General features: G+C 42.4%; 52 protein-coding genes and 4 pseudogenes (1 of these 56 running past the window's edge). 11 read left to right on the top strand and 45 right to left on the bottom strand.

The features are described from left to right. The 12 genes from FD716_RS18290 to FD716_RS19205 form a co-directional block, all read right to left on the bottom strand. Positions 1-2,878, bottom strand: partial view of a type I restriction endonuclease subunit R gene (locus FD716_RS18290; protein WP_139853753.1) — the 5' portion only. Its footprint begins 404 nt before the window's first position; the window shows 2,878 of its 3,282 coding nt (coding positions 1-2,878); it begins with the start codon at positions 2,876-2,878; its stop codon lies off the left edge, out of view. Beyond that, positions 2,875-3,876, bottom strand: a complete 1,002-nt coding sequence (locus tag FD716_RS18285) for a virulence RhuM family protein (RefSeq protein ID WP_139853752.1) — start codon at positions 3,874-3,876, stop codon at positions 2,875-2,877. Before FD716_RS18285 ends, FD716_RS18290 begins: the two co-directional genes overlap by 4 nt. Further along, positions 3,866-5,431, bottom strand: coding sequence for a hypothetical protein (locus FD716_RS18280; protein ID WP_139853751.1), 1,566 nt, complete (start codon positions 5,429-5,431; stop codon positions 3,866-3,868). Before FD716_RS18280 ends, FD716_RS18285 begins: the two co-directional genes overlap by 11 nt. Then, entirely contained in the window at positions 5,428-6,642 is a 1,215-nt protein-coding gene (locus FD716_RS18275) for a restriction endonuclease subunit S (protein WP_139853750.1), read from the bottom strand. The genes FD716_RS18280 and FD716_RS18275 overlap by 4 nt, the downstream gene beginning before the upstream one ends. Further along, on the bottom strand, positions 6,632-8,155 hold the full coding sequence (locus FD716_RS18270; RefSeq protein WP_139853749.1) for a type I restriction-modification system subunit M: 1,524 nt from the start codon (positions 8,153-8,155) through the stop codon (positions 6,632-6,634). Before FD716_RS18270 ends, FD716_RS18275 begins: the two co-directional genes overlap by 11 nt. Continuing rightward, the gene (locus FD716_RS18265; protein WP_057104322.1) at positions 8,155-8,775 is read right to left on the bottom strand and encodes a restriction endonuclease subunit S; all 621 of its coding nucleotides are present in this window, start codon (positions 8,773-8,775) and stop codon (positions 8,155-8,157) included. The genes FD716_RS18270 and FD716_RS18265 overlap by 1 nt, the downstream gene beginning before the upstream one ends. 45 nt (positions 8,776-8,820) lie before the next feature. After that, positions 8,821-9,111: a hypothetical protein gene (locus FD716_RS18260; RefSeq protein ID WP_057081899.1), complete on the bottom strand. Its 291-nt coding sequence runs from the start codon at positions 9,109-9,111 to the stop codon at positions 8,821-8,823. Between the two features lie 210 nt (positions 9,112-9,321). Beyond that, on the bottom strand, positions 9,322-9,534 hold the full coding sequence (locus tag FD716_RS18255; protein WP_057081898.1) for a helix-turn-helix domain-containing protein: 213 nt from the start codon (positions 9,532-9,534) through the stop codon (positions 9,322-9,324). Positions 9,535-9,582: 48 nt separating this feature from the next. Next, positions 9,583-10,233 (bottom strand): IS5 family transposase, encoded by a 651-nt coding sequence (locus tag FD716_RS19000; RefSeq protein ID WP_198114842.1) that lies wholly within the window; start codon positions 10,231-10,233, stop codon positions 9,583-9,585. A 239-nt stretch (positions 10,234-10,472) separates the two neighbouring features. Further along, on the bottom strand, positions 10,473-10,988 hold the full coding sequence (locus FD716_RS18245; protein WP_004911234.1) for a YkgB family protein: 516 nt from the start codon (positions 10,986-10,988) through the stop codon (positions 10,473-10,475). 137 nt (positions 10,989-11,125) lie between these two features. Next, a complete protein-coding gene (locus FD716_RS18240) occupies positions 11,126-11,680 on the bottom strand; it encodes a carboxymuconolactone decarboxylase family protein (protein ID WP_000088799.1) in 555 nt (184 codons plus the stop codon). A 58-nt stretch (positions 11,681-11,738) separates the two neighbouring features. Then, positions 11,739-11,900: a peptide-methionine (S)-S-oxide reductase gene (locus FD716_RS19205; RefSeq protein ID WP_223290059.1), complete on the bottom strand. Its 162-nt coding sequence runs from the start codon at positions 11,898-11,900 to the stop codon at positions 11,739-11,741. Positions 11,901-12,768: 868 nt separating this feature from the next. On the opposite strand from FD716_RS19205, the gene FD716_RS18230 reads away from it, so the two are divergent. Both FD716_RS18230 and FD716_RS18225 read left to right on the top strand, forming a co-directional pair. Beyond that, positions 12,769-14,055: a GAF domain-containing protein gene (locus tag FD716_RS18230; RefSeq protein ID WP_000257537.1), complete on the top strand. Its 1,287-nt coding sequence runs from the start codon at positions 12,769-12,771 to the stop codon at positions 14,053-14,055. A 617-nt stretch (positions 14,056-14,672) separates the two neighbouring features. Then, complete coding sequence (locus FD716_RS18225; RefSeq protein WP_002119794.1) at positions 14,673-15,650, top strand: sensor domain-containing diguanylate cyclase; 978 nt, start codon at positions 14,673-14,675, stop codon at positions 15,648-15,650. Positions 15,651-15,869: 219 nt separating this feature from the next. Here the strand turns inward: FD716_RS18225 and FD716_RS18220 are convergent, their stop codons facing one another. The 8 genes from FD716_RS18220 to FD716_RS18185 all read right to left on the bottom strand — a co-directional run bounded on the left by FD716_RS18220 (position 15,870) and on the right by FD716_RS18185 (position 20,939). Then, on the bottom strand, positions 15,870-16,532 hold the full coding sequence (locus tag FD716_RS18220) for a peptide-methionine (S)-S-oxide reductase MsrA (protein ID WP_001281573.1): 663 nt from the start codon (positions 16,530-16,532) through the stop codon (positions 15,870-15,872). Positions 16,533-16,541: 9 nt separating this feature from the next. Continuing rightward, complete coding sequence (locus FD716_RS18215; RefSeq protein ID WP_000857678.1) at positions 16,542-17,816, bottom strand: acetyl-CoA C-acetyltransferase; 1,275 nt, start codon at positions 17,814-17,816, stop codon at positions 16,542-16,544. Continuing rightward, positions 17,813-18,121, bottom strand: a complete 309-nt coding sequence (locus FD716_RS18210; protein WP_000582514.1) for an antibiotic biosynthesis monooxygenase family protein — start codon at positions 18,119-18,121, stop codon at positions 17,813-17,815. The genes FD716_RS18215 and FD716_RS18210 overlap by 4 nt, the downstream gene beginning before the upstream one ends. Positions 18,122-18,171: 50 nt before the next feature. After that, positions 18,172-18,417, bottom strand: coding sequence for a glutaredoxin family protein (locus FD716_RS18205; protein WP_000905740.1), 246 nt, complete (start codon positions 18,415-18,417; stop codon positions 18,172-18,174). Positions 18,418-18,471: 54 nt separating this feature from the next. Further along, positions 18,472-18,912 (bottom strand): peptide-methionine (R)-S-oxide reductase MsrB, encoded by a 441-nt coding sequence (gene msrB, locus FD716_RS18200; protein WP_000483554.1) that lies wholly within the window; start codon positions 18,910-18,912, stop codon positions 18,472-18,474. 31 nt (positions 18,913-18,943) lie between these two features. Continuing rightward, positions 18,944-19,204 (bottom strand): glutaredoxin, encoded by a 261-nt coding sequence (locus FD716_RS18195; protein WP_001076938.1) that lies wholly within the window; start codon positions 19,202-19,204, stop codon positions 18,944-18,946. A gap of 3 nt (positions 19,205-19,207) precedes the next feature. Beyond that, complete coding sequence (gene msrA / locus FD716_RS18190; RefSeq protein WP_000762837.1) at positions 19,208-19,696, bottom strand: peptide-methionine (S)-S-oxide reductase MsrA; 489 nt, start codon at positions 19,694-19,696, stop codon at positions 19,208-19,210. 98 nt (positions 19,697-19,794) lie between these two features. Further along, a protein-coding gene (locus FD716_RS18185; RefSeq protein ID WP_139853748.1) for an IS3 family transposase occupies positions 19,795-20,939 on the bottom strand; the annotation gives its coding sequence in 2 pieces (ribosomal slippage) (positions 19,795-20,675 and positions 20,675-20,939; 1,146 coding nt in all). A gap of 165 nt (positions 20,940-21,104) precedes the next feature. Between FD716_RS18185 and FD716_RS18180 the strand changes: the two genes are divergently transcribed. Both FD716_RS18180 and FD716_RS18175 read left to right on the top strand, forming a co-directional pair. Beyond that, positions 21,105-22,040 (top strand): AraC family transcriptional regulator, encoded by a 936-nt coding sequence (locus FD716_RS18180; protein ID WP_039048342.1) that lies wholly within the window; start codon positions 21,105-21,107, stop codon positions 22,038-22,040. 2 nt (positions 22,041-22,042) lie between these two features. Beyond that, on the top strand, positions 22,043-22,783 hold the full coding sequence (locus FD716_RS18175; protein WP_120385370.1) for a hypothetical protein: 741 nt from the start codon (positions 22,043-22,045) through the stop codon (positions 22,781-22,783). 523 nt (positions 22,784-23,306) lie between these two features. Here FD716_RS18175 and istB (FD716_RS18165) read toward each other — a convergent pair. After that, positions 23,307-24,071 (bottom strand): IS21-like element helper ATPase IstB, encoded by a 765-nt coding sequence (gene istB, locus FD716_RS18165; protein WP_016167552.1) that lies wholly within the window; start codon positions 24,069-24,071, stop codon positions 23,307-23,309. Then, a pseudogene (istA, locus tag FD716_RS18160) lies at positions 24,068-25,588 on the bottom strand (IS21 family transposase). The gene istB (FD716_RS18165) and the pseudogene istA (FD716_RS18160) overlap by 4 nt, the downstream one beginning before the upstream one ends. A gap of 57 nt (positions 25,589-25,645) precedes the next feature. Here istA (FD716_RS18160) and FD716_RS18155 point away from each other — a divergent pair. The 3 genes from FD716_RS18155 (at position 25,646) to FD716_RS18145 (ending at position 28,437) form a co-directional block, all read left to right on the top strand. Continuing rightward, positions 25,646-26,365, top strand: a complete 720-nt coding sequence (locus FD716_RS18155; RefSeq protein WP_139853742.1) for an IS6-like element IS1008 family transposase — start codon at positions 25,646-25,648, stop codon at positions 26,363-26,365. Between the two features lie 173 nt (positions 26,366-26,538). After that, on the top strand, positions 26,539-27,117 hold the full coding sequence (locus FD716_RS18150) for a LexA family protein (RefSeq protein WP_039048359.1): 579 nt from the start codon (positions 26,539-26,541) through the stop codon (positions 27,115-27,117). 15 nt (positions 27,118-27,132) lie between these two features. Next, positions 27,133-28,437 (top strand): Y-family DNA polymerase, encoded by a 1,305-nt coding sequence (locus FD716_RS18145; RefSeq protein ID WP_039048360.1) that lies wholly within the window; start codon positions 27,133-27,135, stop codon positions 28,435-28,437. Between the two features lie 76 nt (positions 28,438-28,513). Here FD716_RS18145 and istB (FD716_RS18140) read toward each other — a convergent pair whose 3' ends face one another. The 5 genes from istB (FD716_RS18140) to FD716_RS18120 all read right to left on the bottom strand — a co-directional run bounded on the left by istB (FD716_RS18140) (position 28,514) and on the right by FD716_RS18120 (position 31,533). Beyond that, on the bottom strand, positions 28,514-29,287 hold the full coding sequence (gene istB, locus FD716_RS18140; protein WP_104851834.1) for an IS21-like element ISAba8 family helper ATPase IstB: 774 nt from the start codon (positions 29,285-29,287) through the stop codon (positions 28,514-28,516). Then, the gene (istA, locus tag FD716_RS18135; RefSeq protein WP_139853747.1) at positions 29,287-30,306 is read right to left on the bottom strand and encodes an IS21-like element ISAba8 family transposase; all 1,020 of its coding nucleotides are present in this window, start codon (positions 30,304-30,306) and stop codon (positions 29,287-29,289) included. The genes istB (FD716_RS18140) and istA (FD716_RS18135) overlap by 1 nt, the downstream gene beginning before the upstream one ends. Before the next feature lie 255 nt (positions 30,307-30,561). Next, positions 30,562-30,849 carry a type II toxin-antitoxin system RelE family toxin gene (locus FD716_RS18130; protein ID WP_139853741.1) on the bottom strand — a complete coding sequence of 96 codons (288 nt, stop codon included), beginning with the start codon at positions 30,847-30,849 and terminating at the stop codon, positions 30,562-30,564. Further along, positions 30,839-31,087 (bottom strand): type II toxin-antitoxin system Phd/YefM family antitoxin, encoded by a 249-nt coding sequence (locus tag FD716_RS18125; protein WP_000192612.1) that lies wholly within the window; start codon positions 31,085-31,087, stop codon positions 30,839-30,841. The genes FD716_RS18130 and FD716_RS18125 overlap by 11 nt, the downstream gene beginning before the upstream one ends. 2 nt (positions 31,088-31,089) lie before the next feature. Continuing rightward, positions 31,090-31,533 (bottom strand): hypothetical protein, encoded by a 444-nt coding sequence (locus FD716_RS18120; RefSeq protein ID WP_139853746.1) that lies wholly within the window; start codon positions 31,531-31,533, stop codon positions 31,090-31,092. A 308-nt stretch (positions 31,534-31,841) separates the two neighbouring features. On the opposite strand from FD716_RS18120, the gene FD716_RS18115 reads away from it, so the two are divergent. Further along, positions 31,842-32,075, top strand: coding sequence for a hypothetical protein (locus tag FD716_RS18115; protein ID WP_198080028.1), 234 nt, complete (start codon positions 31,842-31,844; stop codon positions 32,073-32,075). Between the two features lie 70 nt (positions 32,076-32,145). Here FD716_RS18115 and FD716_RS18110 read toward each other — a convergent pair. The 12 genes and pseudogenes from FD716_RS18110 to FD716_RS18050 form a co-directional block, all read right to left on the bottom strand. After that, a pseudogene (locus FD716_RS18110) lies at positions 32,146-33,185 on the bottom strand (IS3 family transposase); the annotation flags it as partial. A 153-nt stretch (positions 33,186-33,338) separates the two neighbouring features. Continuing rightward, positions 33,339-34,538: a tyrosine-type recombinase/integrase gene (locus FD716_RS18100; protein ID WP_139853745.1), complete on the bottom strand. Its 1,200-nt coding sequence runs from the start codon at positions 34,536-34,538 to the stop codon at positions 33,339-33,341. Between the two features lie 475 nt (positions 34,539-35,013). Then, positions 35,014-35,250, bottom strand: a complete 237-nt coding sequence (locus FD716_RS18095) for a hypothetical protein (protein ID WP_016165480.1) — start codon at positions 35,248-35,250, stop codon at positions 35,014-35,016. A gap of 33 nt (positions 35,251-35,283) precedes the next feature. Continuing rightward, the gene (locus FD716_RS18090; RefSeq protein ID WP_016165481.1) at positions 35,284-35,535 is read right to left on the bottom strand and encodes a hypothetical protein; all 252 of its coding nucleotides are present in this window, start codon (positions 35,533-35,535) and stop codon (positions 35,284-35,286) included. 7 nt (positions 35,536-35,542) lie between these two features. Next, positions 35,543-35,788, bottom strand: a complete 246-nt coding sequence (locus tag FD716_RS18085; RefSeq protein ID WP_016165482.1) for a hypothetical protein — start codon at positions 35,786-35,788, stop codon at positions 35,543-35,545. 24 nt (positions 35,789-35,812) lie between these two features. Beyond that, positions 35,813-36,043 carry a hypothetical protein gene (locus FD716_RS18080; protein ID WP_016165483.1) on the bottom strand — a complete coding sequence of 77 codons (231 nt, stop codon included), beginning with the start codon at positions 36,041-36,043 and terminating at the stop codon, positions 35,813-35,815. Between the two features lie 371 nt (positions 36,044-36,414). Further along, entirely contained in the window at positions 36,415-36,948 is a 534-nt protein-coding gene (locus FD716_RS18075) for an ImmA/IrrE family metallo-endopeptidase (protein ID WP_016165485.1), read from the bottom strand. 3 nt (positions 36,949-36,951) lie between these two features. Then, positions 36,952-37,302: a helix-turn-helix domain-containing protein gene (locus tag FD716_RS18070; RefSeq protein WP_016165486.1), complete on the bottom strand. Its 351-nt coding sequence runs from the start codon at positions 37,300-37,302 to the stop codon at positions 36,952-36,954. 264 nt (positions 37,303-37,566) lie between these two features. Beyond that, positions 37,567-38,123, bottom strand: a pseudogene (locus tag FD716_RS18065) (DUF6685 family protein). Positions 38,124-38,524: 401 nt separating this feature from the next. Next, positions 38,525-39,595, bottom strand: a complete 1,071-nt coding sequence (locus FD716_RS18060) for a ComEC/Rec2 family competence protein (protein ID WP_016165489.1) — start codon at positions 39,593-39,595, stop codon at positions 38,525-38,527. Between the two features lie 45 nt (positions 39,596-39,640). Continuing rightward, complete coding sequence (locus tag FD716_RS18055; RefSeq protein ID WP_016165490.1) at positions 39,641-41,896, bottom strand: ThiF family adenylyltransferase; 2,256 nt, start codon at positions 41,894-41,896, stop codon at positions 39,641-39,643. Then, positions 41,893-43,086 carry a ComEC/Rec2 family competence protein gene (locus FD716_RS18050; protein ID WP_016165491.1) on the bottom strand — a complete coding sequence of 398 codons (1,194 nt, stop codon included), beginning with the start codon at positions 43,084-43,086 and terminating at the stop codon, positions 41,893-41,895. Before FD716_RS18050 ends, FD716_RS18055 begins: the two co-directional genes overlap by 4 nt. An 89-nt stretch (positions 43,087-43,175) precedes the next feature. On the opposite strand from FD716_RS18050, the gene FD716_RS18045 reads away from it, so the two are divergent. The 3 genes from FD716_RS18045 (at position 43,176) to FD716_RS19195 (ending at position 45,151) form a co-directional block, all read left to right on the top strand. Further along, the gene (locus tag FD716_RS18045; protein ID WP_016165492.1) at positions 43,176-44,078 is read left to right on the top strand and encodes a WYL domain-containing protein; all 903 of its coding nucleotides are present in this window, start codon (positions 43,176-43,178) and stop codon (positions 44,076-44,078) included. A gap of 6 nt (positions 44,079-44,084) precedes the next feature. Continuing rightward, positions 44,085-44,873 (top strand): hypothetical protein, encoded by a 789-nt coding sequence (locus FD716_RS18040; protein WP_016165493.1) that lies wholly within the window; start codon positions 44,085-44,087, stop codon positions 44,871-44,873. 83 nt (positions 44,874-44,956) lie between these two features. Then, positions 44,957-45,151, top strand: a complete 195-nt coding sequence (locus tag FD716_RS19195) for a hypothetical protein (RefSeq protein ID WP_228130595.1) — start codon at positions 44,957-44,959, stop codon at positions 45,149-45,151. A 167-nt stretch (positions 45,152-45,318) separates the two neighbouring features. On the opposite strand, the gene FD716_RS18035 is transcribed toward FD716_RS19195, so the two are convergent. From FD716_RS18035 to FD716_RS18010, 6 genes and pseudogenes are all read right to left on the bottom strand, one after another. Then, positions 45,319-46,086, bottom strand: a complete 768-nt coding sequence (locus tag FD716_RS18035) for a hypothetical protein (RefSeq protein ID WP_016165495.1) — start codon at positions 46,084-46,086, stop codon at positions 45,319-45,321. 13 nt (positions 46,087-46,099) lie between these two features. Next, positions 46,100-46,195 carry a TIGR02391 family protein gene (locus FD716_RS19190; protein ID WP_228130596.1) on the bottom strand — a complete coding sequence of 32 codons (96 nt, stop codon included), beginning with the start codon at positions 46,193-46,195 and terminating at the stop codon, positions 46,100-46,102. 3 nt (positions 46,196-46,198) lie between these two features. Then, a pseudogene (locus FD716_RS19185) lies at positions 46,199-46,300 on the bottom strand (TIGR02391 family protein); the annotation flags it as partial. A gap of 213 nt (positions 46,301-46,513) precedes the next feature. Further along, complete coding sequence (locus tag FD716_RS18025; RefSeq protein WP_104442400.1) at positions 46,514-51,670, bottom strand: DUF4011 domain-containing protein; 5,157 nt, start codon at positions 51,668-51,670, stop codon at positions 46,514-46,516. A 454-nt stretch (positions 51,671-52,124) separates the two neighbouring features. Further along, the gene (locus FD716_RS18015) at positions 52,125-55,322 is read right to left on the bottom strand and encodes a tyrosine-type recombinase/integrase (RefSeq protein ID WP_039047813.1); all 3,198 of its coding nucleotides are present in this window, start codon (positions 55,320-55,322) and stop codon (positions 52,125-52,127) included. Positions 55,323-55,326: 4 nt separating this feature from the next. Beyond that, the gene (locus FD716_RS18010) at positions 55,327-57,666 is read right to left on the bottom strand and encodes a hypothetical protein (RefSeq protein ID WP_039047812.1); all 2,340 of its coding nucleotides are present in this window, start codon (positions 57,664-57,666) and stop codon (positions 55,327-55,329) included. Positions 57,667-57,671 lie beyond the last annotated feature (5 nt).

Raw genomic sequence — 57,671 nt, 5'->3', positions numbered from 1 at the left:
CTGCTTCTTCAATGACTTGACGTAACAGCTTAGAGAAAGCCTCCTGAGCATAAGGATCATCACGCAATTGTTGCTCAATCATCTTAGTTACACGAGTTTTAATGATATCCGTTTCATTACGTGTTTTCTCTTCACTCCAATCTTCAGGCTGAGCTATTTTACCCATCTTGCCAACTTCATAAACCCCATCAGGGTCCTTAACTTCAATGCCCACAACATGCTTATCAATCAGTTTTTTGACTTGCTCTGCATACTGATCGTAGTCAACAGTCTCCCCAGCATCTCGTTTCACAATTTGACGCAAGCTTGTAAATAGTTTGACTGTTTCTTTGTAGTGCTGACGATCTGCATCAGAAAAGCTTTTATCTTCAAAGAAGGTTGCTGACTGCAACGCAACTTTTAAACAACTTGCAAACTCTGTAAGTGCTTCATAAAAATCATCACGAACTTTTAAGTGAATATCGACTAACTCACCCTTACGTTCTTCAATACGAGGAACTAAAACTTGGCGTAACTGCTCTGGATCATTTTTATTTTTAACATCAGCAAAAATTGCCCAAAGTGCTTTATACAAACGAGGTAATCGTTTGTATTCAGAACTCATTTGAGTATATAAGCCTGTAAGATCGTTAATATCATAACCACCTTGGGTACGAGCAGCGAGATCTTGGTAATCAAGAATTGTGGCATCCAATTCTTTTAAAATACCGCGATAATCAATTAATAAACCAAACTTTTTCAATGGGTGAAGTCTGTTTACACGCGCAATTGCTTGAATTAAATTGTGCTGTTTTAAATTTTTATCAATATAAAGAACAGCATTTTTAGGTTCATCAAAACCTGTTAAGAGCTTATCCACCACTATCAGCAATTTAAGCGAATCATCTTTTTCAAAACGCTCAATTACTTGTTTGGTATAAGTTTGCTCATCCTGAGTGCCGACATTGTCTTTCCACCATTGGGTCACTTCAGGGGTAGTCGATTCATCAACATCAGTATTTCCTTCACGACTATCAGGTGGGCTCATCACCACAGCAGACTCAAACAAGCCTGCTTCATCCAAGTACTTTTTATACTTAATCGCTGAAGCCTTGCTATCGCAAGCAAGCTGTCCTTTTAAACCATCATCAATATTTTTCACAAAGTGATTGGCAATATCTAACGCAATCAGGCGAATACGATCATCCGCAGTATAAATTTCACCTTTTCTCGCAAATTTACGTTTTAAATCTGCTTTTTGCTGATCATTTAAACCTTCTGTTATCCGTTCAAACCACGTATCAATCGCTCGTTCATTGACATCTAAATCAGGAATTCGTTCTTCATAGAGCAAAGGCGTTACGGTTTTATCTTCTACGGCTCTTTGCATTGTATAAGCATGAACAATAGGTCCAAACTTGTTAACGGTCTTTTCATCTTTAAGCAATGGTGTACCTGTAAATGCCACGAATGCCGCATTTGGCAGTGCGAGTTTCATACGTACATGGTTTTCACCACCTTGGCTTCGATGCCCTTCATCAATCAGGACAATGAAGTCTGAACTTGTGTTAACACATTCAGGAAGCTTGGTTGCAGAATTAAACTTCTGAATCAAAGAGAACATGATTCGTTCTGTACCCTTACCAATTTGTTCAGCCAAGCGTTTGCCTGAAGTCGCCATGGCATTTTGCTTGTCTTTTTTTCCTGCCAGTTCACCACCTGATACAAAGGTTTTACTCAGTTGATCTTCTAAATCGACACGGTCAGTGACAACCAAAATACGGCATTTTTTTAAAGTTTCATGTAAGATCATGGCTTTACTGAGAAAGACCATAGTAAAAGATTTACCTGAGCCTGTTGTATGCCAAATCACACCACCTTCACGACCACCTTTGCTGTTCTTCGTACTAATACGCTCAATAAGTCGTTTGATACCAAAGATTTGCTGATAACGAGCAACAATTTTTCCTGCTTTCTTATCGAAAAGCGTATATAGGCGAACCATTTCAAGTAGGCGTTCAGGCTTTAATAGACTAATCAGCAGTTGATCTTGACCTGTAACAGCTAAGTCTCCACCTGCAATTAGGTTTTCATACCAATTTAAGTCATCAACTGGACGATAAGAAAATAGGCTCTGTTTTTGAGAAGCACTTAATTTCTTATTTTTAAGCGCATACATTTCTGCATCAGAAATATCTTCTTCTCGCCATGCAGCCCAAAATTTTGCAGGGGTATTACATGTGCCGTAACGACCTTCATGCCCATTTATAGAGAGTATCAGTTGGCTATATGCAAACAGATGTGGAATTTCATCAGGTCGCTGATTACGAAGTGTCTGAGAAATACCTTCATTAATTGTTGGACCTTTCTTTGCCTGACTGTCAGGGCGTTTTGCTTCAATCACAACTAAAGGAATACCATTTACAAAGCAAATGATATCGGGTCTACGTGTATCTACTCCACCTGAACGTGTTACAGCAAATTCTTCTGTATATGAAAAGTCATTATTATGGATGTTATGCCAATCAATCAATGGAATCGTTGGGCTGACCTTCTTTCCATTTACAAATTCAGTTACAGGAATACCGTAGAACAAATGGTTATAGATTTTTTCATTGGCTGTAAGTAACCCTTCATTCAAAGCAGGACTACAAATTTCTGATATCAAATTATCTACTGATTTTGCTGAAATTGGATATTCCTGACCCGCAAATGTAAAGCTGCGTTTTGCCAATTCAGCACGTAAAATTTGCCGTAGAACAACTTGGTCTTGTTTAGCATCACGAGCAGCCAGCGCCTGCGATGGCGGGAGGAATGACCAGCCCAAATTACACAGCAAAGTCAGAGCTGGCAGCTTGGCGCTGTATTCTTCTTGGAATTTAGGATTATACAGCGTCATGACTTATCCTTATTTGACCATTGCAGTAATTCAGCAATATCTTGCTCACCCTGCTTTTCTCTCAATTCCCTTTGCTGAACACTATAAACATCAAACTCAATATAAGCTTTTTCATTTGCCTGCTGTCTGCTAATACTGCCATGATTTGCCAACACGTTACGATCATTAAACTGCAAAAATTGATCTAGCTTTTGCTGCCAATCTTTCAAGAATATTTGTTTGCGTCTTTTTGCCTGATCTTCGGCAAAGTCTAGCCACATAGTAACGATACGGTTGAGTTCTTCGATTTCAGTTTTTTCTAAATAGTTTTTAGCGACAGTAACGTCATTTTTTTTAATTTTTTTACCTTTAAAATTACTTAGCCCCATGTGAATTTTCTTAGCATCTGCTCGACGATAAATAACTTCAGCAGCGGTTTGGCCAGTACAAACAAAATGCAGTTTATTTTGAATGACTTGAAAAAATTGTGTGGTTTCTTTAAATGATGGTTGATAGTCGGCAGCCAATGCAAAAATTTCCCGAACGCGCAGATAAACGCGTCGCTCACTTGCCCGTATATCTCGGATACGTTCTAGTAATTCATCAAAGTGGTCAGGTGCTGGGACTGTTCCCACAGGTGGATTTTTTAATCGTTCATCATCTATTGCAAAACCTTTTTGCAAATACTCCCCAATGGTACGCGTTGCCCATTGGCGAAATTGTGTGCCACGTGTTGAGCGCACTCGATAGCCAATCGCAATAATCATTGCTAAGGCATAAAATTGCATTTGATATTTTTTACCATCACTGGCAGTTGTCAACTGAAAGTTGACAACTGCTTCGGGCAATAATTCGCCTTCGTCCAAAATAGCCTTTATATGTTTACTAATATTTTGCTTAGTGGTTTGATAAAGCTCAGCTATTTCTAATTGTGTAAGCCACAATTGTCCACCTAACTCACGCAGTACAAATTGAGATTGTCCGTCATCGGTGGTGTAAAGGATAAGATCATTTCCCATGCTTGGCTTCTTGTATATCATCAGGTTTCAACATAGAAATTACATAATTAACCCAAAGCTCCTCTCCAATACATCGTGTATTACTATTAACTGGCACAACCACAACTGATTTACTATAACTGTTAGAAATTCTCAGTTTTTTTCGTAAATCACGTTGTTGTTGCTCAGCCGAACCATCTACATCTCGACTAATTACAAAAAGTTTTTTCCCGTAACTTTCAATTAGCTCACGAAACAATCCATTGATATGGCTGTCATCTTTATTAAAACCAAACCCTACAACCACGATAGCATCTGAATCGTTGTAAGCATCAAATAGCTGTACATAACGCCTTGACATAGTCACAGAAGTTAAAGGTTTTAATCCACTCTGCGTCAAAATAAATGGTACATAGATTTGGGATTGATCCAATTCGTCCGTATTTTCACAAGTTACAACAGTATTTTTATATGGATTATAATAATCATGCACACAGCCATTAAGGTGAATCACCTCAGGAATTGACATCTTTTGTTGCTCAAAAATAGGAGCCAATAAACTATTATAATTTGCAGTGCCAATAGCTGAAAATTCATGATTATTAACAAAATCTGCTAAATCATGATAATAACCTTCTGATGAGATAGTAGATATATCAGGAGCTTGACTTTGAATATAATCTCGTGCAATTTTCAAAAATATAACCATCTTGGTAAACTTAGCCCAATCAGTTTCTGGAGAAAATAAATAACGAAAATGATCATCTATTAACTTCTGATAATCTAAAACTGTGGTAAATATACTCTCAAGCACATTTTGTGCAATTGCACAGAACAAACTTAGTCCAGTATCTGAGTCAGCAGTACCAAAACTTCGATTTTCTTCTAGAAGCAATTCAAGTGCCGTTGAACCAATACGATTGAACTCCAAACGAAACATACCTGAAATATCATCAAAAATTGGTAAATCATCTGGTGCTGTTTCAAACAATTCTTGGTTTAACTTGCAAACAAGATCTTGACCATGAGCCCCAACCAATAACTGTAAAAAAGCCGTAACATACCGTTTAAGATCATCGCTATTATCACTATTTTTCACAATATCAAGCATTGCTGAATAATAATTTGAGCCAAATAAATTCACATCTTTAGCCAATAATTCATTCAATTTAATAGCATGTGTATAAACACGGTCTCCAATGGAACTACCTACCACCTCCGAAAATTTCTGTTCTAGTAACTCTCTACTAATCCCTAGTGTAGACATTGCTGCATCACACTCAGAATCAAATTGATTTAATCGTCTAATAATTTCAGTTCGACGATATTCAATTGATGATTCAATCAAACACGTAAACTCACTTCGTCCAAACGCATGAATCCTTTTTTCCTTAAAGCCCTGCGGTAACCAATCTGTAGCATATGTTGACATAACATCAATGGTTTGCAACTGATGTCGGAAAGCGGTTCGAAATGGACTAGGGTCTTGTCTAAATAGATCAATAGCAAATTTCCCTCCACTTGGCAGCCCATAACTAATCTCTGCACCTGCACCAAAGAAAAAACCAAGTTTCATTTCAATTCTCCTAATTTCACCCGACGTTTACCTGTTAACAATTGCTGCATGAGTGCTTTTTTTTCTTGCTTTAAACAATTGAGTTTTTTCTGCAAAGTTTCAATTTCTTGATCGGCGAAAGAAAGGACTTTAGCAATTTTTCGTTGTTCTTGTATCTCAGGTAACTTAAGAACGAAACTACTAATAGCATCAAATCCAACAGAATCCCTAACAGAACCTTGAGTACTGTTATTGATTCGTTGCTTAGCTTCATTAGACTTCATCCAATAAAGGAAAAAATCACTATCTAAATTTTCAGATTTAATGCTAAAAACAACATACATCGGACTTAATAAACCATTTTCAAATTGATCTAGCCTTGCAAAAGACCCCACATTGATACGTGATGGGTTATAACCATACTGTCCTTGCCTAACTACCTTGTAATTCGAAACTTCGTCACTCGCAATACGCTTTGAAAACTGATTTTCAGGTAAAATGAATCCACTATGATTTGTCACACTTAGCACACGAGATATTGAATTATCTTTATTACGTTGCTTCTCTTCTTTCAAGAATATTCCTAGACGATGTTTTTCCCAAGAAATATTAAATCTTGATCTTGCCTCATCAAGCAAACGTTTCTTACCTGTGAGCAATTGTTGCATCAATGCTTTTTTCTGCTGTTGGCTATTTTCAAGCAGTTTTTCAGTAGCCGAAATCGCTTGGTCCCAAGTTGAAAGGATTTGGGCGATTGCCTTTTGTTCATCTAGAATTGGATGATAAATTTTTAACTTTTTAACTTCAGCAATATTAATACCTTTGACAGCTTGGCCGACTGTATTCAAAGTAATTTGTTGCTGAACATTAAATGATTGCAACGCATAAAATATATAAAGTGAATCATCATTTGATGAAACTCTAATTCTTGCCGTATCTTGCGTTATATTTGCACCATTTAATGAGTTAGGCACAATCGCAACACGTCCTGTAGTGCCGCGTATCGTCAATAAAATATCGCCTTCTTTTACTTCGGCTCGCTTATATTGTGCATGAATTTCAGGCGTAGTCTTGAGTAAATCATCTTCTAGAATTACGCCGCCTATAATATTCTTTACTTTAATTACAGGAATTCCACCTTCATAGTGATCACCCGGCTTCAAAATGCCATAACAAATAGGAGCATCATTACTAACAAAAGTATCTAAAGGCGTTATTTTATTAATTGACATAACCTAGCTCCTCTAAATACTTCGCCATTTGCACTTCAAGCTCAGCAAGTTGAGTCTTTAACTGCTCACGCTCAGCACGTACAGCAACCAAATCAATCTCAGCTTCCTCTTCAAAGGTATCCACATAACGAGGAATGTTCAGGTTGTAATCGTTGTCTTTGACTTGCTGCAAAGTCGCCAAATACGCATACTTATCTACACTTTCACGAGCTCGATAGGTTGCAATAATCTTGGCAATATTCTCTTCAGATAAGTTGTTTTGATTTTTACCTGACTTAAACTCACGGCTTGCATCAATAAACAAAACCGAATCATCAGACTTTTGCTTTTTGAAAATTAAAATCGCAGCAGGAATACCCGTACCGTAGAAGAGCTTTTCAGGTAAACCAATCACCGCATCTAACAAGTTTTCGTTTATCAACTTCTCACGAATCTTCCCTTCAGACGAACCACGGAATAACACACCATGTGGAACCACAACACCCATACGACCCGTAACAGGTTTTAGCGTTTCAATCATGTGTGAGATAAACGCATAATCACCTTTGGTCTTTGGTGGTAAACCACGACGGAAACGATCAAACTTATCATTTTCAGCTTGCTCATAACCCCACTTGTCTAATGAGAATGGTGGGTTTGCGGTCACGATATCAAACAGCATCAAGTCGCCATTTTTATCCAATAATTTTGGATTACGAATGGTATCTCCCCACTCAATTTTATGATTATCTTCACCATGCAAGAACATGTTCATCTTCGCCAATGACCAAGTTGAACCAATCGCTTCTTGCCCATAAAGTGCATATTCTTTGCTATCGTGATTCGCTACAACTTTACGACCACATTTCATTAATAGTGAGCCAGAACCACAGGCAGGGTCACAAATGCTGTCGCCTTTTTGTGGGTCAAGTAACTCTGCAATTAAGTCCGATACTTCAGGTGGTGTATAGAATTCACCTGCTTTTTGACCACCACTCGCGGCGAAATTTTTAATCAAAAACTCATAACCGTTGCCAATCACATCAAGTAAACCTACACGGCTTGGTTTCAGATCTAAATCCTTAGAAGCAAACACTTCAAGTAAGTCTTTCAGAATCGTATTCTTTTGTTTTTCTTCACCCAATTTATCGGTATTAAACGAGATATCTTGGAAAACGCTTTTGCCTACATCTTTGAGCTTTGTACCATTGGCTTCTTCAAGTGCATGCAAAGCCATATCAATACGTTCACCATTGCCGGGTTCAAAGCGACGCTCATGCAAGGTATAGAAATTTGATTCACGAGGCAGGACAAAACGCTCGCTTTTCATTAATTCTTCGATGAGCTCAGGTTCATCGCCATGTTCATTTTTATAATTATCGTAGTGATCTTGCCATACATCAGAGATGTACTTTAAGAATAACATCGTCAAAATATAGTCTTTGTAGGTATCTGCACTCACCGTGCCACGGAATACATCACATGCCGACCAAAGGGCTTTATTGACGGTATCTTGATTGATTTGAGTAACCATTATTTGTTTCCTTGGAGCAGTTGTTTAAACATGCCCATCATCATTTGTTCACGATTTTTAAGTAATTGTTGGGTCAAGATCTGCTCTTGCTCCCAAATACGGTTTAATTCGATTATGCGTTGCTGAATATCCAAGCTAGGGATTTCAACTTCAAACTGGTTGACTGTAGATACGCTAAGCATTGGCATCTTAGAGCCCTGACTTTCTTTCCGTAACTCGTATTGCACATGAGGTTGGTTTAAGTACCAGCATAAGTATTCAGGCACTACATTTTGATTTGGCATTATTATCAAAAACTGGCTACTCACAATTAAGGGTAATGCTTTTGATTGATCTTGATTGCCTACAAAATAATGTGCCTTGAGATACTCTCCACGACAGGGCAGCAACACAGACTCAGGCGACACGATTGCGTTATCTTTACCTTGCCAATCAATTTGCGGTAAAGCATCTGCAAAAAGCGTATAACTACATGTATCCGTTGCTATGTTACGAATGTCTTTGATCTGCAATACGTGGGCATTGCCAGACTCAACTTCCTCGATCTTTTCTCGAAATGTAAAGCCTGTACGAATCTCTGTAAGGTCGCTCAGTTTTAAGAATCTCTTTAACTTTGCCATAAATATTTACTCAGAAAGGGATTGAGCCATCCTTGGCTCACATATTTAAGAAGCTTTGCCTAAGTTTTCTTTAAGCCAAGTAGTAACATCTTTCATTCCCTTTGAATCAAGGTTGTACCAAGCTGCCTCATTTTGTAAGCGAGTCACTAATAAGCCATCATTACCATCCATGACTTTGAATAATTCCTCTGCAATTTGTGATGGTGTTTTTTCAGAGACAATTAACCAACATGACTCCAGTGGATGACACCAATTGCCTAGAGACCTAATTTTTTCATAAAGCTCATCATAGTTACGTTGTTTACGCAGGTCATAATTGATCTGATATACTTTCATTTGTTCTGAACTCCTAATATTTAGTCGTGTTAATGGTTTTGAACTCGATGACAGGCGGCCACCTGTCATCCTTATTTTTTGCAGTAGAACATCTATTCAAACCAGCTAAATAGCATATTATGTTGCTGATAGTACTATGTCAATTAAAATTACAGTAGATTATCTACGTTTTTTATTTAATTTATAACCTTTTGTTAAATAATTAATTTTCTAAAAGTTCGGTAATAAGTGTTGAGGATGAATCTTCAATATTTTTGCAATCTCATATAGTTTTTCGACAGTTAGATTTACTTCCCCACGCTCAATTCTTCCCATGTAGCTCCTATCTATAGAGCACTGTAGGGCCAAGAACTCTTGAGTCATGTTTAACTCTATTCTTTTATTACGGATTAATTTCCCAATTTTTATAGATAATTCTGACATGTTCGGCGTCAACTATCTTGGCCGGTTCGCGTCAATTATGATGGCCGGTTAGGTTTTCTCATTTTTCCTACTTCCAGCTTGTTTTAACTGATGTTGTTTTCGATAGCTTTCTCCTTCTAATTCTATAATTGTCGCGTGGTGGATCAGCCGATCTATGGCCGCTACCGTCATCATGCTGTCTGGGAAGATCTGATCCCATGCACTAAACGGGTGATTGGCTGTGATGATCAGGCTACCGCTTTCATATCGATGCGCGATAAATTCAAACAGTACCTGGGTTTCTGCATCGGTTTTTTTCACATAACCAATGTCATTTATCTGACCACCCGATATTTCAAAATAAACGGGAAGCCCACCGCTATCTACAGCGAGATGAATTTTTGTAGAACTCCCACCCCGACTTTTTCCTATCGCTTCATCTGAACTGCTTGCGGCTCCGCTACTGTCTTGATGCGCTTTGACAATACTTCCATCAATAAACAACCATTCTGGATCATTATCGGACGATATGCTTTGAAACCATTTTTGTAACACACCTTTCTTTGACCAAAGGTTAAAGCGCTTAAATACAGAGTTCCAACGACCGAATCTTTCAGGCAAATCTCGCCACTGAATGCCTGTGCGCATACGATAAAGTATGCCTTCCAGTGTATTTCGGTGTTCATATTTATTGTAAACACGCCCTGTCTCTTTAAGTATTTGCTTTAGGGCTTCCTAGGCGTTATCTGTTAGCATTGTCCTTGGCATAGCAACGTCCGTTCTCGGTGGTATTTTTGATTTTTGGCGAAACCATTATACCTTGTTGCTATGCCGTTCATTTTTCACTCAAAGATCAACAGCCTCTAGTAAGGCACGTACTTGAAGCACTTAAAAGATAAAAATAAAGGCTCTCTAATGTGTTTAGGAGCCATCTAACTTATAGTTGTTTCGGGTGAGGCTTATTTGTTTTTGTGCTCCAGTGCTGTAAGTGATGTACCTACGATAAATATAGACACGACAAACAAGCCTAAATCTTTTAGCAAAAACTGGCCAGGAACCACAGAGATCGCAGGAAACCCAAGAGATGCCTCAAAAACACCGGGTGTAGTCAGCATGAACGACAATGTCGTAAAAAAGAGTCCGGTTGAAAGTACACCGCCCAAGATTGCGAGCTTAGGGGAGAAAACTCGTGCAGCGATTAACAGGCCAACTGAAATTTCAAGCACACCCAGAAAATTTGAGAATCCTTGAATGCTGAGGAAGCTATACATCCACGAAAGCAGAGGGCTATTACTAACAAAACCATGTATACCGTTTGCTTCGTAGCTAGTGAATTTCATGCCACCAAACCACAAATATATTATCGTCATGGCAACGTAGATGCCACCTATACCAAACTTAGTGATTTTTGCACCGAGATTATTACTAAGGGTATTGGTAGTCTGGACACCATTTTCAATTTCGGGAATAGTCATCTTATATCTCCAATTATTTTTAGCCATGTGGACTCACTCTATGTAGCCCACTAAAATGATATGACTCTTGAGAAAAACTATATGTTTACTCGAGTCGAACCTAACTTAGGTAATTGCTGTAGTTGAGCACCAATGGATTAGACATCAATGCCTAGTGGTTGAACGGCCGGGAAGTCGACCTCGGTCTGTGTCACTTCGTTAACGTAGTTAGTGAAAGTGTTCAGGGCAACAGCCAACAGAATATCCACTACATGTGCATCACTGTAGCCAGCGTTCAGCACCGCTTGGACCTGGTCATTGCTGACTTGCCCGCGCTGGCGGACTACGGCGGCAGCAAAACGCACGGCTGCGTCGGCCTTAGGGTCATTTGATGCACCGCTGCGGTTGGCAGTGAGTTCAGCATCATCAAGCTTGGCCACCTTACGGCCTAGGAAGGAATGGGCAGCAAGGCAATAATCGCAGCCGTTGATCTCAGCGACGGCTAGGGCAATACGCTCAAGAGTCGCTGTACCCAAGCCGCCCTGTGCTGATGCTGCGCTCAATTGCAGGTAGCCAGTCAGCGCAGCAGGGCTGTTGGCAACGACGCGGAACATGTTAGGAACGCGGCCCAGTTGTTTTTCCACAGCCTTGAGTGAGGTATGGGTAGCAGTAGGCGCGGCGTCGATTGTGGTAGGGGTGTTCAAACGTGACATAAATTTCTCCTAGTGATTTGAAAGACAGCACGCTGTATTGGCGTGGAATAAATTGTATTTAAGAAGGTTCTGCTTGATAATCCGTTGCTATCAGACAGCTCATCTTCACGTCTTGCGCAGTCGCCATTTCAGTGCCACTACACACCTTCGTTGACGTCACGCCGTCCTGATTTCTAAGGAGGTCTTCGAGACTCCAAAAACACCCTCCGGCAACGATCACATTATTTATTTTTCATAAAGCCTCCTTGGTTTTTATCTATTTACTAATGGAACTGAATTTACAGCATGTAAAATAGATATAACATGCTCAATAGTTCGTATAATGTGACTTATTAGACAGTTTACGTAGGGGCTATGTATGGATGCAGACTTTGGATATCAGATTAAAAGAGTTGTGAAATTAAGGGTTCACGAAAAACTGCAAATATAGGGCAAATCAGATTGTCTATACCCATAATTTAGAGCGCCCGAGCATCAGGAACTCACTGAAAGCAGACGTTTCTGAAAATAAACAAGGCACAGCGCTTGAAAATTTCGAGACATCAACGTTTTGCCAAAAGGCTAAAAATGCGTGCACTACTCATTTCGCATTTAAAGAGAGCATCGGTTATTAGGCAATAACGATGTGGCCAAAATTTGTCGACCACTACACTATCTCGTAAACGAGTTTGATAGACGTCAACTAGTACGTATTTTTAGTGTAAGGTCATATTAATGCACGATGCTAAACTCTGCTGTGAGCTAGGTAGGATGTATAAATACCATAAATATTTCAATGCTTTACTTTTTAAAGCTCAAGTGAGTTACTCAGTTCCGACTGTTGGTGGCAGATTTGGAATCTCGCGATTTGTCTTAAATGTCAGCCAAGCAAGTCTCTCGCTAATAAAGTGTTGACTATCCCTGACAAAGTAACAATTTCTTGCCATAATCAGACTTAAGCACTTTACTTAGAGTGTATGTGCGCCGCTTAATGCATCAATGCTGCTAATTCCCTGATTGACATCAATCACTTTGTTTCCTGTTTGATACTCTGAGATAAACAAGATCGAATGATGCAAAAGGGGACTATTTAAATACTGAGGGAACAAATGGCAGTAGATTTGAGCATAGAAACCGCTCTGCTCCTAGAGCGCTGGCAAGGCATTGTAAACTCGATGGCTCAAGTCGCGGAAGTGCCTTGTGTGCTGATTAATCGATTAGATAAAAACGAAATTTGTCAGGCTGTTGGCAGTGTGTCAGTACCAACTTTTTATTGCGGTGAACCTGTTCCATTGGCACTTAACACTTATTGTTCCCAAGTCATTTCCAGTAACCAGCCATTACTAGTTGAAAATGCAATCGGTACCCGATATGAAAACAATAACCCAACATTTGCAGCAGGCTTTAGTTATTACTATGGCCTGCCATTGCTTTGGCCTAGCGGAAAAACTTTCGGTACTTTGTGTATGTTGGACTTTTCAAGCCCAGATCGGGCATCACAACACTGTTCCTTACTCACACTTTTTAAGCAGGCCATTGAATACGATTTACAGATGCTTCAACAACAGCAAGATCTGCTAAAGCGTGAGCAACAAGCAGACAAAAAATTTATACAACTATTCAATGAGATGTCAAATAGGATAAGACCGGTAACTAATAATAAGTTGCTTCAATCTGAGTTGTTTGTACTTTTGACAAGCCAATACCAATACTGGCATCAGGAACTGGATAAGCAGCTTAATCAAACCGTCCTGACTGATGAAAACTCCATTCATATAGCGGCACTGGTTCGAATTTGGTCAAATTTGTTGGCGATTGCCCATGAAACAGAATGGTTGAGAGCTACGGCAGTTCTAGAACCTTATAGTTGTGATGCTGTTGCGTCACTGGTCAATGCAACTCCATTATTAGAACAAGCAGTGTATAAAACAGCGCTGACCCTTGGTGCTGATCTCGTTTTGAGGAGTCATTTGCCTAATCCACTGTTACTAAGTGGGAAACCAGAGTTATGGTCTCTGATAGGACTAGCTATCACGAGCTTTTTAGTTGTTGGCGCCAGCGGTACAAGTATAACTATTTTTGTCAGTAACCGATTAAAAGGTAAGTACAGAGTTTTGGAATGGTCCCTTCTTGTAAAAGGCCAGACGATGCCGCTGCGTTTTACCCGCGATAATCAAGCGCTTTATGGTTTTGCAACAGTATGTGCCGAGTTAGCGGGTGCTGTTCTTGAATCTGGTGAGTGGCAATTAACTGAGAGTCTTCAGCAACAGAGTCGTTATCTCAACTCAAATCGTGATCACGTTGACGACATTGAAAGCAGGAATGCTTCAAGAACTGCTAATGGCATAACCAGGCTTATCTGCTTATCGATACCGGTGATGGGAGACGATTTATAAACACTCAGCGATGATCAGCGAAGTTGTGTTTTAGTTTTCTTGTTGGCACTACATCCGGTATGGCGGCCTTTAATCTGAGAGTGACACTTGGGATAACTGAAAAACTGGCTGTGATTCTGCTGAACGGAGCTTGGTGCTAAGCATGTTGGCGTCATTCAAAGCAAGGTCAACACTGCTATTAACGTTTACGATTATCTGACGGACGTGCTGCTGCGCGTCAACCAACATCCAGTAAGCAAGGTACATGAACTAATGCCGAAGTTACGGAAAGCTCAGTTCGAAAGCGCATTACAGCGTTCAGCTCTATTTAGCAATCCCGATGCTTCGGTAAAATAAGCCACGGAAAATGCTCCGGAGGCCGCATGCACACTAAATAGATGACGTTAGACGAAGAGTTGGATTTAAACGAGCAAATTATAGAGCCTGCGACCGGAAAAGCCAAAAGTTTATAAATACAGCTAAAACTCAAATCAAGCAGGCGAATATTGTACAAAACAATACCATTGCTACAGAGATAACTTCAAGTCTGACAGATCTATGCTAGAGTTAAATCAACGATTTAATTCATTTTTCTATGCAGGATCTTTGAAAAATGCAGTAGAAAAACGGAGAAGTACATGACCTTTAGTTTAGCTCAAACAGCTAGTGCAGAAACCACACTAAAAGCACCTGCTGAAGCAGATCAGAACCTGCGGGATATCACTGAACTGGCGTGTTATATCTGTGATGCACCAGTGGCTATGGTGACGCGAACCGATGACACAAAGCTGAATCTAATTGCAAAAGTTGGTATTTCGCGTACCTCTGTATTAATTAAAGAGTCCTTTTGCGTGTATGCAATGGAAACACCTGATGCGGTAATGGTGGTCCCTGACGCTACTTTAGATCACAGATTCAGTACCAATGCTATGGTGATTTCAGGACCTGGCTACCGATTTTATGCTGGCTCGCCGCTGATTGATCCCGAAGGTGCAGTGATTGGTACTATTTGTGTCTATGATCATGTTCCTAAGCAGCTGAACCAGCGGCAGATAAGCTCTTTGCAGGCTCTGTCCAGACAAGTGATCGCCATACTGGAGCTGAAAAAAGTCGGCGAACAATTACATAATACCAGCATGACGGATGCGCTGACAGGGGTGAACAACAGAAGAGCTTTTGACCTCAAGTTTGAAGCTGAATTTGCTCGCTGGCAAAGAACAGGACAATCTTTTGTACTGGCATTGATTGATATTGATCACTTTAAGAGTTTTAACGACAGCTATGGTCATGCCGCAGGAGATGAGGCACTGAGTCAAGTCGCGGCTCTGTTTCAGCGCCATAGCAGGAACTATGACTTTTTCGCCCGTTATGGTGGTGAAGAGTTTGTGCTGATCCTGCCAGGCACAGACACAGCGTCCGCAAATAAAACACTGGAAAAGTTAAGGCTGGTAGTGGCTAACCATGAGTGGTTATTACGACAATTAACGGTCAGCATAGGTTTGGCCAGCGCTGATTTATTTGACGACAAAAAGCAGTTGCTCGAAGTCGCCGATCAGATGTTATACAAAGCTAAAACCCAAGGCCGCAATCAAACCAGTGTGTTCGCCACACTGTAAGAGATCTGTTCATGCTGCGCTGATCTCAAGACCTCATAAAAACTGAGGTCTTGCTTCGGTCGATAAGCTGGTCTGATATTGGCATTATTTATTCCTTTCAAATACATGGGTAATGCGACTTACACAGATTTTTTATGCTCTCTTGGACTCCATGTGAAGGAGATCGTCACATTCTTTACATATAGAAAATAGAGTTCTTTAGCCAGCTGCAATTTCAGATTAACCGATTCGGTAAGCTTTCTGCATTTCCGGAGACAACTTTTTTAGCCAGCTTGAGAGACTGAAGCCTTTTCTATCGGTACTATTTAATTTAGTAAAATACAGATGTTCATCCCAGCGAGGACCGAAATCTACTTCTGCAAGACTTACAAGCTGTTTGTTTCTGCGAAGACGATGCTTTTGATGGTAATCTTCGGCGGGCCAAAAATAACCATTTTGTTCTCCGGCCTCAATCACCTCGGGAGATTTCTCCTTTCCAATCGCTTGAATCAGTTCTTCAGCTACTTGTTTTTGCTCCAGATCAAAAACAAAAAGTATCTGGCGATACTGGCCCTGCTTTCTACCATGAACAGACCATGATTCAAAACTTCCAAGAAGTTCCCTGTAGCTGATTTGGTCTTTATCGTAGATCACTCTGACGACTTCGGCGTGTCCGTTGATGTTGCGGTAACTCGGATCCAGAGTTGATGCTCCAGCGTAGCCAACACGTGTTTGCACTACTCCCTGCGTCCCTCCAAAATTAGAATCCGGTCCCCAAAAGCAACCCATGCCGAAAACCGTTTGACTAAGCTTCCCGATTTTCAATGCTTCTTCGATTGCTTCAGGGGTTGCAAATTCATAGCTTTCAACACCGTCTTCTTTATTCATTTTTAGATCCGACATATTTTTCTCCTAACTTTCAAGAATTGTAGCCACTCCCATTCCTCCCGCCGTGCAAACGACGATAAGGCCACGTTTTCCAGGACCAGCTGAGTGCAGTATCTTTGCTAAAACTCCGACGATCTTAGCGCCAGTAGCCGCAAACGGATGCCCAAGGGCAATGCTACTTCCACGGACATTTAGCTTCGAGCGGTCAATTTTTCCGAGAGGCTCTGATCGTCCCAAACGTGTTTTGCAGTATTCAGCAGACTCCCACGCCTTCATCGTGCAGAGCACTTGTCCAGCGAACGCCTCGTGAATTTCGTAAAAATCAAAATCCTGAAGCTTTAAGCCGTTTCGCTTCAATAATTCACTGACCGCCACAGTTGGGGCCATAAGCAAACCTTCGCCAGCGACATAATCCACGGCGGAAGTATGAGAATCCACAATCTTAGCCAACAGGGGCCAATTATTCTTTTTTGCCTCTTCTTCTGATGCTAAAAGAACGGTGGATGAGCCATCTGTGAGCGAGCTTGAATTTCCCGCCGTCAAAGTCCCTTTTTCTGATTTATCAAAAACAGGTTTTAACTTCGACAATTTTTCCAAAGTTGTATCAGCACGCAAAATTCCATCGGTCTTATTTCCTTGGAATGGAAAGACGAGATCATCATAAAACCCATCTTTATATGCTTGAGCTGCATTTCTGTGACTTGCCAGCGCTAACTCATCTTGCTCTTGGCGAGAAATATTCCACTCTTTAACCATGAGTTCGCAATGCTCACCCATTGATTTTCCGGTGCGTGGCTCAACCACTGCGGGCAACACTGGCTTTAGATCGCTAGGTTTAATTCCTAAAATGATTTTTACTTTCTCACCAAGCGTTCTGGCAGAATTCAACGCAATCAATTTTCTTGCGAAAGTTCGACTAACCATAATGGGCAAATCGCTGTTGCTATCAACACCGCCCGCAATGCCACTTTCAATTTGGTGGCTAGAAATTTTGTGAGCAATCTGAATCGTATTTTCCAAGCTCGTTCCGCAAGCACGTTGCACGTTATATGCCGGAGTGTTTGGATGCAAACCGGAGGATTGAACGACTTCACGAGCCAAATTCCAGTTAGCCGAGCTGTGCATGACAGCTCCTAAGGCTACATCGCCCACAGTTTTTCCTTCCAAGTTATATCTATCAACTAAACTCTTTAGGCTCGCCGTCATTAGTTCTTCACTTGAGACGTCTCGATATGCGGTCATAGATTTCATAAATGGAATCCGAGCTCCACCTACGATATAAACGTTTCTCGTTTTCATAATTTCACCTCCGGCTTTGTGTGCCGTTCAAAAACTTCTCCGACCTTCACGTCGTACGATTCAAAAATGTAGTCTTTGCCAAGCATCTTGGCTTTTTTGTGTTCGGGATGCTTATCCCAAGCATCGAAAGCTTCTCTGGTAAGGAACTCGACAATTAGAACATCTTCACCGTTAGGAGAAGAAAACCGCTCATGGCTTCCGTAACCAGGAATGGCTTCGACAAGCGCGGACATCTCGGCGTATCTTCTTTCAAACTCCCCACCGTGCTCCTTGGCAACACGACTGCGGACAACTGCTATAATCATTGATCTGACTCCTTACTAAGCTAATTACAATCCTCAAAAAAAAGATCTCGTTATTTCATCGAAGCTTCCAACCACTTGTCGAGATCCTTGAACTTGGGGTTTCTCAGCTTCTTTGTCCCAACCAGTATTGTCGGGAAATTTAACTTTCCAGTAGTATAAAGGGATCGCAGTTCATCAGCTGCCGCGTCGTCTTCGTGAACATCTAAAAAATCAAACTCGATTCCTTTTTCTTTCAAGTACGACTGGTAAATCTTGGTTTTATGGCAGTCTTTATGACCGAACAGCTTAATCAACACGAACGGCTCCTTTTTTCAAAAGGTTCACTTTCATAAACCCCCTCGATTTAAAAATTATTCTACAAACTTCAATGACTCCGAGTTGATGCAGAATCGAGCCCCAGAGGGCTCAGGACCATCTGGAAAAACGTGCCCTAAGTGGGCTTCGCACACATTGCATAGCACTTCGATTCTTCGTCCGTAAGTCGTGTCCAGTTCATATTGAATTACGTTGTCGGCGACGGGCTCAGAAAAACTCGGCCAACCTGTTCCCGAATCAAACTTAACGTTCGAATCAAACAGTTCAGTGTCGCAGCCCGCGCAGGCATACCGTCCTGCCTCATAAAATGAACAGAGTTCCCCAGTGTGAGGGCGCTCGGTGCCTTTCTTCCGCATGACATTAAATTGAGCGGGCGTCAGAATTTTTTTCCACTCTTCCTCGCTCTTTTCTACTTTTCTAGGAGGAGCGGGAGTGCCGTTATCGAGATAGTTGTTAATGCTTTCCCAGTTGAACATAAATTTGCTCCTTTATTTTTGGGTTTGTTCTTTAGCTATCAATCCACGCGAAGAAGTCAGTCGCGCTACCAATGAATTTTCCATCCACAAAAACTTGCGGAACAGTTTGAAGGTTGGTTTTTTTCTTCAACTCATCATAAGTCTTGGGATCGTCATCCACGCGAATTTGTTTAAAATCAACTTTTTCAGAAGTTAAGTACTCCTTCACGCGTTTACTAAACGGACAATGGTCTTTTGTGTAGATGACAACGTTCTTAAGTTCTTTCATTTTTTCCTCTTTCGTTTGATTCATGGTTTAATCTCTCTCAAAATGGCACGTGTACCCGTGGGGATTCTTCTTCAAATAGTTTTGGTGATACTCCTCAGCGTCATAAAACTCTTTTTCCAAGGCTACCGTCGTGACCACGGGATTCTCGAAGCGACCGATCTCATTGACCTCATCAATCACGTTTTCGATAATCGCTTTCTGTGCATCGTCACGATAGAACGCTGCCGAGCGATACGAAGTGCCAACATCATTTCCTTGGCGATTCTTCGTAGTCGGATCATGGATTTTGAAAAAGTAATGTAGAATCTCTTCGAGAGATATTTCGTCTTGGTCGTATTCCACGCGAACCGCTTCGGCGTGCCCCGTTTTCCCTGTTATAATATCGGCGTAGGTAGGATCATCAAAATCTCCGCCAGAGTAGCCCACCTTCGTTGACGTCACACCGTCCAGACTCCTAAGGAGGTCTTCGAGACCCCAAAAACACCCTCCGGCAACGATCACATAATCTAGTTTCATAAAGCCTCCTTAGTTTTCATCCACTTACTGATTAGACAGAGGTGGTCCCACTTGTTTGAACAACTAAAAGCGTATTTATAAGTGATATTCCGCTCTAGTTAAGCCACCTTGTTTTGTTGGGGTAGCTGATCATAGTAAAACTCATTTGGTGTCAATTTGTCTAGACTCGAATGAGGTCGTTTCAGATTATAAAACTCAAAATATGCACTCAATTGCTTTTTCGCATCTGTGACACTGCTATAAGCTTTGAGATACACCTCTTCATATTTAACGCTCCGCCATAATCTTTCAACCATCACATTATCAATCCATCGACCTTTACCATCCATACTGATTTGAATGCCATTTGATTTCAATACATCAATAAATGCATCACTGGTGAACTGACTGCCTTGGTCTGTATTAAATATTTCAGGTGATCCATATTTTTCAATTGCTTCATTTAAAGCCGAAATACAAAAATCCACATCCATACTAATCGATACCCTATGCGCAAGTACCTTGCGGCTATGCCAATCAATCACAGCACATAAATAAACAAAGCCTTTTGCCATAGGGATATACGTTATATCCGTACACCACACTTGATTACTGCGCAGAATAGCCAACCCTTTGAGCAGATATGGATATTTACGGTGAGCTTGATTAGCCTGGCTTAAATTTGGTTTGCAATATAACGCCTGAATACCCATTTTCTTCATTAAAGTACGTGTATGACGTCGTCCTATATGATGCCCTTGACGATTCAACAAATCACGCATCATACGACTGCCTGCAAAAGGATATTGCATATGTAATTCATCAATACATCGCATCAGTTTCAGATCTGATGAGCTAACAGGTTTTGGGCGATAATAATAACAACCACGAGAGACTTTCAGTAACTTAGCCTGTTTAGATACTGAAATCTGAAGTGAGTGATCGATTAACTTTTGTGGTTGAAGCGGCCCAGTTTCTTCAACACACCTTCTAAAAAATCAATTTCTAATGCCTGCTCACCGATTTTTGCATGTAACTTTTTAAGATCAATGGGGGGTTCTGATGGAGCTTTTGATTGATCGAAAGCTTGCGAGGAAGCTGAGATCAATTGATTTTTCCAGTCAATAATTTGGTTTTGATGAACATCAAACTCAGAACTCAATTCAGCAAGTGTTTTTTCTGCTTTGATCGCAGCAAGTGCTACCTTAGCTTTAAAGTCGTTTGAATGATTTCTTCTTGGTCTACGTGCCATAAAATACTCCATATATTGATGTTTATAACATCATTTGAGGAGCAGAATATCACTTATAGGAGTTGTTCAAATTTCCGGATCCATCTCTAGACTGACTTTACAGCATGTAAAATAGATATAATATGTTCAATAGTTCGTATAACATGACCTATTGGACAGTTTACGTAGGAGCTATATATGGATGTTCTCAGTGAAATTTTAGATAAGGTAGAGCTTACTAGCAGCTACTGGTATAGAACCTCATTTGCGGGAGACTGGGGCATCAGCCTCCCGCAGGAAGAGAATCTAGCGAGATTTCACATCGTGACTCATGGCGAGTTTTGGTATGAGGTGCCAAAACTTAAACTTAAAGCATTGGCGGAGCAGGGCGATATTTTGATCTTTTTCAAAGGGATGGAGCACACCATGGCCAGTGCACCAAAAATCAAGGCCGAGCCTGCGGCCGAATTTAGAGCTAAAGCCAACCTCACCGAAGCTCAAGTTTTGGAATACGGTGATCAGAGCAAGCTCAAAGCCAACGTCGTTTGCGGACATTTTTGTTTTAATGGCGGACCCGATCATCCATTCTTAAATTCGCTGCCAAATGTCGTGCATATCAAGAGTGCTGATAACTCCCACTCGCCTTGGCTTGCCATGCTTTTAAGTATTATAGAGCAGGAAGCAAAATCAGGGCTTCCTGGAAGCAACACGTTAGTCAGAAAGCTGACCGAAATTATCTTCGTGCAAGCGTTAAGAATCCACATGTACAAATCCAATAAAAATGCTGGATTCTTCAAACTGATCGAAAATCCGCAACTCAGCAAAACCTTGGAAGCTATTCATCATAGTCTCGATAAAAAATGGGGTCTTGACGATCTCGCCGGGATTGCGGGGATGTCGCGTACGAACTACAGCGTCAAATTTAAGGAGCTGTCAGGCATGACACCTCTTGATTATTTAACCTATTGTCGGCTTGAAAAAGCAAAGCAGCTGCTTAAAGAATCCGGTAAGTCTGTTCCCGAAGTGAGTGAAGCCATTGGGTATCCGGCACATGAACACTTTCAAAAGTTGTTTAAGAAAAAAATTGGCAAAACTCCTAGCGCGTACAGAAAAGAAAATTCTGAAAAGGTGTAAAAATGAATATCTATAACTCTCCTGTTACCAAAATAGCTTTCTGGGTCATCGTCGTCGGCAGTGTATTCTGTCTTCTTCTCCCTTTATTCTTACCTCTTCTTCCTCTTCACTACTTGAAGGATTATGGCGAAATAGGAGATGCTTTTGGAGGTATTTCGAACCCATTCGTACAGATACTAGGTTCAGTAGTTCTGTTTTTAGCGCTGAAAGCCCAGATTGATGCGAATAGAATCCTTCATCAGCAAATCGAAAAAGAAAACACGAAGGAGCAACTAAGGCACGAGTTAGATCAACTTCACGAACTTTATATGTTCGTCGAAAGAAACATCAAAAATTTTAGTTACGATCAAGAAAAGACCGTTGATGGCAAGACGCAAATGATCCTTCTGTATTCTCGACGTGCGATTAAATGTTTCATTGAGGATCTAGAGAGCTTAGATGTTGATATTCACAAAGATGACGACATTTTAAGGTTCGACGGGGTTAAAGAAATTATGAGCATTTTGAACAGCGTTGACCTATATTTCGACAAAATCAAAGACAGCGAGATTGCACCTTATCATAAGAGTTTTTATAAAACGCTTATGCAGCACGAACTTCTCTTCAGCGTTTTTCCTTATCAAGATCTCGACAATCAAGCGTACCTAAAACAAGAGCATTGCCCAGAGTGTGGTGAATATCATGCAAATTATCCGCCACTGATTTATGACCGGTTACAGAAAATTAAAAAAAGTTTCTCCTGATGTATTATGGATATTTATTCGGTATCGGTCCTACCAAAAAGCTATTTGTAGTATCTCGAGTACGTGCTGTGGTGTAGTAATTCCAATCTTAGAAAACTCAAAGCTTATTCTGAAACTATCGGAATTGTCGGTTGGGTGAGACTTAGTCGCCCCGTAAAGCCTTATCGGGGCGGCAAAGATAACTTTTTATATCACTGCTATTGATGACGTCCTTTGTTTACTAAAGTTGTAAGCCCTTATTCTTTGTTTTAGACCTTCAACCACTCCGGGCTTGTCACTAGGAGAGTCCCCTTGGCTAACCTTAGCCGTCAGATCGTATTCAGCGATTTCTAGCCGGTCCCCCTGAATCATTTTACGCCAACCGTTCCACAACTTAGGGTCAAGCTCTTCGGTACGCCAACCATCGGTCGGTTCGCTCCGACTCGCTAAAGCCAGATCCCTGATTTGGTTCTGGAGCGTTAGATCGTCAATCATTGTTCGGCGTCAACTATCTTGGCCGGTTCGCGTCAATTATGATGGCCGGTTAGGTTTTCTCATTTTTCCTACTTCCAGCTTGTTTTAACTGATGTTGTTTTCGATAGCTTTCTCCTTCTAATTCTATAATTGTCGCGTGGTGGATCAGCCGATCTATGGCCGCTACCGTCATCATGCTGTCTGGGAAGATCTGATCCCATGCACTAAACGGGTGATTGGCTGTGATGATCAGGCTACCGCTTTCATATCGATGCGCGATAAATTCAAACAGTACCTGGGTTTCTGCATCGGTTTTTTTCACATAACCAATGTCATCAATGATGATCACCTGATACTTATCCAGCTTGCTCATCTCGCTCATCAGATCCAGTTCGCGCTTGGCTTGTTGTAACTGTTGTACCAAGCCAATGGCTGGAAACAGTTTGCAGCGTATGCCTTGCTCAATCAGCCGGTAACCCAATGCATTGGCTATGTGTGTTTTGCCGGTGCCACTGGGGCCAATCAGCAGGATATTATCGGCGTGATGTGCCCAGGACAGGTCTTGGTGCAACTTGGCGATGAGCGCTTGATTTGTCCGGCTGAGCACGCTGTTATCCAGAGTGCTTAAGGTTTTTCCCGGTGCCAGCCTCCCTTCGCGTACCCAGCTTTGTGTGCGCCGTGTAAAGCGCTCTGCGAGCTCGTATTCGCATAATGCCGCAAGGTAGTCACTGTGCGACCAGCCTTTTTCTACCGCGGTTTGCCAGAGTTTTTCATAGTGCCTGACGAACGCCGGCAGCCTTAATTCTTTGAGCAGTAATGCAACGGAGGAAGTCAAAATGGCACCTCCACATCGTGTTTCGCCTGTGCCTTTAATGACGTTAGCAGTGCATCATAACTTTGCAGGTTATGTTGCTTTGTCTTAATGTCTGGTGCGCTTTGCGGGGTGTAAAAGCGCTCCTGAATGGTTTTGGCACTTTCAAACAGACCGGCTCTGGCCTCTTGCAACAAGGTCTCTCCCAGCTCTTGTTCGCTATCGTATTCGCTCGCCAGCCATAACACCGTGACTATCCATTTACAGGCATCCTGTGCTGGTAACGCATCATCCACTAACTGCCACAACTGCCGGTAATTGTCGTCAGGTAAGATATCATCCCGCAGTTGCGAGTAACGAAACGCCTGCGGTTTAGCGGCCAGTGAGCGGATAATATGCCGGTAGTTGATACAACGTGCACGGCTTTGGCCGAGGGCCGGGTAAATTCGTGGCAAGGTCAGCGCCACTTGCTGGCCCACATAGAGCACCAGTTTGTTATGATACAGCCGTACTTGCAGGCGTTCGCCAATCAGTCGTGATGGCACGCTGTACACCACCCGGCGCACTTCAATGGTGGCACTACGGGTGACTTTAATGCTCAGCAAGGTGTAATCAACAGCATCATATTCCGGTAAGGCTTGCAGGGTTTGCTGTTCTTCTAAAAAGCGGCTGCGTGAGCGCTGGTTTAGCTTGCCGACGATTTGATCAATAAAGGCCTGGTAGGCTTCGATACTGTCAAAGTCACTGTGGCCGCGAAGTAGCAGGTGCTGCGCCAGACGGCGTTTAAATGAGCCATTAGCGCACTCCACTACGCCGTTCTCATGCGATTGCCCCAGGTTATTGCGCGTTGGCGTCATGTTGTAATGCTCGCACAAGTCCTGATAGGCATCTGTCCAGACATTTTGCGTATTGTTCCTGGCGGCACTGAGGCTATCGGTGCGATGCTCCACCGGACAGCCACCAGCCTGCGTCAGCGCACGCTGTAAACCGGTAGATAAGGCAGAATAGCTCTCACCACCCTGAACCACAGTGATGGAACGCCAGCCGCTATAAGCGAGGCGGAACTGATACAGCAAATGAGCAAAGGGTTGCTGCTTAATGGTGATCGGGCTATCAGGATGAGTAAAATCAGAGAAGCCCTGTAAACCGGGTTGAGCTTGCTGGCGGAAGATGACATCTTTCTCCGGGCCATGTAGTGCTTTCCATTTCTTAACCCGACGCTGCAATGTTCTCAGAATTCGCTGGTCATATTGGTTTGGATAGAGCGCCTGCAAATGCTCCAGCAAAGTAATAGGCGTAAGCTCTGGTTTAGCGTTTAAAAGAACAACTAGATCGGTTTCCCATACGGCTTCCAGTGGATCTTAGCGGGTGCGCCAATCTCTATCAGCTTTAGCGCGGGGTAAGGTGTTGGACTGCTCAATACGTCGGGCAGTGCGGGGGGAAATGGCAGACTTCGCAGCAGCGATTTCTTGAGTCATGCCTTGTTGGCGATGCTGCATATACAGCTCCTCTTGTCGGTGGGTGATATGTTGTCCAGGCACCTTGAACTCCGAACAGAAAACAAGGTACCTATTGTGACACCCAACCGGCCAAGATAATTGTCGTCAACCGGTCATCCTAATTGTCGCCGAACACACTTTCAAGGTGAAATCATTCTTTGGGCTGTTCGTTGGTATTGTAAATATGGCATCAGCTATCGTGAACTTCAAGAAATGCTCGCTGAACGAGGCATAAATGTGGATCACAGTACAATTTATCGTTGGGTTCAGCGTTATGCTCCAGAAATGGAAAAACGGTTACGCTGGTATTGGCGTAATCCTACAGATTTACATTCATGGCATATGGATGAGACTTATATCAAAGTGAAGGGGCGATGGACTTACCTGTATCGTGCAGTTGATCAACAGGGTCATACGATTGACTTTTACCTTTCCGCTAGACGGAACAGTAAATCAGCCTATAGTTTTCTAGGAAAGATCTTCAATACGGTGAAAAAATGGCAAATTCCACGGGTCATCAATACAGATAAAGCAGCGACCTATGGCCATGCTTTATCACGATTAAAGCGAGAAGGAAAATGTCCAGTAGATATTGAGCACAGGCAGATTAAGTATAAAAATAATGTCATTGAATGTGATCATGGTAAGTTAAAGCGAATCATCAGGGCCACATTAGGATTCAAATCTATGAAGACTGCTTATGCCACAATTAAAGGTATTGAAGTCATGCGTGCACTACGTAAAGGACAAGCATCGTCATTTTATTATGGTCAGCCTCAGGGTGAAGTGTGTCTAATCAACAGGGTTTTCGGTCTCTAAGCACTTTTTAAAGGGAACATCATCGACTCAAATCTCTATTTGCAACAGTGCCAGAAATAGATATATTAAAAAAGCTGTCATTAACGTCTCACCACTTATCGAAATAGTCTTGAATCTGTAATACATTCAGTCATATATTTGATTACGTCACAAAATCAAAAAGTAGATGAGTCATGAGCAATAGTCGTGGCGGAAGCCGAGATGGTTCCGGTAGAAAGCTCAAATATAATGAGCCTACAAAAACGGTAAGAGTACCTGTATCCAAAATCATAGAGATCAGGAATTACCTCAACGAGGCAGAGAAGCAAAGCTTCAATGATGTGACATCCATCACGCTTGTAGATCCTACAACATTTATGCATATTCCTTTGGCTTCAGAAAAGGTTGCTGCTGGTTTCCCTTCTCCTGCCCAGGACTATGTCGACAAAACTTTGGACATGAATGAGCACCTCATTAAAAATGAAGCTGCAACCTTCGTTGTGAAAGTAGCTTCACTTTCCATGAGAGATGCAGGTATTGAGATTGATGATGAACTAATTGTAGACCGGAGCATTGAAGCCAAACATGAAGACATCGTGATTGCACTGATCGACGATGAGTTCACCGTGAAACGTCTCATGATTGAAGGTGATCATAACCATTGGCTTAAAGCAGAGAACCCTGAGTATTCTGACATTCATCTAAAGGATGGGCAGGAAATGGTGATTTGGGGTGTAGTGACTTTTGTCATCAAGCCATTCAGAAAGCGTTAATACTTTATTGGTTTCATGCTCATGCAAGCATCTCACCAGAAGATCTATGCTTTAGTAGACATCAACAACTGCTATGTCAGTTGTGAACGTATCTTTAACCCAAGTTTGAACAATAAGCCAGTCATTGTGCTATCCAACAATGATGGCTGTGCTGTAGCTCGATCTCAGGAAGCCAAGGACTTGGGCATTAAGATGGGTGTTCCTCTCTTTCAGATCAAGGACATCGTAGAGCAGCATCAGGTGCAGGTGCTATCGAGCAATTATGCACTGTATGCAGAGATGTCTCGCAGATTCATGAAGGTGCTCTCTGATTTTGTATCTCCCAAAGAGCAGGAGATTTACTCAATTGATGAGTGCTTTCTGGATCTGACAGCTCATTCAGGGAATTACGACTTGACTGAATATGCCCATCAGATTCGTCAGCGTGTGTTTTCTTGGCTTGGTTTACCTGTATGTATTGGCATTGGACGCTCAAAGACTGAAGCGAAACTAGCGAACCATATTGCCAAGAAGAACGCTTACTTCAATGGTGTTTGCAACTTGGTTTCAATGGATCCATGCTCTGCTGAAACTCTGCATCAAGCCATAGATGTTGGTGAAATCTGGGGCGTAGGCCGAAAGCATTCCAAGAAGCTCAACAGCTTGGGGATTCATTCAGTTATGGATTTTGTCTTGGCTTCCCCTCTGATGATCAGGGACCAATTTTCTGTAGTGATGCACAGAACTTTATTGGAATTGCAGGGAATTGCTTGTATTGAACTGGAACATACGCCACCTGCAAAGAAGCAAATCATTGCTAGTCGCTCCTTTGGGCAGAGGATCTATCACATAGATGATCTCAAGGAAGCCATGTCGCTGTATGTCATGGATGCTGTTAGCAGACTGAGAGATGATAATTTGTTGTGTGGTTGTCTGATTGGTTTCGTTCAATCAAACCCATTTGATAGCTCAAAGCCCTTCTACAACAAGTCTTTATCTTTAGCTTTACCAGAACCTACCGACAACTTATTGGTGCTCTCTAAACTCGCTACAACGATGATTGATGGCCTGTATGCAAAGGATATAGCATTCAAGAAATGCGGCGTGATTCTGACGTGTCTCGAACCAAAGGAAAACCATGTGTATGACATGTTCACTGATATGAAACACATCGAAGTCAGCAATGCCTTGATGGATTCCCTCGAAGCGATTCATCTTAAGTATGGCAAAACCAAGATTGCCTTGGGCGCGAGTTTAATGCCGAACAGAACATGGAATATGTCACGAGATCGGCTAACACAGAACTACTTTAAGTGGGATCAACTGCTTTGTGTGAAGTAAATTGTCAACGGCATTCTAAAATTGACCCCTTTCACCTTACAAATGGCAAAGTAAAATTGACCCCTTTGATCTCGTATTAAATTTCAACCTGGGGCTGAATCCCAATTCTTTTTTTATCCTTCAAACGATAACTCTCACCCGATATTTGTACCACATGACAGTGATGCAGCAACCGATCTAACATCGCAGCGGTCAACGTAACATCATCCGCAAATGACTTAGACCATTGGCTAAAGGGTAAGTTACTCGTCAATATCGTACTGCCTTTTTCATAACGCTTGGCAATCACGTTAAAGAACAGATTCGCTTCTTCACGTCCAAACGGTAAATAACCAATTTCATCGATAATCAGTAACTTTGGTCCCAGTACCGCACGCTGCATATAGGTTTTCAATTTACCTTGCTGATAGGCTGTACTCAGTTGCAGCATTAAATCCGCTGCGGTAATGAACTTGATCTTAATGTTGTTCATGATGGCCTTATAGCCTAATGCCATAGATAAGTGCGTTTTTCCTACTCCGCTAGCCCCCAGAAACACCACATTTTCTGCTCTAGCAATAAAGCTCAGATTGAACAGTTCAATCACCTGTGATTTAGGGGCCCCTAGGGCATAATTAAAATCATAGTCTTCCAGGGTTTTGACTTGAGGCAGGCCTGAGAGTTTCATCAGTACCTGCTGACTGCGCTGTTGCCTGGCAGCATATTCATGCGTCAAGATAGCTTCAACAAAGTCGGCATAACTTCCATCCTGACCTAATGTTTGTTGTGCATGATGTGACCATTGTGATGCGATGGCAGGCAGATTGAGCTTTTGGCAAAGTTGCTCTATACGGTCGTATTGCAGATTCATCAGGAAACTCCCAGCAACTGGTCATATACCGATAAGGGATGCTGCAAACTCTCGTAGGGCATGACATGCTGTGCTGCTGCAACAGGTACAGTGCCAGAACCCGTATCTGATTGCGGTAATGGCGTAAATTTTTGCTGCTCCTGTTGCAGTCGAACAGCCGGTTTTTCTTGCGTGGTGGCATGAATCCGCTGATTGGCGGTTTCATGCAGCCACCGGCCAATGTGGGCATTGGCGACATCAACATCTAACAGTAAACCCGAAGTCTTCAGGCTTGCTTTCAATGGCACAATAAAGCTTGATTTGAGGTATCCATTAAAGCGTTCAACTTTGCCTTTGGTCTGTGCACGGTAGGGCTTACATACGCGAGGACGAAAGCTGTATTTCTTGGCGCAATCGAGCAGTTTGGGGTTCCATTTATGCTGCCCCTCCTGATAGGCATCCCGTTCAATCATGATCGTTTTAGCGTTATCAAACAGGATTTCCTGAGGTACTCCTGCAAAGAACTGAAATGCATTTTCTAGACCATCGATCCATGCATCGGTACGTTCATGATCATAAAATTTCACGAAAGTCGCTCTGGAATACCCTAATGTTGCGACAAAGGCTTTTAAAGTCGTGTTGTTGCGTCGAATTGTCGTGAAATCTACCTGCATTTGTTGGCCAGGTTGGGTTTCAAAACGAATGATCGGTTCCGGTTTAGCAACTGGTTTTAATGTTGCAAGATATTCCCTCAAGATCCTGATCTTTCCTGGATATCCCAACCTTAAAATTTCCTGGTAGAGCACAACAGCAGGAATCCATTCAGGATGAGCTGCGTTTACACGTTGGAGTAAATAGGGTTTATATGGGTCAAGGATACTTATTCTAGGCTGTATACGCTGATACTGAGGTGTGGTGTTTTGCCGTAAATATTTACGTACGGTATTTCTGGACACCCCCAGTTCACGACTAATGGCTTTAATAGATTTACCTTGTTGATGAAGTATTTGGATTGTCACTGCTTGCTCCAAAGTTAACATGTTGAGCAGTCCAAAATGACCGCTATATTAACCAAGGGGGTCAGTTTTTAAATGCCATTAGGGGGTCATTTTTACACTGCCGCTAACAAAATGTCTTACCTATAAATTGATTTCGTTTTGGTTTCACAATAGTTGTTTATTGATTTCAAAATAGTTGTAATTTACTACTAAACTAATCGAAGATTATCTACAAAAAAAATGCCCATAAACATGAGTGTTTTCATAGACACTATCTGCTTATAGGCATTACATCATTTATGAATGACGAGAGTTGGCATCATCATAGATGGCATTGTTTTCACGTCTGCCTACAGCAATCACGATGACAATTACCTCATCATCAACGACTTCATAAACCAGACGATAACCAATACTACGAAGTTTGATCTTATAGCGGTTAGGATGTCCTGACAACTTGTTTTTGGGAATGCGAGGATTCTCCAAAACCTTGATCAACTTCTTCTTCAATGGCTGCTTAATACTTGGATTAAGCTTATTCCATTCTGCTAATGCTTCTTCTAAAAAGTCTAACTTATAGGTCATCAATATTTACTCGAATGCGTTTCTGATTCGCACGAGCATCTGCAATCTTATTCAGTTCTAGATCTTCTAGTTGTTCCATCATCGTTTCATACAGATCAGCCGGAACACAGTAAAACGCTGGTGTATTACGATTGAGGATTGCGACAGGTTCCCCTTTGCCTGCCAACACTGTATCCATCGGACTCTTTTTGAGTTCAGTAATACTTGCAGTCATTCGTGCATGGATTAATTGAGTCATAGTTAAGCCTCTATAGAATTTAGTGTTTGGAGTTTGGGTTGAATCATTACGAGTAGATTTGGGTAGCTAATTTCAGCATACCGGTCCAATGTGGATCTCATTCTGATAAGCAAGGAGGCATCAGTAACTAGCAGCATCTTCGCAAGGTAAGGCATCGCTGAACGAAATGCCTTTAACCATTTACGATGTTGCTCAATACGGTCTATAGATTGTGATCGCATTTCCCGTCTTTGGGGAACTATACAATCTAGGCAACTTTCTAATGCACGTACTACATCAACCCAAGAAAGGACATTAAGAGCTTCTTCTAACTCTTTGGCTTGAATTTGTTGGTGCTCTCTTTCATCCATTAAATCAAATAGACGTCTGAGTTCCTGCATACGAACTTCATCCTCTCGTTTTAAACGAGATTCTTCAGTTTCAGTCCAGATAGCATCAGAATTCATTGGTACTCCTATTCAACAATAGAACTATAGCATAGATAAAAGAACACTTAAAAGTACTTTTAAAAAACTCTAATTAACCCTCTTTGCTACACGATGGCTGTTGTTACACAAAGATTTCATAACTATATGATTTTAAAAGTTTTGATTATTTTTTGATCTAAAATTAAATCTATTTAAATCAGATGCTTACATATTTATGCAACAAAGCCCTTTTAAACTCAGTTAATTTTAGGGAGCATTACCCTCTATCATTCCAATTTCCAGTCAATGTACAAAACAACTTAGAAAGCCAATGGCTAGCATTTCTCATGGACTTGCTACCTCAAGGCTATGGGCGAAAAGGGCTTTTAAATCAGCTGGGTTTTTCAATTAATGCAGAAGAACAAGCTGATTGGCCCCTACTGAAATCTGGGGCAGGTAATCCTATTGGTAATCTACGAATTAAAGAAGCTTATGACTGGCTTCAAGATCATTCTCCAGCTGTGAAACCTCGTGGATTTAGCCTAAGCGAAATTATTGAGAGGAAAATAAGGTTTCATTGAGTCACTTGCAGAGGTGATCCCACTTGTTTGAACAACTAAAAGCATATTTATAAGTGATATTCCGCTCTAGTTAAGCCACCTTGTTTTGTTGGGTTAGCTGATCATAGTAAAAACTCATTTGGTGTCATTTTGTCTAGACTCGAATGAGGTCGTTTCAGATTATAAAACTCAAAATATGCACTCAATTGCTTTTTCGCATCTGTGACACTGCTATAAGCTTTGAGATACACCTCTTCATATTTAACGCTCCGCCATAATCGTTCAACCATCACTCTACCCATCGACCTTTACCATCCATACTGATTTGAATGCCATTTGATTTCAATACATCAATAAATGCATCACTGGTGAACTGCCCCCCTTGGTCTGTATTCAATATTTCAGGTGATTCATATTTTTCAATCGCTTCATTTAAAGCCGAAATACAAAAATCCACCTATATACTAATCGATACCCTATGCGCAAGTACCTTGCGGCTATGCCAATCAATCACAGCAAATAAATAAACAAAACCTTTTGCCATAGGGATATACGTTATATCCATAGACCACACTTGATTACTGCGCTGAATAACCAATCCTTTGAGCAGATATGGATATTTACGGTGAGCTTGATTAGCCTTGCTTAAATTTGGTTTGCAATATAACGCCTGAATACCCATTTTCTTCATTAAAGTACGTGTATGACGTCGTCCTATATGATGCCCCTGACGATTCAACAAATCACGCATCATACGACTGCCTGCAAAAGGATATTGCATATGTAATTCATCAATACATCGCATCAGCTTCAGATCTGTTGAGCTAACAGGTTTTGGGCGATAGTAATAACAACCACGAGAGACTTTCAGCAACTTAGCCAGTTTAGATACTGAAATCTGAAGTGAGTGATCGATTAACTTTTATGGTTGAAGCGGCCCAGTTTCTTCAACACACCTTCTAAAAAATCAATTTCTAATGCCTGCTCGCCGATTTTTGCATGTAGTTTTTTTAGATCGATGGGTGGTTCTGATGGAGCTTTTGATTGATCGAAAGCTTGCGAGGAAGCTGAGATTAATTGATTTTTCCAGTCAATAATTTGGTTTTGATGAACATCAAACTCAGAACTCAATATCGGGTGAGAGTTATCATTTGAAGAATAAAAAAAGAATAGGGATTCAACCTCAGGTTGAAACTTAATACGAGGTAAAAGGGGTCAATTTTAGAATGCCGTTGACAAAAAATATTGACTCTCCGACAAACCCGGCACGGTTCAGTACGATTTTCACTTACTAGTACTTAAATAATCACCCCACCACTGCATCATTTCAGTCCGTTGAGCTAAATAGTCAGCGTGATTATAGCTGGCACGGGTACGGTTTTTATCAATATGTGAAAGTTGTGCCTCAATCCAATTATCTTGGAACAAACCTGAGTCATTCAAAATGGTACTAAAAGTAGAACGTAATCCATGAGAAGATAGTTGATGTTTGCCATACCCCATCTTACGTATGGCCATATTTAGAGTATTAAAATGAATCGGTTGATTGTGTTTGCGAGGGCTAGCAAAAAGGTATTTTTCACCGTATGACCACTGCATGACGTCTTTCAAAATCTCTAAAGCCTGATTTGAAAGTGGAACTATAAAATCTGGAATCTCATGGCCTAATATGACTTTTCGTCGAAACTGTTTAATATTCAAGGCAGGTATTTTCCATATTTTTTTATTTAAATCAAAATGATGAGGCTCAGACAATAACAATTCAGCCCCTCGCACTCCAGTATATAATTTAAACATCAGTGCTTTTTTAATAATCGGATGGGCATCCAATTTTTGTAATTTATACTTAAAATCAGATATATCCTCCGCTTTCAAATACGGATAATTTTTCTTGATTTTACTGTTAATGGCGATTTTATTTAAACCATGAGCGATGTTGAATTCACAATAACCCATCGCTACAGCGTAGTCATAAATTTGGTTCAAATAACTACAAGCTTTCTTGACAGGTTCTTTTACTTGGCGTCCCTCTATTTTTTTGATTACTGAAACCAGGTCATAACGCTTGATGTTTTGAAAAGGTAAATCCTGAAGGTCTGGATAAATATCTTGCTGTAAGCATCTTTCTGCTAACTGTAGTACACCACAGCGGGGTAGATCGTTGAAGGCATTTTTCAGTTTGAACTGTAACCACTCCTCCCCAACCTTACCAAAGGTGATGACATTAGAGGCAGTATCATGTTCAAAACAGAAATCATTGTCTTTAAAGTCATCTCTGACTTGTCGTGCCTTTTTCAGCGATAAATCAGGATAAAGACCTAACTGAATGCGTCGACGTTTTTTAGTTTGTGGATCTGTATAGCGATAGCACCAAGATTTTCTTCCACTCGGCTCAATCTTCAGGCTAAGCCCATCTTCATCGGATAAAAAACAGGTTTTTTCCTTGCAATGAGCTTGGCGAACTTTAATTTCAGTAAGACTCATGGAATTTAAATGAAACCTAATAAGTGGTTGATTGGATCAATTATATCAAAATAGAACGCTTTATATATGATGCGTATATTACGCATCATATATATTTGTAATATATTGTTTTATATATTTATTATTGAAAATATTTTAGTTTTAGTAACCATCATGAGTACCACCTCTAATTTAATTTCCCAACAACTTACTTATCTGTGATCAATGTTAAATAAGTCTTATACTGATCCTAGCCCAGCCCATATGGACAATGCTTACTTCTAAAGATAACGTAACGTTAACTTTATAGATGTAAAAATGGCTAAAGGCTTTAGTCCAGAATTTAAAAAGCAAGCAATTGATTATGCACTTTCAACCTCACACAAGTCTGTAGCTGCAATCGCCCTGAAATTAGGTGTCTAGGATCATAGGAAGGGTTTGAACAATTAAAAAAAGCACCCAACGGCGCTTTTTTCTTTCAGATTTTTGCATGAATTTAATCATTAAATCCTAAGTATTTTGGCAATTCATTTTTGAAAAACCAACGTGAGCGACTAGCACCCACATCACGATACTTAATATTATGAATAGATTTGCAATGGATACACTCAAATTGCTTCCATTCCGTACCGCCACTTAGATCGTCAACCCAATCTTCTTTTACTATTGTATTCCAGCCTAACGGCATACTATCTATAGATAAAACAGTACATTTTTCACAATTATTGTTCATACAATCTTCTATAAGTAATTTCAAAAAAAAATTCTAAAATTGTGAAACGACATCAATGAAAATAAACTCTCTAGAATGTTTAGTTGGCATTCCTACGAATGTAAATTCAACATTCCTTTCTACATCATTTCTTCGTGTTTCCGCATGAACAGAAGAAACATGACTGACATCAAAGAATCGTACCATGTTGTTTAGGCCAATGATCTCATCATCCTCATTGGCAATTAAAACCTCTAATTCAGGATCAAACTTTTCTAATTTTTCAATTAAATCTTTAACTTTCATTCCTAACCTACTTATATATAACAGTATATTCTTTTTTATCCAATGGATGGACTATAGTCTTTTTCCCCCACTCAAATCTTTGAGGAGTCGGAAAATCTATAAACCTTATAAGATCATAAGTCCAATAATCTTTGCTTTTTTCAATTGCTTGCTCTGGCGTATATTTCGAAAAAAAATGGATTTCGATTATATTTCCTTCAAGATCTCTAGCATGCAATAAACATGAATAATTAGGTATGAATCCTTCAAACATGTTAATACTCAACCTATAAATTATTTAAAAAAAATTGCAGAATATAGCTTGCGAGAAAAAGGTATTTTCACAGATTTTTTTTGTTGAGAAATACATAACAAGAAAGAAAATAGCACCTGCAATCATCAGGAATATGCCTGTAAATTTCCAATTTACGACATCCTGATTCCCACAACGGCCACAGTAATAATAATAACCTTTGATACGCCCACCACATTCAGGGCAATTTTTGTGATTGATTAAGTAATTAGACATATTTAATACTCCATTGTTAATTTTAGAAAGCACACAAGCACGAATGCCTGTGCACCAGATCACTTAAGTTGCACATGGAACTAAAAAAGCCCATGCCTCATAACCATACTCATGCGCATCTAACACCTTGCCAGAATTGCCTCGTACTTTACGGAATCTACAAAAGATCCATTTCATGCCTTTCGGCGGTTCTTGAGTACCTAATTTCTTAAGCACATAGCTCACCTCCTCTCCCAAGGAGATTTGAAAAGCTGACTTAAATGATCTACAATGAAGTTCTCACGCTTTATAGTAGTCATCTGAGTAAGCCGAATAGCCCTTGGGTGTACTATCCGAAACTGATATGAAAGATAGCTTTCATATCAGTTTTTTCATTTTAAAGAACTAAATTTATTTCTAGCCGCTTTATAACCAACTTTGAATTTTTCTTGAATGTCTTCAATAGACAAATTAATACATGCTTGTGTTGGCATCAGTAACTCTGCCGCAAACGTATCAGCTTGCCATTCAGAATCTTCATAATGTTTATGCCTGACTGCACCACGTGCTAAGGCAAAACCCTCATGAAGAATTAAGTGCCCTATTTCATGTGCTACAGTAAATCGCGCACGGCAATGTTTTGGATCAGATACATCGCATAAAGCATCATAAGTATCTGCACGAAGAATAATAGTCATAGCATCTGGATTAGTTAAAGCCTCAACATCAGGCATATCCTCAATTTCCCAGACTTCTAAAATGACACCTAATTCATGCAATCGATGTTCTAAGCCTCGACTTAAATCTATTGACTGATTTAGTGACAGTTTAAAAATCTTGTCACGAATAATGAGTGCTTTTTGTTTTATGCTTTGTTTACTTAAAGGCGCGACTTTAACACCTCTAGGCATACATCCAGATGTCATATATCAATTCTCCTCAAGAATTTTTCTAAGTTGCGCCATATTCAAAGTATCGTCTTGAATTCGTCTAGCAAACATCAAAGCAATTTCTGCTTCTTCTGGGCTATTTGTTCGAACAGTAACATTATCAACACTTTGACTAGCAGCATGTGTAAGCAAATTTTCCTCTGCTTTACTTAAACCTAATGCGTTTGTAATTTTTGTAATTAATTCAGCACTTATTGGCTTTTTTCCTGTTTCCACAGCTGATAAGAAAGCTGAACTAACGCCAATTGAAGTCGCTAGTTCATTAAGATTGGTATCATAATCAATCCTAAGTTTCCTAATCGCTTTTCCAAAATCTGTTAGTTTAGACATTTTCGTAACCCTATTGCGTTACTCATTCATTATTGAAAGAGTAAATACTTTTTACAGTATTAACCAATCTTATATTAACTTTATCTTTTATTCAACATATAGGATTAAATATTCAACCTAAAGGTTAATTTTTTAATATTACTACTAAGAATAGATACTGTGCCATGAAATCCAACTATCTGTGATTCATAGACATCCTTGTCAGCAGATTGGAGATGAAAATTGCTTTGTCCATGGAGTCGTCGATTCAGTCAAGAACTGCTGTTACGCAGCCAGTGCCTCCCTTAAATCATTGCCTAAATCGTGGTGCCCCTGACTCAATAGTTCTGCCATCACGCACTCGGCGATTTGCGAACCCCGAGGGAACGCCAAAAGCGAACCTTCGCCCAGTACAGGTGGGAACTCCATGTTCGAACCAGAACCTACCAAGCTCTTCACAGTCCATAGCATCTGTCCATCCAAATACCTGGGGAGCAATACCAGATGAAATCCATCGAGCAGCCATTGCACAGTCAAATGGTTGAGCTGGTAGAGATAGAGTTTCGAGGCGTGGTGAATGCTCGCGCCAATGCGCGTGGCGACATGCACGGCGCCCGCAAGATGGTGAGATCCGCCACTGTTATCAAGGAAAAACGGCCATCCCAAGCTCGCACGCTAAACGTGTCGGAGCCACGTCCGTGCATTAGCCGGATTTCGCCATGTGAACAAAGCTCTTTTAAGCTCGCATCATCCAGTCAGAGCGAGGGCTTTCCTTTTCTGGCATATCGATTCTGCTCATCAATATAGTAGGCACCAAAGACATCCACATTTTCGTGCGGCATGCCTGCTGACTTACTTGAGGAGATGCCCTCTATATCGCTTGCGTCGCATTCAAAGTGAGGCGCCATCGTCACTTGCACTAGCGATCCATGTGGACTTTGGAAAATCCTCCTTAGCGCCCCAGGCTGAGACCGGAAAGCGACTCCGCAAAGTAAAGTTGCCACGGTCGAGTTTATCCAGGATGCTCCATCGACGGCGTGAGTCATCAAAAATCTTCGATTTTGGGGTGTTGAGGCGCACGCCTTTTCCTGCCGCCTCCCTAAGCTCCAATAGTTCACACCAAGCTTCACACCGCTTCCGAACCAGTTCCGGCGGTCGATTCCAATATCTTCGCCACCACGGCCATGTGTGGAGTTCGAGCACTGAAGTTGGTAACTCAGAGAGCGACATCGCATTCATAGACTCAACTCTCTTGTTCTTCGGGGTACTCCGCTTGAGGAATTGATACCCAACCATCGCGGGTAATGCCCGCCCCGATGCGGAGATTCTTGCTTTCGGTTGCCGCCCAGTGCCCACCCCGGTGTAATACAGCGCGAATTACGGACTTCCGCGGGTGATCCTCATCGGCTTTGGCAGAACTGCAAATGGCATTCCAGGTATGCTGGATCGGCATACTGTCCAACCGTGAACCAACCAGTTGGTCCAGAATTTCAGTCGAGACATTGTGCCGCCCGCCATGGTGGGGCACCTGAAAATACCGAATGCCTGGCAACGCGAGTCCGGCAAATGGCGCGTAGTCAATAACCTCTTGCAGCGCCTCACGCCCGGCATCGCCAGTAAGCATGACACGATGACCGTTCAGGACAGCCGACTGGACCACACTCATTTCATTTTCACGACTGGTAGGCTCAGGCGGAAAATACTCCTCGCCCCACAGGGATTTGATGTAGGCGGTCGCGGCCTTCATTGCCCGGAATATGCCGCTCAACGCGCTGTCCAAAGCACTTTCTTCAACAGCCTCCGGTGTCTTCGTGGAGTCCACAATCAGGTCGAAATAGCGCCCCAGGGTTGGTGCCATCACAGTGAAGGGGCCGATGCTCTGCCCCTGAAGGGGGGCATGGATTGGAATTCCCTTTTCTACCGCCAGATCCTCAAGAATTGCCGTGGCATCGTAGATGGAGCGCAACTTCCGTCTCAGCGCCTCAACCGATTCATAGGTCTCGAATCGATCAATCAACTGATCTGCATAGATCCACGGCCTGTTGATCCAAAGATTTCTGACCGTGCACTGCTCTAGAACTTTTCGCAAACCATTTGCGTGATCGCGATCAGGGTGCGTGAGAATCACATGGTCGATGACTGTTGTTCCGTAGTAGGTCTTCAGGTGCTCGACAATCTGATCTCCCGTATCCAGATATCCTCCGTCAACGACGTGCACGCCCTCAGTGCCATTCACAGAATAGCGAAGCGTGATCGCATCTCCGCTTTTTGCTGTTTCGACGCCAAGAAAATCGATCTCGAAGTAGTCAGCCATACATCCCTCTTGTTTTATGCCAATAAAGTGCTGGTGGCTTTACCCCTACCAGCGATCCACCGCACATGTGGGTCCTGTCGGAGTCCATACCAACGACACGGCGGGAAGACCACCAGCATCCTCGGCGATGTTGCGCAATGTGTTTCGGTCTATGCCCGAGTGTGGGCCGCCTTTCGGGTGGCTGTGCCAAGTTCCGATGAAGGTGAGATACCCTAAAGAGGCTCCATTTGCCGCACGCAAATTCTGAACAAGTCCATCCGTTCCGAGGACGAAGCAGGCGGCCTCTCGAATGCTGTCAGGCGGCGCGTCCACGATGCCCGCAATGGTGATGGTTCGATTTTCAAACGAGATGCGGCCGACCAAGGCTCCGCCTGTTTCCAGAGCGCCCCAGTGCAGCGCATCGGCATGGATCGCTTGCACGACTGGGTGCAGAATCCGAATGTTCCAGCCACCATCATCAGCTACGTCGAGCACAGTGGTCGGGCCAAGACTGGCGCGGGTCCATGCCATGCCGAGGCCTTCGGCATCCGAGATCCCGGTGCAAAGCATCGCCTCCTTCGGAAGCCCGCCAACGAGCCAGCGTTCCAGTTGCAGACCGGCCAGTGACGAAGAACGCGAAACAACGGCATCAGACATTGGCATCGTCAGTGAACGGCAGTTGTCGCCCACAAAAATGCGCGTCGGCTCCGACGTATCCCCAGCAATCGATGCCCGCAGTTCCGGCACAAACCGACAGCACTCGAACAAGAATGCCGTGAGGTCGTCAACCCGACCGGCGCGACTAGGTCCTTCAAGCAAAACCGCGACACAGCGGCCCTGACCATACATCGCGATCCGTACCAGGCGGGCAGGAGACTGGTTCAGTACTGCTGATTGTGTTTCTGCGGCCAGCACCTGAAGTGAGGCCGTCGCATCCACGATGAGAGCCGCATCCTGCGGAATGACTGTGGCGAACTGTGCCGGATCGACCAGAAGGGTCACGGCGTCGGTGTCGAACGCGCGCGATTGAAGATGCGACAGCTCCTCAAAGGCCGTCTTCATCCGCGCCGACTTCCGAGGTGGGACCAGTACCGATGTCCGCTCAATGAGTGCATGCCGTGCCGCGTTATGAGGTGACATGGACTCGTTGTCGACGAAAGTCATTGAGCCGAAACCTGCTCGCCCCAGTTGCATCGCGATTTTCGATCCCACACTTCCGCAGCCGAGTATGACTAGCGGCTGCGATGTGGCTGCTGGTGGAATGCCGGATGTCCTTGCTAGCAACTCAGGAGACAACGCATGCGCGTGAAAGGCTGGGTGAACCGTGGCGTTTCGCTCCAGGAGCGCTTTAGCGTTGAGTTCATAGCGCACCGCGTAGGGCAATACCTCGACACTTCTCCCTGGTGAACCCACAAGCGACGCTGGCCGTTGTACCGTCAGAATTACAATCGCGTACAAGCCATGCACCCAGCCGCGCGAGTCCTGCTGCATATCCAGGATCGAGCGTCCGTAATAACCATCCAAGCCTTGGGCCAACGCGTCGCGATCAATGCCAAGTTCCGCTGCTAGATCAAGCAGCGTCGCGAGATCGACAACCGTCTCCGGTTGGTAGCGTCCGACCATGTGCGGGTGGCCGTCGGTCATTGGAGCCCGCGCAATGAAGGCCGCAGTATGGCCATTTCCCCACTTGCCCAATTTGTCGTTGTGAACATCATGGACGAACACTGCATCGATTTGTGCGGTCAGTTCGGCATTGAGGATGGCGTATAGCCCGCCATCAATCGTCACGTAGCCTGCGGGAACTACCAGAATCGTGCCGTCAGCAGGTGCGGAGGCCGCAACCTTTTCGGCACTGAATACAATGGTCGAAGGACAACTGTCTCGGCGCGTCGGCTCCCACCCCTGTTCCAAGTCCAGCAATGTTCCGGCCGCAGCCTTGTGCAGCCAATCGACCAACTGATCGACAATGGCGTCTAGACCAAACCGATGCAGCAGTTCGTCCAAGGACCCCTCGAACAGGCAAGGCGAGACCAGCTCACCTTCGCGATGGGGGTTGATGTGCGGCAAATTGAGCGGAAAGTCCGCACGCAAGAAAGGCTTGGGCGCGGACAGGGGCCAATCACTGCCGAATACCAGCACGCATGTCTCGACAGCGCGCACTCCGGTTTCGGAGACGCCGTTACGCCGTGACCTGTTTGGCAGTTGGACGGCAACATCGACTTCTATTTGCGTCGATGCACCGCTTGCCTTGGGCTCGCCAACGCGAATCAGGCCCCGATGCCGCTGAAGTTGATGTAGTGCGTCAGCGATGGCGCCCGTCATGATGCCCCGTGCGGCATCGGAGTGCGCGCGGAGGTGATCACGGCAGCGGCCTTCGATCCGGACTCCTTCTTCGAGGGCGGCTGCACTCCCTGAGCGGTGACGGTGAAAACGAGGGGCTCCAAGGATTTCTCGCTCGGGTACTCGCCCGTGCAATAGAACTCGCCCTTTGCTTCGTCTACGATCGCCACGTACTCACGCTTTGCGCGGATGCAGGGTGGATCACTGTCGTCGTCTGCAATCGGCTTGCAACTGGCGACGATGACGGCGCCGTCACGGGTCTGCGAAAGCGCCTTGCGGGCATCGGCATCGAGTTTGGCCTTCTCGCCGTAGTCGGACCAACTGTCATAGGACAGCGAATGCCAAGAACAGTGATGCGGTGCCTGCATGATGTCGTACTCAAGTACATCGGCTTCGGTCTCGTGGCGCTGCCACTGGCGGTTCCAGATGAACACCTCAGCATCGCCACCAGTAAGGAACTTTGCGCCATCCGGCGTCTGAGCATCAGCGGCTAACGTGATGTTCAGGATCACGCTGGACTGGTTCTTGACCAGGCACTCTTCCTCTTCTTCGTCGTCCTGGGCATCCAGGGGGGCCAAAAGAAACGCAGAGAAGAATGCGGAACTCTTGCCGTTGATCGTCGAGAAGCGCGTGTCCACCTTCCGCACAATCGAGGTGAGATCATCGGTTTTTCCATCGATGTCCTCGCCCATGATCTGGATGCGGTCGCCGTTTCCGACGGCGAAGTTCTTGTCGCGGTTCAGTTGTATCCGCCGACGCGCCTCCGTGTTGAATACCTTGGCGTCGTCGCTCAAAGTGTGCGTCTTGCTTGCGCGTCGAAACACGATGGGAGACGACCACATCTCCCGGATCACGATTTTCTTGTCCTTGTCGTCCTTCTTGTCATCCGGGTACTTGTCCAGCGGTCCCAGGTAGAAATGCCGCGTCAGCCCACGGCAATGATCCTGGTCCGGGTGGCTCAACAAAAAGGCATCGACATATGGCCTGCCGTTCTCGTCTTTTTTCAGTCGTTCGCGCAGATCCTTGGCGACATCGCGCACGTCCTTCCCAGGATCATCGGCATCTTGTCTGATGTTTACGTCGATCAGCAGGGTCGTCGCGTCAAGATCGCCGAACTTGATGAGTGTCATGTCCCCGTTGTCGACGGGGAAAAAGGTGATGGTTGTGGGCATTGAGGTCTCCGGGTAGACGACCGAAGGATGATCGCGTATAGTTAATGTACGACTATTTTTTATATCCGTCTACTTATTAGGCGCAAATAATGCAAGAGCCTCCTGTAACTGCCGCCGATCCCGCTGAGCCCAAAGGGCTAAGCTGGGGGTTAGAGAGCAGACTTCAATTCATCGATTTCCGTTTGCGCTGGGAGCGGCGCATCAATCGAATGGATCTCACCGAGCACTTCGGCATATCGATTCCCCAGGCCTCACTGGACATTGCCAAGTACACGGAGTTAGCGCCGAACAACCTGATTTATGACCGCAGTTCCAAGACTTACACGGCAGCACCGAGTTTTCACCCGCTTTACCAGCGAAGTTCGGTGCAACACTATCTAGCGGAGCTGCTGGCCACCAAGATGGGCGTCATCGAACCAGCGTCCAGCTTTATTGGCTCAGCGCCTGAGGCAGATTGGGCACCGTCCCCTTGGCGCACCATCAATGAACAAACCGTCGAAGCAGTGGTCCGGGCAATTCGGCAGCAGGAAGCCATTTGGGTGAGCTACCAGTCCATGACGTCCTTGGACGAATCGGTTCGTCTGCTGTCGCCGCACGCTCTGGGCAACGACGGTTTTCGCTGGCACATGCGCGCGTTTTGCCATAAGCGCCAGCGCTTCAGCGATTTCGTCCTCGCCCGAATCCTGCGCATCGATGGCTTCGAGGCGAGCCAAGTGGACGCCAGCCAGGATTCGCATTGGCAAACTGTATTGACGCTGGTGCTTGCACCGCATCCCGATTTACCCGCTGCCAAGAAACGAGTCCTGGAGTTGGACTATGGAATGGAGGGTGGACAGGTCAAACTTCCATGCCGCCAAGCGTTTCTGTACTACACACTGAGGCGTTTGGGCTTGCATACCAAGGAAGCACCCGACCCCCTCGCGCAGCAGATCACTTTGAAAAACCGCGATGAAATTCAACCCTATATTGATGCCTTGTCGGCCCAAAGCTAAGCACCTATGACGAATATTTTTGAACTGGTCAAAGACCCCTACGAGCGCAAGGCGCGCGTAATTCCAGGACTTCTTGTAGCTTTGCCGCTGCTCGTTCCCTTGTTGTGTGTCTACGGCGCAAAGCACCCGGTACTTACAGGCGTGATTGGACTGCTGGGTGGCTGCGGTGCCATTTATGCACTCGCAAGCGTAGCCCGTGGGCGGGGAAAAAAGTTGGAAGAATCCCTAGTGAAAAAATGGGGCGGAATGCCAACAACCATAGCCCTGCGCCATCGCGACAAATTTCTGGATAGCGTCAGCAAGCAGCGATATCACACCGCGATTACAGCTAAGCTGGGTATTGCCATGCCGAACGCAGAGGAGGAATCAGCAGATCAGGACAAGGCGGACGATACCTACATTGGGGCAACCAAGCGACTTCGTGAACTCACCCGTTCCAACAAGCAGCTCCTACTCAAAGAGAATATTGCATACGGATTCCATCGCAATATGTTAGCGATGAAACCTGTTGGCATTTTGTCGTGCCTCTTGGGTATCCTTTATGGATTGCTGATTGCAAAAATCTTGCAGGTTGCGCCTCCACATTTTGACCCTGTGCATTTTGCTGATCCGGGGCTGGCTGCTGGCCTAACGCTGCTCATTTCGCTGGCGTTACTGGCCGCTTGGCTACTGTATTTCGATCAGAGCGCAGTCAGGCGGATGGGGTTCGTCTATGCAGAACGCCTATTCGAGTGCTTGCCGTCTTTGCCTTCTTCGGCTCCGCGGAAAAGAGCACCAAAACCGACGACGGACTGAGAACTGTCCAACAAGCAAACAGGCGCCTGGCTCCGTTGTAGTGTTTGCCCGCAAGGTGACTCCGGCAATACGCGGTGCCGGGTATGGGTTTTCAGGTCGGCAATCCAGCGATGCGCCACCCACACGTCTTCTTCGGGGTGGTTGTTGTCCACGCAGTTGCAGTATTTGTAGCTAACGTGCGCATCAGTGTGCGACAGCAGGATGCGCGCCATCGTCATGTGGAAGCGATGGGCTTGGAGATCGGCTGGGCCTTTGGGGCGCGGCAAGGTCAGCCCTAAGCAGCGCTGGTCATTGAATTCACTCCAGTCGGGGCCAACGACTTGTCCCGCGCGTTCCAGCATCTTGCGCGACTGTTAGTTCTTTCCATTGACCAAGGCAACGGCGACCGTACCCTTCGGGTACTCTAGCTTCTCCGCGAGCAGGTTCATCCAGCGCACCAGCTTGTTCAGCGTCTCATCGTTGGCAATTGCGCGTAGAGGTGGTACAGCAGGTCGTGGAGATAGATGTAGGTCTGCCGGCGTCCTTGCTCGTGGCTCCGCGTGGTTGTGGTCAGTACCCGCTGTGCCCACTCAGGCGTGAGTTCGTCCAGCATCATCTCCGTGATGTCGATGGAGATCAACGGAAATCCGAGCGACTTCCCGATCAGCGCCTTGCGGCCGTCGAAGGCGTGGCTGAGTTCGATTTCAACGCCGCCAAGCACCATCGGCTCGACCTGAACCGGCGGCCCGAGCACGGCAACGTCGAGCCGGAATTTGCTGCCGAATGGCGTCTCCAGAGGATGCTCGGTTGCCACCCGGTCGGCACCCAGCAACAAGTTGCCTTCCAGCGCATAGTCCGACGCATCCGTATCTTTGAACGCCCACGGCATCGCAAGCCCGGCATTCAAGCGTCGGGAGAGTTCGGCAGCGACAAGTTCTTTCGCCTGTCGGTGTTCGGGGCTTTCCTGCACAGCGCGCCACCGGCTGGCTTCTTCATCGTCGAAGTGCGCTTTCGGATTAAAGGTGTGTTGGGCAGGAAGCACGCGGAAGTGGGATCTCCGACGCAACTTCCCGCTCTCAAAGGAGGGGCTGACCCATGTCACCATCTGCCGTGATGCGCCGGGAGACACCAGGGGCCACAGCTTGCGTGCATGTTCCCGGCTGCGAACGTCACGCGCGGCAATCGTAGTCTGGAAAATCCCTTTCCGAGAGAAGACTACGATCGCCTCGTCCATTCTTGTCTTTCCCTTATGGCGATACGGCCGCTAATTTCGTGGTGCCATCCAGCTTGCGGTGAATCAGCGATACCAGCGTCAGGATGTCCAGTGAATCCTGTTCGGACATGGGCTAATTCGCCTTGGGCGCATGAGTCAGCGGATTGCGCACGGCGCCGAACAGGCCGATCAGCAGGTTGGCAAAGCCTTTTTGCTCGCTCTTCTCGGACTCGGTGGTGAGCGGTCCCTAGGATGAATAAAGCGCCAAACGGCGCTTTATTCATTATCAAAATGCACTTAATCTGATGACCCTTAAAAATGCCTGTTCATTGATCTGACTTTTCCCCGTCACATATAGTTCATAGAATTTACGACTCGCATGGACCATGCAACCCAAGTCAATGAGTTGATTTAAAGCATGCTTTTCATCCCTAAGGTTTCAGACAATTTAAGCAACCTGTTGATTAATTTTGATCTCATCCAATTCTTTTACCAATTTAGCTAAGTTCTGCTCTGGATCCAGCCACCAATCAACTGTCCACACTGATAATACCTGCCAGCCTAACCCATTTAATACTGTTGGTCTGAGCTGATCACGGTCTCTTGCTGTAGCTGCTTTAGCGTAGTTTTCACCATCTACTATAATACCTGCAAGATAACTACCTGAATTCAAATTATCCTTAATTGCTATATCTACACAACTATCTCCCTGACCTATACCAAGGTCCACACTCCAGCCTTGTTCTTGCAACTTAGTTTGTAGGTACTGTAGGAATTCTTTTTTAGCCTGCTGTTTACTTTGGTCAGCATAATTTAAATGCAACTGACCACTACGAGCAAAAACTAAGAAGTCTTTTAAATCCCTTACACCCTCACTATTAGTGCGTGCCAAATTAATTTCTTCAGGACTCAAAGCAGAGAAAACATGTAATCCTTGACGAGCGCGAGTAATTGCTACATTTAGACGGCGCTGACCACCTTGACGATTAAGCGCGCCAAAGTTCATAGATAATCGACCATCACGGTCTTCTGCGTAAGTAATTGAGAAAACGATAATATCACGTTCATCTCCTTGCACATTTTCTAAATTCTTAACAAATAAAGGTTCAATGCCTGACTTACTCAATGTCTCTAACTCAGGGTGATTAGCCAATTCATTATCCAGCAAATCTTCAATCAACTTCTGCTGAGTCATATTGAAAGTGACCACACCTAAAGTCAAAGGATTCTCTTGCCCTAACTGTGACTGTAAATGCTGAATAATAAATTCAACAATTGCCTTTGCTTCATTACTATTGGTACGTGTATCACCTTTGTCGTATACACCCTCAACCACATGTAGTTTTACAGCTGTATCCTTAGCAACAGGTGCAGGGAAAGTAAATAAACCACCTTTGTAGTATTTCTGATTACTAAATTGAATGAGACTTTCATAACGACTACGGTAATGCCAATTCAAAGCTAATTCTGGTAACTGAGCAGCAAGACATTCATCCAAAATACTCTCCAGATCTTCAGTCACCTCCTCATCAACCTCTTCTTCAGAATCGCCTTTACCGAAGAAACTGGTTGGTGGCATTTGTTTATTGTCACCCACCACGATTGACTGTTTACCTCTCGCTAATGCACCAATTGCATCCCATACAGGAATCTGTGATGCTTCATCAAAAATTACTACATCAAATTTTGCTTCTGTGTCCAGATATTGGGCAACTGATAATGGACTCATTAATAAACATGGTTTCAAGCCAACTAAAACATCAGGAATTTGACGCATCAACTCTCGTACAGGAATATGACGGCGTTTCTTACCCAACTCTTTGTTAAGAACAGTCCATTGCCCTTTGTAGTGGTTTTGTTCTATAAAAATATTATTCCAACGGTGAATAATTTCCTGACTTGCAGAAAGTTGGTGTTCTTTATCCTGCTGGGCAAAGGACATTATTTTCTGTTCATGTTGTTGGCTGTTAAATTGGTTTAACTCTGGATGCTGACTAAATTGATGCGTAATCCAGTGTCTCGCTAAATTAATATTCAGGCGTTTTAGGGCATCATCCACATTCAATGGGGCATTCAAAAGCTCAAATGCCAATGGTTTTAACCCATGTTGAATCAACTGGCTCTTTATAGCCTGCCAATTTAACCAATGTCTCCAAGATGAACTGTGTTGCTGCAACTGCTGTTGTCTTTCGATAATTTTATTAAAATCAATATCTGAATATGAGGTAATCGCAGTATCACTCTTCAGGACATGATCATTCAGCAATTGCCTAAACGTATTCTCCACCTGAGCGATATTCTGTGTCAGCTCATCCAAAGTATGATTTTTACTAAACTCTACAGCTTTTAATAAAGTTGCTTGATCAGTAATTGACAACGCAACTATCTGCTTAATTTCTTGCCACTGATTGTGAATAGCTTCAAAACTTTGCCATGCGCTATCTTCACCCTGCCAATAAGAACCAAGCTTACTCGCTAACAGTTTTTCACATTCAGTAAATTGTAATTGTTGGCTTTGGATATGCTGCAAGATTGGTAAGTCATGGGCAACTGCCAAAGCTGTTGGGCGTTGAGTTGAGTCTTGATAAGTTTTGACTAAGTTTCTCAGCTGGAATTTAGCAAACCATGAAAATGGGAACATTTTTGATTCTGCTTCACGCCATTTAAAGCCAATTTGACTTAAATCTGCTTGATAAATTTGAGATTGGTATTTCCCTACTAATGAAGAACGCTGTTGCTTAAGATCTTGCGTTAAGTGTTTTGTCTGGGTAATGGTTTTTAAATCGATATCTTTAATCGCATTTAAGAGTTTTAAGTCTGTTTGCTGAACCAGATTAGATATTGCTTTAAAAATCGCAACATCCTGATTAACCTGACTCAGATTCTGCTTTTCACTGAATCCAAAAACCTGTTGCCAAGCAGAAATAGACTTTTGTAATTGTTGTATCTGACCTACAAGTTGGTCCTGTAATAGTTGATATTGCTCCTGCCATGCCAGATTCCAGATAGGTTCGGACAAGCCCTCCGCAAATCCATCCAATACGTCTTTAGCATTTTCATTTACTAGCTGACGCAAGCTTACTGCTTGTGTCACCGTCTTATTCAGCAACTCACGCTTTTCTGATGTTAGTGTTGAAATTTCAATCTCAGGAAAACGTAGATGTGGTGTATCCCGATAACAAAGTTCATCACTCATTGCGGCATACAGACTCCAACCGATCGCATGTACGGTATGGAGATTATTTACATGCTGATTCAGTTCATCACGAGACTGGATTAATTTGTCCGACAACTTTTGCCATTCTGTTGTCTTTAGCTGAGCACTTAGAAAATATGGGTCATTGTTCTTCTGTGCTCTTTCCCGCAGTTGATCCAAAACCTGCATTTTCTGCGCTTTGGAAGAATGTAACTGCAAGCACAACTCACTCAAGCCAATCTGTGTCAAACGACGATAGACAACCTCTAAAGCTGCCATCTTTTCAGAAACGAACAACACAGATTTACCATCTGCTAGACACTGTGAAATCATATTTGTAATGGTCTGGGACTTACCTGTCCCAGGAGGGCCAGAAAGTACAAAAGTACGTCCTAATGCGGCGGACATAACTGCTGCTAACTGTGACGAGTCAGATGATAACGGTGTAAATAATTGTTGAGGTTGATATCGTTGGTCTAGTTGAGCGGGTTGCGGAAAATCATCCTGTTTAATGAATGGTTCTCGTGGTGATTCAATCAGATGATTTACTACAGATTGATTTTTAAGTTGATCCATTCGTGTAGACAAATCAAGCCACATTAAATATTTTGAAAATGAGAACTGACCAATGGCAGCCTCAGCTTTAACTTCCCATCCTGGTATATTCACAATAGCCTTACGCACAATATGTAAGACTTGGTTAACATCTATCCCAGAATCATCTGCCGGCAAAGGGTTTAAACCCGAAATATCTAGTTCAAAATCCTGTCTTAATAATTGTAATAAAGTTGAATTAAAGCGAGGCTCATCATCATACATATACAGGCGATAACCTGTTTTAGCGGTCTCGCGGGTGATCTGCACAGGAATAAGTAGTAGTGGCGCTTTAAAAGTGCGTTTTGAACGCTCTGACTCTTTCCATTCCAGAAAGCCAATAGCAAGAAATAGTGTATTCGCTCCTCCCTCTTCTAAAGCAGTACGTGAGGCACGGTAAACCTCAATTAGGCGCTTTTCCAGTAAGGGTGTATCAAGTGGACTAAACAATAGTTTTCTGGACAGGCTATCATCAACATATTGATTGATATGTTGGCTTTCATTGTCACGCTGGACATCTTTTAGCGAGATGCTATCAATCCCCTTAAATAAGAAACCCTCTTGGTTCGCCAATGCATCTTCAAGTTTCCCCAGTGTTAACTCAGAACATTGTAAGGGTATGCTGTAACGATTGTCCTTAAAGTTTAAGAGCTTGTTACGGAGACTTAGATCAAGCAAACGGCGCAACCAGCGGTCAACCCGCGTGGCTTTACTTTCTACAGGACGTTCAACATCATATACAGGAATAGATGCAGGCGCCCATTCAATTTCTGTTTCATCCAGATGATTTTTCTTATCCTGATATGAGGAAATTGGTTTAATGCCACGCAACCGGGACTGGCGAACATCAATCGCAAGATAGAACTTATGCTGGCGGGATTCATCTTTAATGTACTGTTTTGCTGTTTCAAGTGCGGATGCAAACTTTACTTGTTGTGTGAGCAGCGTTGTTTCTATAAAAACAACTTCACCCAAATCATAACGCTTTCTTAATGCTTGAATATCATCAATGATCAAGTCAACATTTGGCGTCTCATTTAACCAAACCCCAAGATACGAATGTCCTTCTTCAATAATAAGTAAAGTATCTAAGCCTATTTGTTCAGCCAAGGCACTTAAAAGTATTGTCGTGTCTAAACAACATGCTAACTTCTCGTCAAAAATCTGCTTTGCCAAACGTATTCTTTGGCCCGATTTAACAAAGCTTGCTGGGTTAACAATATAATGAATATCTTGTTGTAATAAAGACTCCCATAAGGCATTCAGTTGAGATAGCACAGAATCTCTATCTCGCTCTTGATAACCACTTAATGAACCTAGTTCTTTTGCTTTTAAAATTTCACTGGCCTTAACCAAAATTGGGCTGAGTGCTGAAGCATTGGGTTGTGAAAAACTCGCCAATAATTCTATGGGTTGGCGTTCCCCACCCCAAGTATCAATGGTTAATAAATCAATCTCTGCCCGCTGCTCTGCCAGTATCTCTTCCTTTTCATTCAACCAAAGGATTTCAATACTGCCTTTAAGATTCTCAGGTAACTCCTGCAATAGTTTGATATCAAAAACTAATTTTGGCTTATCAAGAGCCAAGAATTGATTGCCTTCCAAGTTCGCAATATTGATAGTGTGTTCTTTGAAATAATCAGGATTAGAACGAATAACGATTCGAGAACCAGAAATCGTTTCAGTTGAAGAGATTAGGATTTGTCGAATCAGAGGAACTGAATTTTGCTGTAAAACAAAATTCAAAGCTGAAGCACAATCAACCTGCAATGAATATTTTGGATCAAGTTGTTGGTTATTTTCATCTTCTAGCATTATTATCCCCTTTGCAATTTAATCAAACCGAATTAATGGCATGCTTAAAATGCTAAAATCACAATTTTAAATAGTTGATATCTTGTTTTAAAATTATACGAATAACAATAGTTCTCTTACACAAATCATTTCTTTCTCAATTCTATATTGTAAATTCCAACAATTAAAAGAAATCCCATACGCAGTCTTTTACCTCGATTTCGGTAACGCTCGGCTTTGTTGCCCAAAGATTTGAAGATTAAATTTGCCCAAGCTGCCTCAGAATAAGCTTAATTTGATCCCTGTTTATCTTGTGGTTGAGCTTACCCTATCGATATGTTTCCTCGATTGATCAAGGATTTATTGTAAGAGCACCAATTCGTTGTACGGTAGACTTAAGGTATAGGCTTGAGCAAAAAAGCCGTTTACTTATGACCAAAGAAATTTTTAAACAATACCTTTTAGTTAGCTTAGGCTATTTAATCCAAAGCTCATCTTCCTGCATGATTTTTAACATTAGATTAAATAAAACCAGAACTGTCACATTTTTATTAGAGTCTATTCTTTGAAAACTGAATTGAACTCTTCGCTCAGGTGCATTCATATTAACTGGATAATTTTGTATACCTAAATTTAGCTCTTCTCCTAATATTGGCTTCATTCCAGCAATAAAACTTCTAATTCGTTGCTCATCGTCTTGATCTCGACATACAAAATGCAAAAAATTCTTACGTAACTTACCAAAGTGTAATAATATTTTTAGAGCATCAATCTTGTTCTTTCTTTGATATATGTCAGGCCTATTCTCTTCTTGATCGTACAAATCAAGGAAGGTATTGCGTTCATTAGAACGAGACAATTTCCTGGCTTTATTGTGAAGATCCTCAAACCAACCTTCATCTATAATCTCTCCCTCAATATTTTCAACTTTTAAGTTAAATTTTTGGGGGCTCATCCATTTAGTGCACATCAATTGACATCGCTGCAGCCATACTTGAGCTTGGGGATCTTTGCTACGGGCATCTCTAAAATTTATCAAACGTTGATAAGGTGTCAGAGTACTATTCTCGATACTAAACTTCTTCTCTTGTTGGCCAACCATTGTGAATGGCTGTGTTTGCTGATGATAAGAATCAAACCATTTCTGCTGCTGAGTATAACGATTTAAGTTTATGTACTCTGTACTTGACTTCACTGGACCAAAACACTGTTCTAATACTTTTTTTGAAATGATACACGGCAAATTATAAATTCGATCGACTGCTAATAAATCCAAAACATGAAGGTAATTTGAAGCCGTCTGTTCAATACTGCTATGCCCGATCCATGCTGCAAGCACCTGCCACTTATGTTGGATGATTTCTTCATCAGCCCGTGCTTTTACACCGAACAATAAATCCCGCATCTTTTTTGCTTTTCCCCAACCGCAATCAGTATACGTATGGACCATTTCTTTTGACCCAAGCAACGTTATTGCGAGATAGTTCGCTGCACTATGACGCAGTGTGTGAAAACTAAATCCATGGTGTATACCTAATATTCGATTAAACAAATCTACTGTAATTTTACTAATACAATGATCAGTTAATACACGTTGATTCACACTAAAAAGTAGGTCATCTTGATAATCAGTCATATACTGCTTATATCGATGTTGGATGTAATGTTGTACTACTAAAAATTCATGATCTGACAAGGCAATTTTCAAGGGTATTTGACGATTTGCGCTTTGCGACTTCAAACGTCGATATGAATTGTCTCGGATATGAAGCGTTATATTATTAAAAATTGAACTTTTACCATCCTTAAAGAGTAATTCTGGGCAGATAACATCTTGTATTTTAAGACAACGGACTTCATTTAATCGAAGTCCAGTTCTATAACTCAATAAATACATCAACTTTAAACAACTTAGATGATCCCCCCATTCTGATGCCGTAGGTTCTTGGCTTAAGCTTTCTAATTGTTCCAGCAGCTTGCCAAATAACGAAGGACTCACTAAGCGTGCATTGCAAATTTGTAAATGTTTAAAATTTGAATTCTGTAATACCAATACCTCTGGCGCATCATAGTGCTCTTGGCAAAATTTATGAAAATCTTTCAGACGCCCAAAACGGTATTGTGCGGTTTGATGCATTTTCTTAGAGGTTTTTCCTTTCACTGATTCACGTTGAGTTGCTTTTTCATCACGCTCACTACTGTAGTTCAAGAGCTGCCGATACAAATCTTCATAATCATCACTAGATTGTTGCTTTAAATCTAATTTATTGAGCCAAATTTCAAATATAAATTCTTTACCAAAAGATCCTAAATAGCTTTCAATGGTTGATAATTGAAGTCCTTTATTTTTCAAATGTAATAACCATTGAATTAAGCGTAGTTGCGCCTCGATTAAAAATAGTTCATCAGTATTAGCATCATGCATCTTCTGCTCTAGAGCACTCTGGGTTTCTTTCCAATGACGAATCGTACGCTCTTCTCTGTTCTTCTTTTTATCTAAACGTTCAACTTTTTTAGCTCTACTCTTTTTTTGATCAAACAACATCAACTCGTACGGAATCGTTTGTAATTTACGATGAACTGTAGGAACTTCAATATGTAACTGCTCTTGCTCAAATTGAATAGTTTGATTGACTGGTTCAACGACTTGATCACGCTTGTGACTCCACAGCAAGCTTGATTCAGATGGTCTTAAAGAAACAGTATGAATCTCTTGTTGTAGTACATTACTCAAAAAAACATCTAAACTAAGTTTGGGATTAAATTCAAGTACCATCTGCACATCATTAAATGCACGAAATCCACGGCGTTTAATTTGATATTTTAGATCGCTCAAACTTTTTTTCGAACCAATTTTGCTTAGGCTTTCCAAAATACAGGCTTGTATAGATACTTGCAGACGATATACTTTATGAGTCTCTTTCAATTTTTTCAAATATTGCAAAATTAACTGAGCATATGGATTTAAAAAGACATGCCTCCACTGGTATAACTTTCTCTGTTCTACGTCATTACCATATTGGGAGTTTTCAACACGATAATGCAATAACAATGGATTCGTGATCCTTTTGTAGCCGGAATGATATAAATGTAAACAATTCAAATCTGTATCAAGTTCTATGGCATCCTGCAATTGCTTCTGGATGGCAATCAGATGCTGTTCGTCTGAACAGCCTGAAATATAGATCAAACTTAAGCATAAATTCCCCCATAAACTTTGAGAATCATCCCAATATTCAAGTGATTCTTTCCAATATTGTTTCAACTCATTAAGTACCTGAGCATGTAACTGCCCCTGTTTTAACCGGGACTCCGTACTTTCAATTTTTCGAGGAAGCACAATACGCTTTGTATTTGGAATTAGCTTTATTTTGTATGGTTTTCCATTTAGCTGTGTAAGGTTGAATTGCTTCCTTCTTTTCTTAAATTCATTTTCAGTAAATTGCATCAGCTTGGATTGTTCAGCTCGGCTCAATTTACGACTCAAATATTCAACTCCATCTTTAAGATCATGCCATTTTTCCTTGACCTGCTGATCAATTTTTTGCTGCATATCTTGTGGCAGTACTTCAGGTGAAAAAGGCTGTCTATCTAGCCACTTCTGCACCAAATTCCCCATATCAACAAATAGTTTATCTAGTCGCGGTTTTATTAGTTCTTCAAATTCTTGCATACAACTATTTTCGCTCTAAGTGTTGAATTGATAGAGATTTAATATTCTCTAGAAGCTGCTGACGTACTTGTTGCACATATACATTCGGAATAACGGAAGAATGAGGATGAAACGCCTCGCGGTCGCGTTGGTCATGACCATAAAGGGCCTGAATTAAATTAAATGCTAATGATGGTTTACCCTCTTGCTGCTCATGCATCAAAAAATTCATATCAAAATGGCGTAACCAATTTGAATACATATTTCTGGGAAAAATCTCTCGCATATAGGCATTTACCCAGCTCCTTGATAACGGGATTAACTTAATTTTTTTACTCTGCCACTCTTTGACAGTCATCGGAAGGCTCTCGTTACTAACTAGGACCATTCCAAAAAGATCATTTATAGTAATTTTCTTCTTTACAAAGACTTGTCTAAAAAATAAACCGTATGCTTCAATAATTTGTTCTAAAAAAGTAGTGTAATTTTGCAATGCTTTGATGAAAAAATCAGATAATGGGATAAAGCGACCATCCTTTCTTGCCTTACTATTTTTCTTATCATTCACATATAAAAGCTTGAGTTCAAAACAGTAATCATCCAATTGACCCAACAGACTTTCTTTAGGTCGATTTGTTAAACACAACAAACTAACATGCCACATCCAGCAGGCATATGCATTCAGTTGATTAATGATATGTTTATGTTTTTGAATATTCTCTTCACAGTGCTTATGTAAGTAATTAAATTGCTCTTGTACGAAATTTGGTGCAAGTGCAAGTTGGCTCCCTATCCGACCTATAGATAAAGCAGATCTAATTTTAAATTTTTGTTGCAATATATTAAGTTCTGCTGTGTCTTCATCAAATTGAGCAGAATGCGGTGTAAGCACTGTTTCTAAATAGCAAAGATATGTAGTATCCAGTTGAGCCTTTGGAAGCCCGCCATAAAAAATACCGGGCATATGATGCTGACTATCCCGGCCCGCGATCACATGTGCAAGATATTCATTAAATGTTTCATAACATATATGAAAATATAATTGTGCTTGAAGTTTTTCAACGGTGATCGAACCTACAAACTGATTATCAAGCCATTTCTTAAGCTTGGTATTAATATAAGCTGAAGATATAGATGGATTATCTCCTTGCTCGATGTAGTCAAACCATGCCGCAGGTAGATGTAGTTGATGCGACATCTCTTCATTCCATCGCACATGATTAAGACGCTGTATTTTCTGCTCTGAAATTTTTAAATCTAAATTGAGTAAATATTCCCGTCGTTTTCGTGAACCTTTTTGGATCAAAATTCCATCTTGAATAAGCTCGTTAAAATTCATCAGTGCAACGGGTGATAATCCTGTCAACAGTGATAATAAACATGCAGCAGCTATTGCAGCATCTTTCCAGTTTCCAAATAATTCGGCTCTTAGTACATATACAACTTGCTTCAGTACGTCCGGCGCTAAATAATGAGGATTTGTAATAAATGGAGCATGCCGGCGTTGGCGATGACGCGTGTAATGCGCAACATAATCACTAATTATATGATTAAATTGTTTAGTCTTTTCATCTTCTGAATATAACTCTACTTCAGCGTCTGCAAGCTCAATTTCACCATCTTCATCTTTGTGAAGAGAGGCATCATGAAAACTGATTTTTGCGTTATATCCGACATCTTCTTGCTTACCTGATTTTATTTCACGAAATATTCTGACTTCGTTTTTAGTTGGCCATTGTAAAGCTTTCCGTTCTTTTGACTTACGTTGACGAAGAACAACACTACGATCATCTAGTCGTATAAATATGATCAATAGTGCCGATAAATATTCAATTACTTTTATTTCTTGAAAATCATTAATATTAAAAAGTTGATTACGATCCTCGTTTTTCAAGCTACGTTCGTACATGACATAACGATTTAATAGCTTACTGCATTCTTCAAATAATTCAGCATTACTAGAATGCAGCACATATCGTGATACATAACGCAAGAGATCACAGACCTGTTTTTTCTTATTCTCACCTTTAGGAATTTTTGAAAAATCTTGGTAATGTCGATAAGTTAAAAAACTTGCTTGCAGAATCAGATAACGTTGAGACGTTAAATTTTGCGTATTACTAGTATCAGGAGATGCAAAATAACTTAAACAAGCTAGCAAATAATAATTACCAATTTGCCTCGTACTAGATATATAGCCGTATATCTGTTGCGCCTTCTCATATAGCGCATGAACTTTTTCATACAAATCATCTGATAGATCGAGAAATTGTGTATTCACAACTTCATCACGTAGCAGACAATAATCTTGTTGAAATTCTTCTGCTAACTCTAAAAATCGCTTTTCTCGTTCAGTCATTTGCATATTCA

Origin of the sequence: Acinetobacter pullicarnis, from assembly GCF_006352475.1 — a bacterium.
Classification (GTDB): Bacteria; Pseudomonadota; Gammaproteobacteria; order Pseudomonadales; family Moraxellaceae; genus Acinetobacter; species Acinetobacter pullicarnis.
This window is presented reverse-complemented; position numbering and strand designations above follow the sequence as displayed.

Coding starts and splice junctions, on each gene's coding strand:
- FD716_RS18195 (WP_001076938.1), bottom strand. CDS start 19,204: ATGAATCAAACGAAAGAGGAAAAAATGAAAGAACTTAAGAACGTTGTC.
- FD716_RS18075 (WP_016165485.1), bottom strand. CDS start 36,948: ATGACATCTGGATGTATGCCTAGAGGTGTTAAAGTCGCGCCTTTAAGT.
- FD716_RS18225 (WP_002119794.1), top strand. CDS start 14,673: ATGACCTTTAGTTTAGCTCAAACAGCTAGTGCAGAAACCACACTAAAA.
- FD716_RS18265 (WP_057104322.1), bottom strand. CDS start 8,775: ATGGCAAAGTTAAAGAGATTCTTAAAACTGAGCGACCTTACAGAGATT.
- FD716_RS18240 (WP_000088799.1), bottom strand. CDS start 11,680: ATGTCACGTTTGAACACCCCTACCACAATCGACGCCGCGCCTACTGCT.
- FD716_RS18115 (WP_198080028.1), top strand. CDS start 31,842: ATGGACTTGCTACCTCAAGGCTATGGGCGAAAAGGGCTTTTAAATCAG.
- FD716_RS18085 (WP_016165482.1), bottom strand. CDS start 35,788: ATGTTTGAAGGATTCATACCTAATTATTCATGTTTATTGCATGCTAGA.
- FD716_RS18215 (WP_000857678.1), bottom strand. CDS start 17,816: ATGAAAACGAGAAACGTTTATATCGTAGGTGGAGCTCGGATTCCATTT.
- FD716_RS18010 (WP_039047812.1), bottom strand. CDS start 57,666: ATGCAAATGACTGAACGAGAAAAGCGATTTTTAGAGTTAGCAGAAGAA.
- FD716_RS18100 (WP_139853745.1), bottom strand. CDS start 34,538: ATGAGTCTTACTGAAATTAAAGTTCGCCAAGCTCATTGCAAGGAAAAA.
- FD716_RS19190 (WP_228130596.1), bottom strand. CDS start 46,195: ATGTCCGAACAGGATTCACTGGACATCCTGACGCTGGTATCGCTGATT.
- FD716_RS18025 (WP_104442400.1), bottom strand. CDS start 51,670: ATGCTAGAAGATGAAAATAACCAACAACTTGATCCAAAATATTCATTG.
- FD716_RS18080 (WP_016165483.1), bottom strand. CDS start 36,043: ATGTCTAATTACTTAATCAATCACAAAAATTGCCCTGAATGTGGTGGG.
- FD716_RS18015 (WP_039047813.1), bottom strand. CDS start 55,322: ATGCAAGAATTTGAAGAACTAATAAAACCGCGACTAGATAAACTATTT.
- FD716_RS18120 (WP_139853746.1), bottom strand. CDS start 31,533: ATGAATTCTGATGCTATCTGGACTGAAACTGAAGAATCTCGTTTAAAA.
- FD716_RS18275 (WP_139853750.1), bottom strand. CDS start 6,642: ATGTCAATTAATAAAATAACGCCTTTAGATACTTTTGTTAGTAATGAT.
- FD716_RS18255 (WP_057081898.1), bottom strand. CDS start 9,534: ATGTCAGAATTATCTATAAAAATTGGGAAATTAATCCGTAATAAAAGA.
- FD716_RS18220 (WP_001281573.1), bottom strand. CDS start 16,532: ATGTCGGATCTAAAAATGAATAAAGAAGACGGTGTTGAAAGCTATGAA.
- FD716_RS18180 (WP_039048342.1), top strand. CDS start 21,105: ATGGATGTTCTCAGTGAAATTTTAGATAAGGTAGAGCTTACTAGCAGC.
- FD716_RS18130 (WP_139853741.1), bottom strand. CDS start 30,849: ATGACCTATAAGTTAGACTTTTTAGAAGAAGCATTAGCAGAATGGAAT.
- FD716_RS18035 (WP_016165495.1), bottom strand. CDS start 46,086: ATGGACGAGGCGATCGTAGTCTTCTCTCGGAAAGGGATTTTCCAGACT.
- FD716_RS18285 (WP_139853752.1), bottom strand. CDS start 3,876: ATGGGAAATGATCTTATCCTTTACACCACCGATGACGGACAATCTCAA.
- FD716_RS18125 (WP_000192612.1), bottom strand. CDS start 31,087: ATGACTCAATTAATCCATGCACGAATGACTGCAAGTATTACTGAACTC.
- FD716_RS18230 (WP_000257537.1), top strand. CDS start 12,769: ATGGCAGTAGATTTGAGCATAGAAACCGCTCTGCTCCTAGAGCGCTGG.
- FD716_RS18150 (WP_039048359.1), top strand. CDS start 26,539: ATGAGCAATAGTCGTGGCGGAAGCCGAGATGGTTCCGGTAGAAAGCTC.
- FD716_RS18245 (WP_004911234.1), bottom strand. CDS start 10,988: ATGACTATTCCCGAAATTGAAAATGGTGTCCAGACTACCAATACCCTT.
- FD716_RS18210 (WP_000582514.1), bottom strand. CDS start 18,121: ATGATTATAGCAGTTGTCCGCAGTCGTGTTGCCAAGGAGCACGGTGGG.
- istA (WP_139853747.1), bottom strand. CDS start 30,306: ATGTTAACTTTGGAGCAAGCAGTGACAATCCAAATACTTCATCAACAA.
- FD716_RS18145 (WP_039048360.1), top strand. CDS start 27,133: ATGCTCATGCAAGCATCTCACCAGAAGATCTATGCTTTAGTAGACATC.
- FD716_RS18060 (WP_016165489.1), bottom strand. CDS start 39,595: ATGGCTGACTACTTCGAGATCGATTTTCTTGGCGTCGAAACAGCAAAA.
- istB (WP_104851834.1), bottom strand. CDS start 29,287: ATGAATCTGCAATACGACCGTATAGAGCAACTTTGCCAAAAGCTCAAT.
- FD716_RS19195 (WP_228130595.1), top strand. CDS start 44,957: ATGGGTTTTCAGGTCGGCAATCCAGCGATGCGCCACCCACACGTCTTC.
- FD716_RS18095 (WP_016165480.1), bottom strand. CDS start 35,250: ATGAACAATAATTGTGAAAAATGTACTGTTTTATCTATAGATAGTATG.
- FD716_RS18090 (WP_016165481.1), bottom strand. CDS start 35,535: ATGAAAGTTAAAGATTTAATTGAAAAATTAGAAAAGTTTGATCCTGAA.
- FD716_RS18260 (WP_057081899.1), bottom strand. CDS start 9,111: ATGAAAGTATATCAGATCAATTATGACCTGCGTAAACAACGTAACTAT.
- FD716_RS18175 (WP_120385370.1), top strand. CDS start 22,043: ATGAATATCTATAACTCTCCTGTTACCAAAATAGCTTTCTGGGTCATC.
- FD716_RS18280 (WP_139853751.1), bottom strand. CDS start 5,431: ATGAAACTTGGTTTTTTCTTTGGTGCAGGTGCAGAGATTAGTTATGGG.
- FD716_RS18040 (WP_016165493.1), top strand. CDS start 44,085: ATGACGAATATTTTTGAACTGGTCAAAGACCCCTACGAGCGCAAGGCG.
- FD716_RS18050 (WP_016165491.1), bottom strand. CDS start 43,086: ATGCCCACAACCATCACCTTTTTCCCCGTCGACAACGGGGACATGACA.
- FD716_RS18270 (WP_139853749.1), bottom strand. CDS start 8,155: ATGGTTACTCAAATCAATCAAGATACCGTCAATAAAGCCCTTTGGTCG.
- FD716_RS18055 (WP_016165490.1), bottom strand. CDS start 41,896: ATGACGGGCGCCATCGCTGACGCACTACATCAACTTCAGCGGCATCGG.
- msrA (WP_000762837.1), bottom strand. CDS start 19,696: ATGAAACTAGATTATGTGATCGTTGCCGGAGGGTGTTTTTGGGGTCTC.
- FD716_RS18045 (WP_016165492.1), top strand. CDS start 43,176: ATGCAAGAGCCTCCTGTAACTGCCGCCGATCCCGCTGAGCCCAAAGGG.
- msrB (WP_000483554.1), bottom strand. CDS start 18,912: ATGTTCAACTGGGAAAGCATTAACAACTATCTCGATAACGGCACTCCC.
- FD716_RS18070 (WP_016165486.1), bottom strand. CDS start 37,302: ATGTCTAAACTAACAGATTTTGGAAAAGCGATTAGGAAACTTAGGATT.